The organism is Pseudomonas sp. PDM03 (assembly GCF_014852385.1).
GTDB classification, from domain to species: domain Bacteria; phylum Pseudomonadota; class Gammaproteobacteria; order Pseudomonadales; family Pseudomonadaceae; genus Aquipseudomonas; species Aquipseudomonas migulae.
Genome location: NZ_JACVBM010000034.1, coordinates 1 through 43439, shown reverse-complemented (window position 1 = coordinate 43439; position 43439 = coordinate 1). Strand labels below are relative to the sequence as shown.

The 43439-nt window shown below is 58.5% G+C and carries 44 protein-coding genes and 1 tRNA gene; 30 read left to right on the top strand and 15 right to left on the bottom strand.

The features are described from left to right. Nucleotides 1-743: 743 nt before the first annotated feature. On the top strand, nt 744-1919 hold the full coding sequence (locus IB254_RS28765; RefSeq protein WP_192420805.1) for a hypothetical protein: 1176 nt from the start codon (nt 744-746) through the stop codon (nt 1917-1919). A gap of 66 nt (nt 1920-1985) precedes the next feature. On the opposite strand, the gene IB254_RS28760 is transcribed toward IB254_RS28765, so the two are convergent. The 10 genes from IB254_RS28760 to IB254_RS28715 all read right to left on the bottom strand — a co-directional run bounded on the left by IB254_RS28760 (nt 1986) and on the right by IB254_RS28715 (nt 10114). Next, on the bottom strand, nt 1986-2210 hold the full coding sequence (locus IB254_RS28760) for a hypothetical protein (RefSeq protein WP_192420803.1): 225 nt from the start codon (nt 2208-2210) through the stop codon (nt 1986-1988). A gap of 119 nt (nt 2211-2329) precedes the next feature. Next, nucleotides 2330-2515 (bottom strand): hypothetical protein, encoded by a 186-nt coding sequence (locus IB254_RS28755; protein WP_192420801.1) that lies wholly within the window; start codon nt 2513-2515, stop codon nt 2330-2332. Between the two features lie 64 nt (nt 2516-2579). Next, nucleotides 2580-3422 carry a chromosome segregation protein SMC gene (locus tag IB254_RS28750; protein WP_192420799.1) on the bottom strand — a complete coding sequence of 281 codons (843 nt, stop codon included), beginning with the start codon at nt 3420-3422 and terminating at the stop codon, nt 2580-2582. Between the two features lie 92 nt (nt 3423-3514). Then, on the bottom strand, nt 3515-6397 hold the full coding sequence (locus IB254_RS28745; RefSeq protein WP_192420797.1) for a DUF927 domain-containing protein: 2883 nt from the start codon (nt 6395-6397) through the stop codon (nt 3515-3517). After that, complete coding sequence (locus tag IB254_RS28740; RefSeq protein ID WP_192420795.1) at nt 6387-6674, bottom strand: DUF3077 domain-containing protein; 288 nt, start codon at nt 6672-6674, stop codon at nt 6387-6389. Before IB254_RS28740 ends, IB254_RS28745 begins: the two co-directional genes overlap by 11 nt. Beyond that, a complete protein-coding gene (locus IB254_RS28735) occupies nt 6671-6961 on the bottom strand; it encodes a hypothetical protein (protein WP_192420793.1) in 291 nt (96 codons plus the stop codon). The genes IB254_RS28740 and IB254_RS28735 overlap by 4 nt, the downstream gene beginning before the upstream one ends. A 534-nt stretch (nt 6962-7495) precedes the next feature. Next, the gene (locus IB254_RS28730) at nt 7496-7801 is read right to left on the bottom strand and encodes a hypothetical protein (protein ID WP_192420790.1); all 306 of its coding nucleotides are present in this window, start codon (nt 7799-7801) and stop codon (nt 7496-7498) included. Next, the gene (locus IB254_RS29620) at nt 7798-7995 is read right to left on the bottom strand and encodes a helix-turn-helix transcriptional regulator (protein WP_225602539.1); all 198 of its coding nucleotides are present in this window, start codon (nt 7993-7995) and stop codon (nt 7798-7800) included. The genes IB254_RS28730 and IB254_RS29620 overlap by 4 nt, the downstream gene beginning before the upstream one ends. Nucleotides 7996-8622: 627 nt before the next feature. After that, nucleotides 8623-9864 carry a tyrosine-type recombinase/integrase gene (locus IB254_RS28720; protein ID WP_192420787.1) on the bottom strand — a complete coding sequence of 414 codons (1242 nt, stop codon included), beginning with the start codon at nt 9862-9864 and terminating at the stop codon, nt 8623-8625. A 165-nt stretch (nt 9865-10029) separates the two neighbouring features. Continuing rightward, a tRNA-Leu gene (locus tag IB254_RS28715) sits at nt 10030-10114 on the bottom strand. 107 nt (nt 10115-10221) lie between these two features. Here IB254_RS28715 and queA point away from each other — a divergent pair. From queA to IB254_RS28685, 6 genes are all read left to right on the top strand, one after another. Next, complete coding sequence (gene queA / locus IB254_RS28710; protein WP_192420785.1) at nt 10222-11271, top strand: tRNA preQ1(34) S-adenosylmethionine ribosyltransferase-isomerase QueA; 1050 nt, start codon at nt 10222-10224, stop codon at nt 11269-11271. A 14-nt stretch (nt 11272-11285) separates the two neighbouring features. Next, entirely contained in the window at nt 11286-12401 is a 1116-nt protein-coding gene (gene tgt, locus IB254_RS28705) for a tRNA guanosine(34) transglycosylase Tgt (protein ID WP_162130724.1), read from the top strand. Nucleotides 12402-12444: 43 nt separating this feature from the next. Then, the gene (gene yajC, locus IB254_RS28700) at nt 12445-12783 is read left to right on the top strand and encodes a preprotein translocase subunit YajC (RefSeq protein ID WP_007916913.1); all 339 of its coding nucleotides are present in this window, start codon (nt 12445-12447) and stop codon (nt 12781-12783) included. 63 nt (nt 12784-12846) lie between these two features. Beyond that, a complete protein-coding gene (gene secD / locus IB254_RS28695; RefSeq protein WP_008025484.1) occupies nt 12847-14715 on the top strand; it encodes a protein translocase subunit SecD in 1869 nt (622 codons plus the stop codon). Between the two features lie 9 nt (nt 14716-14724). Further along, nucleotides 14725-15639: a protein translocase subunit SecF gene (gene secF / locus IB254_RS28690; RefSeq protein ID WP_192228436.1), complete on the top strand. Its 915-nt coding sequence runs from the start codon at nt 14725-14727 to the stop codon at nt 15637-15639. Nucleotides 15640-15771: 132 nt separating this feature from the next. After that, nucleotides 15772-16323, top strand: coding sequence for a glycine zipper 2TM domain-containing protein (locus tag IB254_RS28685; RefSeq protein ID WP_008025488.1), 552 nt, complete (start codon nt 15772-15774; stop codon nt 16321-16323). Between the two features lie 246 nt (nt 16324-16569). Here the strand turns inward: IB254_RS28685 and suhB are convergent, their stop codons facing one another. Continuing rightward, nucleotides 16570-17388, bottom strand: a complete 819-nt coding sequence (gene suhB, locus IB254_RS28680) for an inositol-phosphate phosphatase (RefSeq protein ID WP_008014726.1) — start codon at nt 17386-17388, stop codon at nt 16570-16572. A 146-nt stretch (nt 17389-17534) separates the two neighbouring features. Between suhB and trmJ the strand changes: the two genes are divergently transcribed. From trmJ to IB254_RS28575, 21 genes are all read left to right on the top strand, one after another. Then, nucleotides 17535-18305, top strand: coding sequence for a tRNA (cytosine(32)/uridine(32)-2'-O)-methyltransferase TrmJ (gene trmJ, locus IB254_RS28675; protein ID WP_192420783.1), 771 nt, complete (start codon nt 17535-17537; stop codon nt 18303-18305). A 2-nt stretch (nt 18306-18307) separates the two neighbouring features. Beyond that, the gene (gene cysE / locus IB254_RS28670; RefSeq protein WP_192420781.1) at nt 18308-19084 is read left to right on the top strand and encodes a serine O-acetyltransferase; all 777 of its coding nucleotides are present in this window, start codon (nt 18308-18310) and stop codon (nt 19082-19084) included. A gap of 263 nt (nt 19085-19347) precedes the next feature. Then, nucleotides 19348-19839 (top strand): Fe-S cluster assembly transcriptional regulator IscR, encoded by a 492-nt coding sequence (gene iscR / locus IB254_RS28665; protein ID WP_008042436.1) that lies wholly within the window; start codon nt 19348-19350, stop codon nt 19837-19839. 50 nt (nt 19840-19889) lie between these two features. After that, nucleotides 19890-21104, top strand: a complete 1215-nt coding sequence (locus tag IB254_RS28660; RefSeq protein WP_008025496.1) for an IscS subfamily cysteine desulfurase — start codon at nt 19890-19892, stop codon at nt 21102-21104. An 86-nt stretch (nt 21105-21190) separates the two neighbouring features. Continuing rightward, a complete protein-coding gene (gene iscU, locus IB254_RS28655; RefSeq protein WP_003443374.1) occupies nt 21191-21577 on the top strand; it encodes a Fe-S cluster assembly scaffold IscU in 387 nt (128 codons plus the stop codon). A 34-nt stretch (nt 21578-21611) separates the two neighbouring features. Further along, entirely contained in the window at nt 21612-21935 is a 324-nt protein-coding gene (gene iscA / locus IB254_RS28650; RefSeq protein ID WP_003227904.1) for an iron-sulfur cluster assembly protein IscA, read from the top strand. An 8-nt stretch (nt 21936-21943) separates the two neighbouring features. Further along, nucleotides 21944-22465 carry a co-chaperone HscB gene (hscB, locus tag IB254_RS28645; RefSeq protein WP_008025499.1) on the top strand — a complete coding sequence of 174 codons (522 nt, stop codon included), beginning with the start codon at nt 21944-21946 and terminating at the stop codon, nt 22463-22465. A gap of 51 nt (nt 22466-22516) precedes the next feature. Continuing rightward, nucleotides 22517-24382, top strand: a complete 1866-nt coding sequence (hscA, locus tag IB254_RS28640; protein ID WP_008025501.1) for a Fe-S protein assembly chaperone HscA — start codon at nt 22517-22519, stop codon at nt 24380-24382. After that, nucleotides 24382-24723 (top strand): ISC system 2Fe-2S type ferredoxin, encoded by a 342-nt coding sequence (gene fdx, locus IB254_RS28635; RefSeq protein WP_008014719.1) that lies wholly within the window; start codon nt 24382-24384, stop codon nt 24721-24723. The genes hscA and fdx overlap by 1 nt, the downstream gene beginning before the upstream one ends. Before the next feature lie 14 nt (nt 24724-24737). Continuing rightward, a complete protein-coding gene (gene iscX / locus IB254_RS28630) occupies nt 24738-24938 on the top strand; it encodes a Fe-S cluster assembly protein IscX (protein WP_008025505.1) in 201 nt (66 codons plus the stop codon). A gap of 88 nt (nt 24939-25026) precedes the next feature. Then, nucleotides 25027-25452 (top strand): nucleoside-diphosphate kinase, encoded by a 426-nt coding sequence (gene ndk, locus IB254_RS28625; protein ID WP_007916882.1) that lies wholly within the window; start codon nt 25027-25029, stop codon nt 25450-25452. A 28-nt stretch (nt 25453-25480) separates the two neighbouring features. Continuing rightward, on the top strand, nt 25481-26623 hold the full coding sequence (gene rlmN, locus IB254_RS28620; protein ID WP_008025507.1) for a 23S rRNA (adenine(2503)-C(2))-methyltransferase RlmN: 1143 nt from the start codon (nt 25481-25483) through the stop codon (nt 26621-26623). A 17-nt stretch (nt 26624-26640) separates the two neighbouring features. Beyond that, the gene (gene pilW / locus IB254_RS28615) at nt 26641-27399 is read left to right on the top strand and encodes a type IV pilus biogenesis/stability protein PilW (RefSeq protein WP_192420780.1); all 759 of its coding nucleotides are present in this window, start codon (nt 26641-26643) and stop codon (nt 27397-27399) included. Further along, nucleotides 27399-28466, top strand: coding sequence for a helix-turn-helix domain-containing protein (locus IB254_RS28610; protein ID WP_192420778.1), 1068 nt, complete (start codon nt 27399-27401; stop codon nt 28464-28466). Before pilW ends, IB254_RS28610 begins: the two co-directional genes overlap by 1 nt. A gap of 3 nt (nt 28467-28469) precedes the next feature. After that, nucleotides 28470-29579: a flavodoxin-dependent (E)-4-hydroxy-3-methylbut-2-enyl-diphosphate synthase gene (gene ispG, locus IB254_RS28605; protein WP_007903603.1), complete on the top strand. Its 1110-nt coding sequence runs from the start codon at nt 28470-28472 to the stop codon at nt 29577-29579. Between the two features lie 23 nt (nt 29580-29602). Next, a complete protein-coding gene (hisS, locus tag IB254_RS28600) occupies nt 29603-30892 on the top strand; it encodes a histidine--tRNA ligase (protein WP_192420776.1) in 1290 nt (429 codons plus the stop codon). Nucleotides 30893-30934: 42 nt separating this feature from the next. Next, nucleotides 30935-31576 (top strand): tetratricopeptide repeat protein, encoded by a 642-nt coding sequence (locus IB254_RS28595; protein ID WP_008025516.1) that lies wholly within the window; start codon nt 30935-30937, stop codon nt 31574-31576. Beyond that, nucleotides 31569-32720 (top strand): outer membrane protein assembly factor BamB, encoded by a 1152-nt coding sequence (gene bamB / locus IB254_RS28590; RefSeq protein ID WP_032828591.1) that lies wholly within the window; start codon nt 31569-31571, stop codon nt 32718-32720. Before IB254_RS28595 ends, bamB begins: the two co-directional genes overlap by 8 nt. A 139-nt stretch (nt 32721-32859) precedes the next feature. Continuing rightward, complete coding sequence (gene der / locus IB254_RS28585; protein ID WP_008025521.1) at nt 32860-34329, top strand: ribosome biogenesis GTPase Der; 1470 nt, start codon at nt 32860-32862, stop codon at nt 34327-34329. A 210-nt stretch (nt 34330-34539) separates the two neighbouring features. Then, on the top strand, nt 34540-35688 hold the full coding sequence (locus IB254_RS28580; RefSeq protein WP_192420774.1) for a pyridoxal phosphate-dependent aminotransferase: 1149 nt from the start codon (nt 34540-34542) through the stop codon (nt 35686-35688). Further along, a complete protein-coding gene (locus IB254_RS28575) occupies nt 35676-36467 on the top strand; it encodes an amidohydrolase (RefSeq protein WP_192228441.1) in 792 nt (263 codons plus the stop codon). Before IB254_RS28580 ends, IB254_RS28575 begins: the two co-directional genes overlap by 13 nt. A gap of 194 nt (nt 36468-36661) precedes the next feature. Here the strand turns inward: IB254_RS28575 and leuA are convergent, their stop codons facing one another. Then, nucleotides 36662-38341, bottom strand: a complete 1680-nt coding sequence (leuA, locus tag IB254_RS28570) for a 2-isopropylmalate synthase (protein ID WP_008025530.1) — start codon at nt 38339-38341, stop codon at nt 36662-36664. A 388-nt stretch (nt 38342-38729) separates the two neighbouring features. Here leuA and IB254_RS28565 point away from each other — a divergent pair, with 388 nt between their 5' ends. Further along, nucleotides 38730-39086 carry a hypothetical protein gene (locus tag IB254_RS28565; RefSeq protein ID WP_192420772.1) on the top strand — a complete coding sequence of 119 codons (357 nt, stop codon included), beginning with the start codon at nt 38730-38732 and terminating at the stop codon, nt 39084-39086. A gap of 132 nt (nt 39087-39218) precedes the next feature. On the opposite strand, the gene IB254_RS28560 is transcribed toward IB254_RS28565, so the two are convergent. The 3 genes from IB254_RS28560 to IB254_RS28550 all read right to left on the bottom strand — a co-directional run bounded on the left by IB254_RS28560 (nt 39219) and on the right by IB254_RS28550 (nt 42448). Beyond that, complete coding sequence (locus IB254_RS28560; protein WP_192420770.1) at nt 39219-40040, bottom strand: M23 family metallopeptidase; 822 nt, start codon at nt 40038-40040, stop codon at nt 39219-39221. A 3-nt stretch (nt 40041-40043) separates the two neighbouring features. After that, on the bottom strand, nt 40044-41423 hold the full coding sequence (gene xseA, locus IB254_RS28555) for an exodeoxyribonuclease VII large subunit (RefSeq protein WP_032832722.1): 1380 nt from the start codon (nt 41421-41423) through the stop codon (nt 40044-40046). A gap of 77 nt (nt 41424-41500) precedes the next feature. Continuing rightward, nucleotides 41501-42448, bottom strand: coding sequence for a LysR family transcriptional regulator (locus IB254_RS28550; protein WP_192420768.1), 948 nt, complete (start codon nt 42446-42448; stop codon nt 41501-41503). A 100-nt stretch (nt 42449-42548) separates the two neighbouring features. Between IB254_RS28550 and IB254_RS28545 the strand changes: the two genes are divergently transcribed. Further along, nucleotides 42549-43316 carry a sulfite exporter TauE/SafE family protein gene (locus IB254_RS28545; RefSeq protein ID WP_192420766.1) on the top strand — a complete coding sequence of 256 codons (768 nt, stop codon included), beginning with the start codon at nt 42549-42551 and terminating at the stop codon, nt 43314-43316. Nucleotides 43317-43439: the final 123 nt, after the last annotated feature.

Below are 43439 nucleotides of genomic sequence, written 5' to 3'. Positions count from 1 at the left end.
ATAACAGAGCAGCAAAGGTCACCGAAGGGCCGAAAAACCACTCAATGTGGTGAGTAGGTTCTCCAGTGGTGGTCGTGCCTGAGTTCAGGTGATCTGAAAATCCGACTTTTTCAACAGAATCGGCCAATAGCTGACGTTTGCGCCTCCATCGCAGCTGGCCGGGGATCAAACTGCTAAAACCAGCCAATCAACGACGGCAGTTACCCTACATTTCATAATTGCGGCTGCCTCACGATTGCTATGTTTACAGTGCGAGGCGGAGAAATGCCGCTACCTTCACTGGCTTGATGATCCGACATTGGACGCCTTAACCGACGCAGACGTGGACATCGTCGGCTTAATAGAGCGCCAGCTCCCGCTATCGAAAGAGAACTACCAAGGTGGCATCGAAGGCTTGTCCATAGAGTTTGTGCTGTTTGATGCTCTGCAGGGCAACTTCCCATGCGGAAAGTGAATGGGTGGTGTGAGAGCGGATTTTAGCGAATCAGAGATTGCGGGGGTGCAAACGATGGTCTGTGTAGTTTGCGAAGGCGCTGCAGCGGAACTTCAAAAACGATTGCCCCATTTGAGCGTTTGGCTGCTAGCTGCCATTCCTTATCGTCCATATCGTCTCCTGATTAAGAACCAAGGGCGTCGTGCCTCCCAAATTAACATGCTGACCACCTTAGCAGCGATTCGTTGCACGTCTATAGTGTGGCCGTCAGAACGAAAATCATAAGAACATTCAGCGAAGGAACCATGAAATGGGGCGATCAAGGAAATTGGTATTAGCTGGGCTCGTTGGTGTGATGTTTTACACCTCAGCCGTACATGCCTATGTGCGTCTGACCGAAATTGAAGGTGGTTTGACGCTTGTAGAAAACGTCCCGCCAGAAGGCCCAACAGTCATATCAAATCCAAAAACGCCTCTATCCAAGTGCGGAGATGGAGGCTGTGTCACCGAAAGGGCGCCAAAAACACCTCCGCCTGTCGTCAAAACCCCGGCCCAAATTGCTGAGGCTAAGAGAGTTGAAGAAACTAAAGCCTTTGACCAGGCAGTTCGTGACTCGATCTATGAGGACGAGCTTGAGAAGGGGGATGCACCGCTTGAGGACACGAGTGTACTTCTTGATAAATTGAAGGAGCGCCTTAAAGAGAAGGTCAACCTCCTTATTCCAAAGCCTCCAATTATCGAAGTGATTGAGGCTCTTGATCCAGAGTATGTAGGTACTAGTAGATTCGACGAAAAACAGAACAAAGACGAGATGAAGCTTTTGAGAGGAAAGCTTGACCTTGAAAAACAGGCCCTCTGGAAGACTATAGACGAAGAAAACAAAGCGAATGAAAAGGCTTACCAGGAAAACCTGAAAACTTTCAAACTTGACGGGAAAGGGGCCGAGCCTAAAGCACCTTCCATAAGGGCTCCAGCGGGCATTCCATACACCGCAGCAGATCAAAAGGTGTTGGCTTCATTACAAAAGCTTGCGGCTCTCAAAAGTGATGACTTTGGAGCGATCACAGAGCACATAATTACCCGTGGTTACAACGGAGCTGACCTGCCAATATCTGAATCACTTCAGAAACAAATTGGCAAGACACTTGCTCCGGTTACACGTGCCAACGTGTGCTTGGTAAAGGGTGGCTCATGTTTCCTGGCAGGCGCATCAGAAGGAGATAGTTGTTATTGCCCTCAGATGACATCTCCAACGTCATTCAAAAAAATTAACGGCATCGCATTTCGTGCTGACCTAGGGAAGTATTGTCGGAAAGGAGACTCCTCCAGCGAGCTGGACGCTCTGTACCCTATTGGGGTTTTTTGCAACATCCCAGTGGATTTGTCTCCAAGCTATGGATACCAGCACGTGGAGTTCATCAGAGGCAAGGTATCCCAATATTCATGCGAGTCTTGGGCTGAAAAACACTCCGAACACTGCGAGTAAAGCTTAAGATTCAATGTGAAACAGGTACTTCACCACTCCTAGGGAAGTGCCTGTTCACTAGCTTGATCACTCCGGCCGCCAGCTCCAAATTCTCGAGAATCGGAAATTCAGCCTTAGCTTGCCGCTGACCAAGCCACGATTCGTCTTTATCGAACGGCTGATCCTGTCGATGCTTTCGTTAGGGCCTTCGATGATCTCTTTGATCGACTCGCGGGCATCATGGTGTGCCTTGAGGGTCCTCACTTCCTCGCGCATCTCAACGGCCAGTGTTTCCTGGATCATTTGAGCCATGTACTCGGCGTGCTCGGTTAGATCGATGTACCGCCATGCGGAGTGGTCCGCTTATGGCCGGATTCTGCCTCTCGAATTTGAATGCAACGGAAGTTTTTGCGAGCTTCCGCTTATCTTCATCACCGTTTTTTTAGCTTATCCTCGATTAACCCCATCTCTGCCTTGATTGCAGTGATGGTGAGCTTCTGTATCGCTGTGCTGTTTCCGATTTTGGTATCCACGATCATGAGCAGGGCGGTCAGGTGGGCTTTTCGCGCTTTGAGCGTTTCGGATATAGGTGGGCTGTTTTGTGTTACTGCGTTCATGGCTTCGATCCTTGGAGTGATTTAAACAGCCCGCGAGGGCAGGCTGTTTCGGGGAAATCGGCAGTTACATCGAAAGCAGATCGCGCATGCCATGCTGGCGGCCACGGTCGGCCAATTCGCTCCACCTCCAACTACCGAAGTTTTCACCTTGCTCGGGGATGTCCAGCTTCATTAAGGACACCGGGTCACGGCCTATCAGCCGACCTGCGGCGTAAAGTTTACCTCCCACATCTAGCAGCGCTCGTGCCGCTTCATTCCACCTTTCCTCCAAGGCGTCATGGGCAAGACGCAAGGCTTTTTGCTGTATCTTCTGGTGTTCCTCCTGAGCCTCGGTGATGTGTCTGTCAATGGTGACCAGTTCCTGCTCCAGGGCGGTAATGATCAGTTGCTGGCGACGATTTTGTTCCGTAGCGGTAGTGAGGTTTTTCGCCGCTTTCTGAGCGTCGCTGCTGGCAGCTTTTTCGCCTTCTACGTCGCCCCATGCCACTGCCTGCGCGTAAGCGGTGGCTGCCAAGGTCTCCGCCTGTCGCGCACTGGCTATTTCCTCCTGCGCCTGCTGACGCACTTCCTCCAGGCGATTACTGAGGCTTTGCCGTTTTTCATTAAGCTCGATCTCGTCTGCTGCCCAGTTCGCCATGTCGGCAATGAAGCCCGTCATGAGGGCGTCGCAGTTGGCAAGGTTCTCACGGCGTTGGATCTTCGGGTTCAGTCGATAGAGTTCCATATCCAGCGAATCAATCTTTCTTTTTCGCTCGTTGTACTGGTCGCGGACTTCGCGTTCCTGGCCTTGTTCAATCGTTTCGGGGTTTTCCAGCGCCGCTTCATAGGGAATCAGGGCGGCCCGAAGGCTTTCCATCTCGCTGGTCAGTTGGTCGCGGCGGTCCTTCATTTCTTGAATTTCGTTCATTTGACTGGTCTCTGAGTGATTCGATAGTGGATTGGTTGAGCGGCTGGCGAGGCCGGAATGAGCCGGCGCTACCTCGGTCAGTAGGCTGCCCGTCAGGCGGCCCGAGCCTCGCTTTCATCCGTACCCGGCACGGTCTTCACCACATAACAGCGCTGGGTGCCGAGACCCGGTAAACGAATCGAGCTGGACGCTTTGCCATCGGTGCCCGGTTCCAGCACGCCGCGCCGTATCAACTCCTTGTTCACGGCATTGAGGTTCATGCCTTTGAACACTTCGGAGCGCCATGCCTCGGGCAACACGTAGTAGGTGTTAGTCGTGTGCAAGGCGTCTCCCAGACCGTGCTCCAGCGTCTTGCGAAAACCCAGGCGGTCGATGGTGCGCGGACCGTGCTCATCGATCTTCGCGGCGGCCGACTCCCAGCGCGTGAAGCGGCTTTCGCCGAAGCGTTCGATCACCTGGCGCAACCGCGCCAGGATCGCGTCCCCTTCGAGGTTCCCAGCACCGCCGCGCTCGTTCATCCAGGCACTCAGGCAGACCCTAGCGGCGGTGGTGGCGGTGCCGTCTGGCCAGCCGGTAATCCCCATCGCGGTGGCCAGTTCGCCGGCAGCGGCCGCCAGACCGAAACGGGTTGCTGCGCGGTGCGCTTGGCCACTCGCTGACGTGGGCAATGCCTTGGCGATAAATCCCTCCAAGGTGCGGCGCAGGATCGCCGACCAACCATGCCGTTTGCCGGGCTCACAGAGGGCCGATAGGAAGGCCGTGAGCGGCGTGCCGTAGTACTTGGCCACCCGAGCTTTGAGAGCATCGGAGAGGGCCGCCGCGTCATCAAAGCCATTCAGTACATCGAACATACCCAGACCCTTGCTGGCGTCCGCCGGCACGGCGAGCATGCGTACTTCCATGCCAGCTTTCAGCTCCTTGTTCGCTTCGGCCATGTGCTGCGCTAACGTCTTCTCGCCGGTAGAGAGAAACAGCAAGCGCCACTCCTGTACCTGTCGGCCTGCTTGTCCTCGATCATTGGCGCGAGCCTTCCCGGTGCCATTGCCGAGCATGTACACCGTTTCGCCAATGATGCGCGGGTCGCACATGCCGATTTCATCCAGTACTAGGAGCCCGTCCGAGTGCGCGGCGGCGATGGATTCCAAGGCGTTATCGGTCGAGCGCCAGGAGCGCACTAGACGCGGCCCGCCGTAGATTGAGGCGGCCACTTGCAGGTGGGTGGTCTTGCCGCCCGAGCTGTCGCCGTAAAGGTGAAAACCGCCCGATTCATGGCCAAGCAGGTGCAGCAGCGGACCGGCAAACGCTACGCTGGCCACAAACGCCAAGCGATGATTACCAATGCACAAGGCGCCGATCTGTTCTTGCCACTGCTTCAGAGTGCCGGCTTCGCTGATCGGCGGCAGTTGGGCGCCAGCCTCGTAGAAGTGCAGGTGTTCGGCGTGCGAGCCGACCTGCTGTTCGGGCAGCAAGAAGGCGCTGTCATGCCAGCCCAAACGAGTGACCAGTCGTGCGCGTTGCGCGCTGTCGAAGCCACCGAGGTAACTCTGCAGGTCGTTGCGGGCATTGCGGCCGGAGCGACTGCCGGCGAGACGTAAACCCATGTCCACCAGTGGGCCGAGCACGTCCTTGCCGAAGTCGCCGGTCATGGTCCGCGCGGGGATATTCCAGCGTTTTTTCGCCCCGTCTGGATCATCGAACTCAACCAATAAACCCCAGTTATGCCCATGCGCATCTCGTGTGCGCGCCAGGATCTCCAACGGCGAGCACACCGGGCGTGCTTCGCCATCGTCACCGGAATAAAACACGCCTTCAGATGTGAGGCGGAAGCCGCCGGGCAACAGATCATTTTTGGGTTTTTCGATGCGTTTGGATGCTGGCTTGGCGTTGGCTTCGGGTGGTTTGGCCGGCGCTTTCTGCGGCACCACACCGAACAACGCCCCGCTGCGTTCCAGCTCGGCAAAATGCATCGCCGTCCAACCTTTAGCCTGCGCATCAGCCGCGTCGTCGCCGTCGTCCCATTGACCACCTTTGGCAAAAGTGGGTTGGTCATTCTTGAGCGTGGGCTTGTGTTTGAAGACGTCCAAGGCGATCACGCGCACCGACGCGGCGCCGATTTGTTGCAGATGTTCAGCGATGGCGTCCATGCAGGCTTTGCCGCTGGCGTCGTTGTCCGGCCACAACAGCAGGTCGCGACCTTTGAGCGGCGTTAGGTCAGCTTTGTGCCAGGAGTTCGAGCCGTTCGGCCAGCACGTGGCCACGTAGTCGGGCAGCAGATCCGCCGCAGCGTCGGCGGCCTTTTCGCCCTCGCAGAGAATTACCGGAGCCTCTGCTCTTTGCGCCAATTCATCCAGGCGCAGCAGAGGACGCGGCTCAGGCAGACCCTGCCAGCGCCATTGCTTCATTTGACCGTCGGCACGCTGACACCAGGTCAACGGTGCAAACACCTTGCGCGGTTTGCCGTCTTCATCCGGGCCCAAATCGAAACGATAGAGCGCCATGACCGGTTGGCCTTGAGCGTCGCGATACATCCAGACTTTGGACGGTGCGCCGTGTTGCCTGTGTTTGGCCGGGCACTTGTTCATGGCCTCGGTCGGGATCGGCTGAATGGCGATCCATTCCGGTGTTTTGCTTTTGTTGGGGCTTGGTTTCGATTGAGTCGTCCCAGCGATAACGCGCAACAGATCGGCCAGCTTGTTGCAGGCTTCGACGTCGGTGCCACCGTCGAGATAGCGCACCAGATCGATCAGGTCGCCACCTTTGTCGCCGGTGGCAAAATCCGCCCAGGTGCCTTTGCTCAAGTTGACCTTGAGGGAGCCAGCGCGCTTGTCGGTTCGGGTCGGATTGGGAGCGGTGTATTCCTTGCCGCCGTCCACGCGTTTACCGTTGGGCAGCCAATGGGCAAGTACCCGGGAGATCTCGTTCAGAGCGGCCGCTTTCACGTCGGCGAAGCTTGGGCGTTGCGTCTTATTGGACATGGCCAGCCTCCGATTTCAGGAGGGCTGTAGTCACATCGTCAATTACCGCCTTACTCATTTCGCTGAGGTAGTGAGCAGCCATCGCGCAGTCTTCTGCGCCGTCTCCGTGGGTGGCCAGGAGCGACATGCGAGTCGCGCAGCTCAGCAGATTTGAGGCGTGTTCGAGCGCGTCGGTCAAAGGCACATTGGCACTGAGGCGGAACAGCATTTGAGTGGAGTCGCCGCACTGAGCAAAAGCGGTTAAGCCTTGGGTCGTTATATTCGTCTGAGGGCTCATTGCGTACCCCCGGTTTTAGCCCGGGGAATCGAAGTGGCATCGCCGTGCAAGGTCAGGGTTTTGATCAAACCGAGTGTGCCGCGCACGTCCCAAATAACGGCCGCCAATATGTGGTTGGCCAGGCGCGGTCTGTCGCTTTCGCTTTCGAAGTGATCTTCAAGCAATGTCAGTACCGAGTCGGCGCGAGCAATTGCACAGGTGATCGCGTCGATAGGAACGCCGGCTTCGGTATCGTTGCTGACATCGAGCAGATCTTCGGGTAGGGAGCAGCTCAGGGCGTTGTTCATTGGGCACCGCCTGCGGCTTCGAGCGCGCGGGCTTTGGCCATATGGGCGTTGTATCGGGTGAGACGTGTAGCGAGGCTGGAGTTGGCGTGTAGAGCGGCGAGAGCCATTGCACGATGGGCAGCGGCGCGATTTTTGGACGGATTGAGGGCATGATTCATGCGGTGAGGCTCCTAACGTTGAGGAACCGCCACTACTTGCTGCAAAACAAGATTGGGTGGCGGCTGTACGCAGGTTTGCAGACCGGGACGTTAGGCACCCGGCGCGCTCGAAAGCGCCCCACGCACAGCCACCATAAAACGAAGTTGCAGGCATGAAAAAAGCGCCAGCTTTCGGAACGGTGGCGCTCATGCGCCTAACGATGTTCGGGCTGCAAAACCCGGTCGCTGAATTTGCAGCGACGACCGAAGAGTAGCGTCCCGGTTTCAAAAGTGCAACCGTGTGGAGATCTTGCGCATTTTTTCGATGCGGCATAAATTGTTCGTGCATATAGATTGACCTCAACGCCTCCGGATCGCTCCCGGGGGCGTTTTCATTTCAAGCATCGCGCTCGTGACGCAAGGTGAGCACGGGGGAATAGCCATCGCGAATCATCTGGCGGGCATCGTGATAGGCATCTGTTGCCTGGGCTTCATCCAAGACAACAACACCTAACTGATCTGCATGCATGATCAACAGGCACCAAACTCCATCCGTCCAGCTCAATACGCCTAGAGTCCGTCCGCGCCGCTCGTGTTTTCTGCACAATCGCTCGAAACGTTGGATTCGTGTTTTGGAAAATCCAACTTCGTGCAATGCCTGAAATGACCTGAGTTTTGAGAGCGAAGGAGGTGGTCTTTTCATGCTGCCACCTTGTTTCTTGCCGAAATGCGAGCCCGCACCCAACTTTGGACTTCATCAAGAACCCAGGCGACAGGAGCTCCGCGAGCTGTACTACCGCTTAGTTTTACTGGAAGTGGGAATTCGCTATCCGCTTGCTGCATCAGTTTGTAAATCGTTGGGCGTGCAAGTCCAACGATGGCCATTACTTCTGGCATACGAATCAGGATTGCTGAAGGGTCAGCGGCAGGGTGACTGGCTCGCCTAGCGTTTATGTCGGTCGCTTGGGGCGAGTGGGTTTCGAAAGAATTTGCTGATTTGAAGGACTGGTGTGTCATAGAAAACCCCTGGGTATGGATACAGGGGTATCTATCTATACATTTATCTAGACGAAGAAAACTACTTTATCTCTAGACCGGTGAATGTGTAGTCAATACAGGTACAACACAGGGTGAACGCGGCAGTACAGTAATTGCTTCTGCTCAGTTTTTGACTGTGATCGAGATGGTGTTCAGGGAGGTGAATTATTCATCCAGAGAGAGTTTGGACACTCACTCATCGGCGATCCCACGCCCTAGATTTTAGCGCTCAATCAGCGACGTATGTCAGTTAAGCATTCGCAAACGAGGTCTGGCCCGCAGGCGTGAGAGCGCTCATCGAGCAAGGCGGTTGCGATGGTGAGATTCGTACGGCTGTTACACGTAATAGCCGAGTTACACTTCGTGTACGTTGACTCATGATCAGGTGTTACGGTTAAAATATTAAATAATATCAATAGTTTATATTTAATCGTTACACCTGTAACACGCGTTACACTGATTTTTTAGGGGGGGCGATCATGGTTGTCAGACTGCCTTTCCGAACTTCCTTTGCACCACATTTCCAGCGGCTAGCGCATCAAGGTGATCTGCATACCACTGCATCATTTTAATGCGTTGCTCAAGGTATTGAGCTTTGTTGTATATCCCCGAAATACCTTCCTCTTTGTGAGCAAGTTGCGCTTCAACATGTTCTTTCGGCCAGCCATGTTCTCGAAGCAGCGTACTCGCAGTGTGCCGAGTACCGTGTCCAACTAAGCGGCCTTTATAGCCAATAGTGGCGAAGACCTTATTGATCGTATTTTCGCTGATGGTTGGATTTTTGGCTCCGACACCAGGGCAGAGCCAGCGACTCCGCCCGGTTAAGCAATGCAGTTCTTTCAGCGCTGCAACTGCTTGGTGGGGAAGTGGGCAGACAAAATCTCGACGCATCTTCATCTTGGCGGCAGGCGTGGTCCAAATGGCTTTCTCAAGGTCAAACTCCTTCCATTCAGCCAAACGGACCATGCCGGGTCGCGATGCCGTCCATACACAAAGCCAAGCAGCAGTGCGAGCAGTCAATCTGGCCGGTGTGTTTTTGAGTGCCTGGAGAAACTCGCCCAGTTCAGGCTCCAACAAATGTGGATGCTGCTGAGTCTTAGGTGCTTGGGCCGCAATATCCCGAAGGCGGCTGCCCGGATCGTTTTCAGTCAGGCCTAAGCCGATGGCTCGCCCGAAGATCTGATTTATCCAGGTGCGACATTTTTCAGCCACGTTGTGTGCATCCCGGGCCTCGATGGATGCCTGAAGCTCTGCACAATCAGTGCGCGTGACTTCGTCTAGAGGCTTGTCTCCCAGTGCCGGGAGTATGTCCTTGTCGAGGTAGGTGCGGATTTTGTTGAGGGTGGAGGACGCAAGACCCTTTTCCTCTTTCGCCTTTAGCCAGGCATCAGCAGCAGCTCGAAAGGTTCGGGTTTTGGCCGCATCAATAGCAGCTTTCGCGGATCGCTTTTGTTCAAGGGGGTCGGCACCGCTACTCACTACTTTGCGTAGATCGGCAGCTTTGTCCCGTGCCAATGCACCGCTTACTTCCGGGTAGCCCCCGAGCCCCATCCAAGCCCAATTGCCCGCCGGACGTTTGTAGCGGAGCTGCCAGGATTTACCACCATCAGGTTTGACCCTGAAGTAGAGGCCGTTTCCGTCCAGTTCCCGGTATTCCTTTGATTCCGGCTCCAGCCCCGCAAGTGTCGTATCTGCGAGAGGGCGGCGCTTAATGTCTGCGCGCTTCATCCTTGTATCCCAAAGTTCGGTATTTTTCTCAGGATACAAGCAGGGATACAGGGATACAACGGATAAGGGGATACAGAGGTAGATAGCCAGATACAAAAAAACCGGCTCAAATGGCCGGTTTCTCTGGGTCTGAGAGTCTGGTAGAGACTTTCAGATACTGCTATATGGTGCCCCGAGGGAGACTCGAACTCCCACTCCTTTCGAAAACGGATTTTGAATCCGCCGCGTCTACCAATTCCGCCATCAGGGCTCAATGGCGGCGAAGTATAGAGATGAGATTACCGTCGGTCAATCAGGTACATAGAGAATTTTCACTATTTCGGCTAGACTTCCGGGCCCTGCTAGACGAACCCCATCATGCGCGTTGCTGACTTTACTTTCGAACTCCCTGATTCGCTGATTGCTCGCCACCCTTTGGCCGAGCGTCGCAACAGTCGCCTGTTGACCCTCGATGGGGTCAGCGGCGCCCTGGCACATCGTCAATTCACTGATTTGCTTGAGCATTTACGCCCGGGCGATTTGATGGTGTTCAACAATACCCGGGTGATTCCGGCGCGGCTGTTTGGCCAGAAGGCTTCCGGCGGCAAGCTGGAAATCCTGGTGGAGCGGGTGCTCGACAGTCATCGCGTGCTGGCCCATGTGCGCTCCAGCAAGTCGCCGAAGCCGGGTTCGAAGATCCTCATCGACGGCGGTGGCGAGGCTGAAATGCTGGCGCGTCACGATGCGTTGTTCGAACTGGGGTTCGCCGAAGAGGTGTTGCCGCTGCTCGACCGCGTCGGGCACATGCCGTTGCCTCCTTATATAGACCGCCCGGATGAAGGCTCGGACCGCGAGCGTTATCAGACGGTGTACGCCGAGCGCCTGGGCGCGGTGGCGGCGCCGACGGCGGGGCTGCATTTCGATCAACCGCTGATGGACGCGATTGCGGCCAAGGGCGTCGAGACGGCGTTCGTGACCTTGCACGTCGGCGCGGGCACGTTCCAGCCGGTGCGGGTCGAGAAGATCGAAGACCACCACATGCACAGCGAATGGCTGGAAGTCGGCCAGGACGTGGTCGATGCCGTTGCGGCGTGCCGCGCTCGCGGTGGTCGCGTGGTGGCGGTGGGGACCACCAGCGTGCGTTCGCTGGAAAGTGCCGCGCGCGATGGCGTGCTCAAGCCGTTCAGTGGCGACACCGACATCTTTATCTACCCGGGCCGGCCGTTTCATGTGGTCGATGCCCTGGTCACCAACTTTCATTTGCCCGAATCCACGCTGTTGATGCTGGTTTCGGCGTTCGCCGGTTATCCCGAAGCCATGGCCGCTTATAAAGCCGCCGTGGAGCATGAATACCGCTTTTTCAGCTACGGTGATGCGATGTTTATCACCCGTAATCCCGCACCACGTGGCCCTGAGGACAAAGAATGAGTCGCCAAAGTCGTATGTCGTTTGAGTTGCTTGCTACTGACGGCAAGGCTCGTCGCGGTCGCTTGACCTTCCCGCGCGGTACCGTCGAGACCCCGGCCTTCATGCCGGTGGGCACGTACGGCACCGTGAAGGGCATGCTGCCGCGGGATATCACCGCGACCGGCGCGGAAATCATTCTGGGCAACACCTTCCACTTGTGGCTGCGTCCTGGCACCGAAGTGATCAAGAAGCACGGCGACCTGCACGATTTCATGCAGTGGAAAGGCCCGATTCTTACAGACTCCGGCGGTTTTCAGGTGTTCAGTCTGGGCGCTATGCGCAAGATCAAGGAGGAGGGCGTGACCTTCGCTTCTCCGGTCGACGGCGCCAAAGTGTTCATGGGGCCGGAAGAGTCGATGCAGGTCCAGCGCGACCTGGGCTCGGACATCGTGATGATTTTCGACGAATGTACGCCGTACCCGGCTGACGAAGACGTCGCGCGTATTTCCATGGAGCTGTCGTTGCGCTGGGCCAAGCGTTCGAAAGAAGCTCATGGCGACAACACGGCGGCGCTGTTCGGTATCGTTCAGGGCGGCATGCACCAGGATTTGCGCATGCGTTCGCTGGAAGGCCTCGACAAGATCGGTTTTGATGGCCTGGCCATTGGCGGTCTGTCGGTGGGCGAGCCGAAGCACGAGATGATCAAGGTGCTGGATTACCTGCCGGGTCAGATGCCGGCTGACAAACCTCGTTACCTTATGGGCGTTGGCAAACCGGAAGATCTGGTTGAGGGTGTGCGCCGCGGTGTGGACATGTTCGATTGCGTGATGCCAACCCGTAATGCCCGCAATGGGCATCTGTTCATTGATACTGGCGTGCTGAAGATCCGTAACGCGTTCCATCGCCATGATGATTCGCCGCTCGATCCGACCTGCGATTGCTATACCTGCCAGAACTTCTCCCGCGCTTATCTGCATCACCTGGACAAGTGCGGCGAAATGCTGGGAAGCATGCTCAATACCATCCATAACTTGCGTCATTATCAAGTGCTTATGGCTGGTTTGCGCGAGGCTATTCAACAGGGTACATTGGCCGCCTTTGTCGATGCCTTCTACGCCAAACGCGGGTTACCTGTTCCGCCTTTGGACTGAGTTTTCTGACCCCAAGATTCAACATTTGCAACTGGAGTGCTAAATGAGCTTTTTTATCTCGAATGCCATGGCTGACGCCGCTGCACCGGCCGCTGCCGGCCCAATGGGTGGCGGTTTTGAGTGGATTTTCCTGGTCGGTTTCCTGGTCATCTTCTACCTGATGATCTGGCGTCCACAGGCCAAGCGCGCCAAAGAGCAGAAGAACCTGCTGAGCAGCCTGCAAAAAGGCGACGAAGTTGTGACCACCGGCGGCATCGCCGGCAAGATCACTAAAGTGGCTGACGATTTCGTGGTTCTGGAAGTTTCCGACACCGTCGAAATGAAGTTCCAGAAAGGCGCCATTGCCGCCACGCTGCCAAAAGGCACGCTGAAAGCGATCTAAGTTTCAACTTCTACTCAATCGACGGGGCGCGCAAGGCGCCCCGCGTCATAAGCGGGCGGCGTGATGCTGAACAAATACCCTCTGTGGAAATACATTCTGATCCTGGCGGTGCTGGCGATCGGTCTGATTTATTCCGCTCCCAATCTATATCCTGATGACCCGGCCATTCAGGTCAGCGGTGCAAGCACTGCGCTGCAGGTCAATCAGGCTGATCTGGATCGAGTGAGCGCTGCGCTCAAGGAATCCGGGATCAACGTCAAGGCGGCCACGCTGGCGACCAACGGCAAGGGCGGTCTGATTCGTCTGGTCAAGGCTGAAGACCAGTTGCCTGCCAAGGACGTCGTGCGCAAGGCATTGGGTGATGACTACGTCGTTGCTCTGAACCTGGCACAAACCACTCCACAATGGCTGCGCAGCCTGGCCGCGCACCCGATGAAGCTGGGTCTGGACTTGTCCGGTGGTGTGCACTTCCTGCTCGAAGTGGACATGGACAAAGCCCTCGACGCACGCTTGAAAGTGTACGAAGGCGATGTAAAGAGCCTGTTGCGTAAAGAGAAACTGCGCTATCGCAGCCTGCCGCAACTGGGCGGTGCCATTCAGCTGGGCTTTTCTGATGAAGCTTCCCGCGAACAGGCCCGTGCACTGATCCGCAAGAACTTCAACGATTTCGACATTGTTCCGGCCGACCTCAATGGTCAGGCGGTGCTGCGTCTGGCGATGACCCCGGCCAAGCTGGCGGAAATCCGCGAATACTCCATCAAGCAGAACTTGACCACGGTACGTAACCGCGTCAACGAGCTGGGTGTTGCCGAACCGATCGTTCAGCGTCAGGGCGCCAACCGCATCGTGGTTGAGCTGCCGGGCGTACAAGACACCGCAGAAGCCAAGCGTATCCTCGGCAAGACGGCCAACCTTGAGTTCCGTCTGGCTGCTGAGCCTGGCGCTTCGAAAGCCACTTCCGAATCCTTCGAATTCCGTGAAGGCAATCGTCCTCCTGCGCTGATCGAGCGTGGCCTGATCATCACTGGCGACCAGGTAACTGACGCCAAGGCTGGCTTCGGCGAGCACGGCACGCCAGAAGTGAACATCCGTCTGGATGGCCACGGTGGTGAGCTGATGAGCCGCGCAACCCGTTCGAACGTCGGTCGCAGCATGGCGGTGATCTTCATCGAGCAGCGTCCGGTCACCACTTACACCAAGCAAGTGGTTGATGGCGTCGAAAAAGACGTGGCGGTGCAGTCGTTCAAGGAAGAGAAGAAGATCATCAGCCTGGCGACCATTCAGTCGCCGCTGGGTGCTCAATTCCGCATCACCGGCCTGAACGGCCAGGGCGAATCGTCCGAACTGGCGCTGCTGTTGCGTGCCGGTGGTCTGGCGGCGCCGATGTACTTCGCTGAAGAACGCACCATTGGCCCGAGCCTGGGTGCGGACAACATCACCAAAGGTATCGATGCATCGCTGTGGGGCATGCTGTTCGTCTCGCTGTTCATCATCGCCATCTATCGCTTCTTCGGCATCATCGCCACCGTTGCGCTGGGTGTGAACATGGTGCTGCTGCTGGCCCTGATGTCGCTGCTGGGTGCAACGCTGACCCTGCCGGGTATCGCCGGCATCGTATTGACCATGGGTATGGCGGTCGACGCCAACGTACTGATCTTCTCGCGGATTCGTGAAGAGATCGCGGCGGGCATGACCGTACAACGGGCAATCAACGAAGGTTTCGGTCGCGCATTCACCGCGATTCTCGACGCCAACCTGACCACCTTGCTGGTGGGCGGGATCCTGTTTGCCATGGGTACAGGTCCGGTCAAAGGCTTCGCAGTGACCATGTCCCTCGGGGTTTTGACTTCGATGTTCACGGCCATCATGGTCACCCGCGCGATGGTCAACTTGATCTTCGGCGGTCGTGACTTCAAGAAGTTGTGGATTTAAGGGGCTGCCATGTTACGTACAATCAACTTCATGGGCGTTCGCAACTTCGCGTTCGGCGTCACATTGTTCCTTACTGCGCTGGCCATTTTCAGTGTCTTCCACAAGGGCATGAACTGGGGGCTGGACTTCACCGGCGGTACGCTCATCGAGCTGACCTACGAGCGTCCGGCCGACGTCACCAAGGTGCGTGAGCAACTGGTTTCGTCCGGTTATCACGAAGCCATCGTGCAGAACTTCGGTGCGACTACCGATCTGCTGGTGCGCATGCCTGGTGAAGACCCGCAGTTGGGTCACCAGGTGGCAGCGGCGTTGCAGAAGGTCGGCGGCGATAACCCGGCGACGGTCAAGCGCGTCGAGTTCGTCGGCCCGCAGGTGGGTGAAGAGCTGCGCGACCAGGGCGGCCTCGGCATGCTGATGGCGCTGGGCGGCATCCTGATCTACCTGGCATTCCGCTTTCAGTGGAAATTCGCCGTCGGTGCGATCGTATCCTTGATCCACGACGTGATCGTGACCATCGGTATCCTGTCGTTCTTCCAGATCACCTTCGACCTGACGGTGCTGGCGGCGGTACTGGCGATCATCGGTTACTCGCTCAACGACACCATCGTGGTATTCGACCGGGTTCGTGAGAACTTCCGTGTACTGCGCAAGGCCAGCCTGATCGAGAACATCAATATCTCGACCACGCAAACCCTGCTGCGGACTATCGCGACGTCGGTTTCCACCTTGTTGGCGATTGCTGCACTGCTGTTCTTCGGTGGTGACAACCTCTATGGCTTCTCCCTGGCACTGCTGGTGGGTGTTCTGGCCGGTACTTATTCGTCGATCTACATCGCCAACGTGGTGTTGATCTGGCTGAATCTGAACTCCGAAGACCTGATCCCGACGGTGAATACCGAGAAGGAAGTCGACGACCGTCCTTGAGGACTCTCTAGTCCAGAGCAGTTCCCCAGGGATGTAGTCCAAAAAGGCGCGAGTTGAACTCGCGCCTTTTTTTATGCTCCAAGGCTGGGAGAAGCACGGGTTTATCCCGCATGTGATGGTCAGGAGGTTCATGTGAACAAGTCGATGCTGGTTGGTGCTGTACTGGGTGCTGTCGGTGTGACTGCCGGGGGTGCTGTGGCCACCTACAGCCTGGTAAAAAATAACGGCCCCGAGTATGCGCAAGTACTCGCCGTTGAGCCGGTCAAGACGCAAATCAAGACTCCACGTGAAGTGTGCAAGGATGTAGCGGTCACCCGGCAAGCGCCGGTGAAAGATCAACACCAGATTGCCGGTACGGTGGTGGGTGCGCTGGCAGGTGGTCTGCTGGGTAACCAGATCGGCGGCGGCACCGGCAAGAAAATTGCCACGGTTGCGGGCGCGGTCGGTGGTGGTTACGCCGGCAACAAGGTTCAGGAGGGCATGCAGGAGCGTGACACCTACACCACGACGCAAACTCGCTGTAACACGGTGAATGACATCAGCGACAAGGTTGTTGGGTACGACGTTCGTTATTCGCTGGACGGCAAGGAAGGCAAGGTGCGGATGGATCGTGATCCGGGCAACCAGATTCCGGTGGATAAGGAAGGTAAGTTGATCCTGACGCAGAATGAACAGGCGCATTGATGAGCTGATTGTCAGCCGCTGAAAAAGAAGCACCCTTAGGGGTGCTTTTTTTGTGCCCAAAATTCACGCAACCCCTGTAGGAGCCGGCTTGCTGGCGATTGCGGTCGGTCATTCAACATTGATGTCGACTGTTGCACCGCTATCGCCAGCAAGCCGGCTCCTACAGGGGATATGCGGTGTTCTTGTGGGCGAATTTCAGGCATAAAAAAAAGCACCCCGAAGGGTGCTTTTTCTGTCACTGGAAGCTTAGCGCTTCAGCGAGGCCGGCAGGTGCGGCTGGATCGCCGTCAGCACTGCCTTGAAGCACTTGGTGTTGCCGGCAACGATGTGGCCTTTCTCAAGGAAATCGTGACCGCCGGTGAAGTCGCTCACCAAACCACCAGCTTCCTGGATCAGCAGGGCACCTGCAGCCATGTCCCACTCGGACAGGCCCGACTCCCAGAAAGCGTCGAAACGGCCGGCAGCCACGTAGGCCAGGTCCAGGCTCGCCGAGCCAGCGCGGCGGATACCGGCGGTCTGGCCAACCAGGGCGCGGAACATGCCCAGGTAGTTGTCGAGATTGTCCATCTGGTCGTCACGGAACGGGAAGCCGGTACCCAGCAGGGCGCCGTCCAGGCTGGTGCGGCCGCTGACGCGTAGGCGACGACCGTTCAGTTGAGCGCCGCGACCACGGCTGGCGGTGAATTCTTCCTGGCGAACCGGGTCCAGAACAACAGCGTGTTCCAGGCGGCCGCGGTATTTGCAGGCGATGCTGACAGCGAAGTGAGGAATGCCGCGCAGGAAGTTGGTGGTGCCGTCCAGCGGATCGATGATCCACAGGTATTCTTCGCCTTCGATCCCGGTGCCGGCGTGCATGCCGGTTTCTTCACCCATGATCGAGTGGTTCGGGTAAGCCTTGCGCAGCGCGTCGATGATTTTCTGTTCAGCGGCGCGATCCACCTCGGATACGTAATCCTTGGCGTCTTTTTCGTCGACCTTGATGGTATCCAGGCGCTCGATGGAGCGGAAGATCAATTCACTGGCGCTGCGGGCGGCGCGCAGCGCGATATTCAGCATGGGCTGCATGGATGTGTCACCTAAGGTTGTTAAAGAAAGCCGGGCATTCTATCAGAACTTTTCTACAGGTGAAGGTCGGTGTTCGCTTTCATAGCTTAACGGTAGGATGAACTGTAAGATTCGGCTCCCGATTATTGTGTTCGAGAACGCCTCCCGTGCTGCAAAACATTCGTGTCGTCCTGGTCAATACCAGCCACCCCGGCAATATCGGCGGGGCTGCGCGTGCCATGAAGAACATGGGCCTGTCGCGGCTGGTGCTGGTCGAACCACGGTTGTTCCCGCACCACGAGGCTGATGCCCGTGCATCCGGCGCCGGGGACATCCTTGAAAACGCGCAAGTCGTCGCCACTTTGGAAGATGCCTTGGTCGGCTGCAATCTGGTGCTCGGCACCAGCGCCCGTGACCGGCGCATTCCCTGGCCGCTGCTCGATCCCCGCGAATGCGGGACGAAAGTGGTCGAGGAAGCCGGGCAGGGCGCCGAAATTGCCTTGGTGTTTGGTCGTGAAGATTCCGGCCTGACCAATGAAGAGCTGCAGCGATGTCATTATCACGTGCACATCCCATCAGACCCTGAGTTCAGTTCGCTGAACCTTGGGGCGGCGGTGCAGGTGTTGAGCTATGAAGTGCGCATGTCCTGGCTCGCGGCCCAAGGCCAGCCGAGCAAGGTCGAGAAGGAAGAAGTGGCGTCGGTCAAAAGCGCTGAGCTGGCGACCATGGATGAGCTGGAGCGATTCTATGAACACCTGGAGCAAACCCTGGTGGTCATCGAGTTCCTCGATCCTGAAAAGCCACGGCACTTGATGGCGCGCCTGCGTCGGCTGTACGGACGAAGCTCGGTCAGCCGGGCGGAAATGAATATATTGCGTGGCATCCTCACGGAAACCCAGAAAGCGGCCCGTGGTGAGCTTCTAAAGCGGAAGGATTAATGATGTTCGAGCGTTTGCGTGAAGATATCCAGAGTGTTTTCCATCGTGACCCGGCGGCGCGTAACGCTTTTGAAGTCCTGACTTGCTACCCGGGCATGCACGCCATCTGGATCCACCGGTTGTCGGCAGCCTTGTGGCGCGCCGAGCTGAAATGGCTGGCGCGGCTGGTGTCGAACTTCGGTCGCTGGTTGACCGGGATCGAGATCCATCCGGGCGCCAAGGTCGGTCGTCGGTTCTTCATTGATCATGGCATGGGTATTGTCATCGGTGAAACTGCTGAAATTGGCAACGACGTCACCCTTTATCAGGGTGTGACGCTGGGCGGCACCAGCTGGAATAAAGGCAAGCGTCACCCGACACTGGAAGACGGTGTGGTGGTGGGGGCTGGTGCCAAGGTGCTCGGCCCGTTCACTGTGGGTGCTGGCGCCAAGGTCGGTTCCAATGCCGTGGTGACCAAGGCTGTGCCGCCCGGCGCGACAGTGGTCGGCATTCCAGGGCGGATCATCGTCAAATCCGATGAAGAGCAGGACGCCAAGCGCAAGGCCATGGCCGAGAAGATCGGTTTTGATACCTACGGTGTTGGCGAAGACATGCCGGACCCGGTGGCGCGTGCCATTAATCAATTGCTCGATCACCTGCAGGCGGTCGATGGTCGTCTGGAGGGGATGTGCGGCGCGCTGAAGGACCTGGGCAGTAATTACTGTGCGAAAGATCTGCCTGAGCTGCGCGAAGAAGACTTTGCGTGTGTAAAGGACAAGGATCAGAGTCAGGCCAGCTAGACCGAGTCGACCCCTTCGCGGGCAAGTCGGATCGCCGCCCGCTCGCTCCTGCAAGGGTTTCGTTAATCCTGTAGGAGCGGGCGGCGATCCGACTTGCCCGCGAAGAACGATAACGCGCAATTGCTGGCTGTAACCGCCCAGCCTTTGTTATGATGCGGCCGCTCTTTTGCGGGTAAACCTGACTAAAGTACTAGGTCTTATAGTTGACTTAAATACTCGGGAATTGCATACTCGCCCCATTCCGAACTCCGTGGTAATTGTCCATGCGACTGACTACAAAAGGCCGATACGCCGTGACCGCCATGCTTGATCTGGCGTTGCATGCGCAGCACGGGCCCGTGTCCCTGGCCGATATCTCCGAGCGCCAAGGCATCTCCCTGTCCTACCTCGAACAGCTTTTCGCCAAATTGCGCCGCAGCAATCTGGTGTCCAGCGTCCGTGGTCCGGGCGGCGGTTACCAACTGTCCCGCGACATGCAGGGCATCCAGGTCGCCCAGGTGATCGATGCGGTAAACGAATCGGTCGATGCCACCAAGTGCCAGGGGCAGGGCGATTGCCATCAAGGCGACACCTGTCTGACCCACCACCTGTGGTGCGACCTGAGCCTGCAGATCCACGAATTTCTGAGCGGTATCAGCTTGGCTGATCTTGTTACTCGCCGTGAGGTACAAGAAGTAGCCCAGCGTCAGGACCAGCGTCGTTGCAACAGCAAGACGCCACGCCTGGACAAGATTGAAGCGTCCGCCGTCGAATGACAGCCAAAGAGCTAGCGGCACGCCAGCCAGCCTGATTTAGGAGATAGTCCATGAAATTGCCGATTTACCTTGATTACTCTGCGACCACCCCGGTTGATCCGCGTGTTGCGCAAAAGATGAGTGAATGCCTGCTGGTCGACGGAAACTTCGGTAACCCGGCGTCCCGTTCCCACGTGTTCGGCTGGAAAGCTGAAGAGTCCGTCGAAAACGCCCGTCGTCAGGTCGCAGACCTGGTCAACGCCGATCCGCGTGAAATCGTCTGGACCTCCGGTGCCACCGAGTCCGACAACCTGGCAATCAAGGGTGCGGCGCATTTCTATGCGACCAAGGGCAAACACCTGATCACCACCAAGATTGAGCACAAGGCTGTCCTCGACACCATGCGCCAACTGGAGCGTGAAGGCTTCGAAGTGACCTACATCGAGCCTCGCACTGACGGTCTGGTTACGCCGGAAATGATCGAAGCTGAACTGCGTGACGACACCATCCTGGTTTCGGTCATGCACGTGAACAACGAAATCGGCACCATCAACGACATCGCAGCCATCGGCGAACTGACCCGCTCCAAAGGGATCCTGTTCCACGTCGACGCTGCTCAGTCCACCGGCAAGGTCGAGATCGACCTGCAGAAGCTGAAAGTCGACATGATGTCGTTCTCCGCCCACAAAACCTACGGCCCTAAAGGCATCGGCGCGCTGTACGTCAGCCGCAAGCCGCGTGTGCGCATCGAAGCGACCATGCACGGCGGCGGTCACGAGCGCGGCATGCGTTCCGGCACCCTGGCGACCCACCAGATCGTCGGCATGGGTGAAGCTTTCCGTGTAGCCAAGGAAGACATGGCTGCCGAGAACGTGCGCATCAAAGCCTTGAGCGACCGTTTCTTCAAGCAGGTCGAAGACCTGGAAGAGCTGTACGTCAACGGCAGCATGACCGCCCGCGTTCCGCACAACCTGAACCTGAGCTTCAACTACGTTGAAGGCGAGTCGCTGATCATGGCGCTCAAGGATCTGGCTGTTTCGTCCGGTTCGGCTTGCACCTCGGCTTCGCTGGAGCCTTCGTACGTGCTGCGCGCCCTGGGCCGCAACGACGAACTGGCACACAGCTCGATTCGCTTCACCTTCGGCCGTTTCACTACCGAAGAAGAAATCGACTACGCCGCGCAGAAAGTCTGCGAGGCCGTTACCAAGCTGCGCGCTTTGTCGCCGCTGTGGGACATGTACAAAGACGGTGTCGACATTTCGAAAATCGAGTGGGCGGCACACTGATTTCAAGTCGCCGCAAACCAGGCCCTGTAAACTTAAGGTAGGCAGGGCTTCAAGAGCGACTCTCTGATGAGTGAGGATTAAGAATCATGGCTTACAGCGAAAAGGTCATCGACCACTACGAAAACCCGCGTAACGTCGGCAAGATGGACGCGGAAGACCCTGATGTCGGCACCGGCATGGTCGGCGCTCCGGCGTGCGGCGACGTGATGCGCCTGCAAATCAAGGTCAACGAGCAAGGCATCATCGAAGACGCCAAGTTCAAGACCTACGGTTGCGGTTCGGCTATCGCCTCCAGCTCCCTGGCGACCGAGTGGATGAAAGGCAAGACTCTGGATGAAGCAGAGACCATCAAGAACACTCAACTGGCCGAAGAACTGGCTCTGCCGCCGGTGAAAATTCACTGCTCCGTACTCGCTGAAGACGCTATCAAAGCGGCCGTTCGCGACTACAAGCAGAAGAAAGGCTTGATCTGATTTTCAAGATTTTGCGACGAGTAAGGAGTCACCGATGGCTATCAGCATGACAGAAGCGGCTGCTCGACACGTGCGACGCTCCCTCGACGGGCGCGGCAAAGGTGAAGGGATTCGTCTGGGTGTTCGCACCACGGGCTGCTCCGGCCTTGCCTACGTGCTGGAGTTTGTCGACGAGGTGGTTGCCGAGGATCAGGTGTTCGAAAGTCACGGCGAGAAAGTGATCATCGACCCGAAAAGCCTGGCCTACCTGGACGGCACCGAGCTCGATTTCGTCAAGGAAGGGTTGAACGAAGGCTTCAAGTTCAACAACCCCAACGTACGCGGTGAATGTGGCTGCGGCGAAAGCTTCAACATCTGAGGCTTCTTGTGGGTACTCCTTGTCATTTCGCTTTATTTGAGCTGCAACCGAGTTTCAATCTGGACCTCGACCAGCTGGCTACGCGCTACCGTGAGTTGGCGCGCAGTGTTCATCCGGACCGTTTTGCGGACGCTTCCGAGCGCGAGCAACGGCTGGCGCTAGAGCAATCCGCGAGCCTCAACGAGGCCTACCAGACGCTCAAAAGTCCCCCGAAGCGCGCGCGATACCTGCTCGCCCTGAATGGTGGCGAGCTGCCGCTGGAGGTCACGGTGCATGATCCGGAGTTTCTTCTGCAACAGATGGAGTTGCGCGAAGAGCTCGAAGACCTGCAGGACAGCGCCGACCTGAATGGCGTTGCCGTCTTCAAGCGTCGTTTGAAAGTTGCTCAGGAAAAACTGAACGACAGTTTCGCAGCCTGTTGGAATGATGCAGCGCAACGTGAACAGGCCGAACGCCTGATGCGGCGCATGCAGTTCCTCGACAAGCTCACCTACGAAGTGCGCCAGTTAGAAGAGCGCCTCGACGATTAACCCAGTGCCGCTCCGGTCGCACGCCTGATATACAGATAAGTCCTGATCACGATGGCCCTACTGCAGATCGCCGAACCCGGCCAAAGTCCTCAACCGCACCAGCGTCGTCTGGCTGTGGGGATCGACTTGGGCACTACCAATTCGCTGGTCGCTGCATTGCGCAGTGGTCTTTCCGAGCCTCTGGCTGACGCTGACGGGCAGGTCATCCTGCCGTCCGCCGTGCGTTACCACGCCGATCGCGTCGAAGTGGGCGAGTCGGCCAAGCTGGCTGCCGCTACCGATCCGTTGAACACCGTGCTGTCGGTCAAGCGCCTGATGGGTCGTGGTCTGTCCGACGTCAAGCAATTGGGCGAGCAACTGCCGTACCGCTTTGTCGGCGGCGAGTCGCACATGCCGTTCATCGAAACCATTCAGGGGCCGAAAAGCCCGGTCGAAGTCTCCGCCGATATCCTCAAGGTATTGCGTCAGCGCGCTGAAGCGACATTGGGTGGCGAGCTGGTGGGTGCGGTGATCACCGTTCCGGCCTATTTCGACGATGCTCAGCGTCAAGCCACCAAGGATGCGGCCAAACTGGCCGGCCTCAACGTGCTGCGTTTGCTCAATGAGCCGACCGCCGCTGCCGTGGCTTACGGTCTGGATCAACACGCTGAAGGCCTGGTCGCGATTTATGACCTGGGCGGCGGCACCTTCGATATTTCGATTCTGCGCCTGACCGGCGGTGTGTTCGAAGTGCTGGCTACCGGTGGCGACAGCGCCCTGGGCGGCGATGACTTCGACCATGCGATTGCCGGCTGGATCATCGAGAGCGCCGGTTTGTCCGCCGATCTCGATCCGGGTGCGCAACGTAACCTGCTGCAAACTGCCTGCGCGGCCAAGGAAGCGCTGACCAATGTTGCGGCCGTTGAAGTCGCTTATGGCGACTGGAAAGCCGAGCTGACCCGCGAAGCCTTCAATGCGCTGATCGAGCCGATGGTTGCCCGCAGCCTGAAAGCCTGCCGTCGCGCGGTGCGTGATTCCGGCGTCGAGCTGGAAGACGTGCACGCGGTGGTTATGGTTGGCGGTTCGACGCGTGTGCCTCGCGTTCGTGAAGCCGTCGCTGAAGCCTTTGGTCGCCAGCCGCTGACTGAGATCGACCCGGATCAAGTGGTGGCCATCGGTGCCGCGATCCAGGCTGATACGCTGGCCGGCAACAAGCGCGATGGCGGCGAACTGCTGTTGCTCGACGTGATTCCGTTGTCCCTGGGGCTGGAAACCATGGGCGGCCTGATGGAGAAGGTGATTCCGCGCAATACCACCATTCCCGTCGCTCGTGCCCAGGATTTCACCACGTACAAAGATGGCCAGTCGGCCATGGCGATCCACGTGTTGCAGGGTGAGCGTGAGCTGATCAGCGATTGCCGTTCCCTGGCACGCTTCGAATTGCGCGGCATTCCTGCGATGGTCGCCGGTGCGGCGAAGATCCGCGTGACCTTCCAGGTCGACGCCGACGGTCTGCTCAGTGTCTCGGCCCGTGAGTTGGGTTCGGGTGTTGAAGCAAGCATTCAGGTCAAGCCGTCCTACGGCCTGACTGACGGCGAAATCGCCAAGATGCTCAAGGATTCGTTCCAGCACGCCAACGACGACAAGGTCGCCCGTGTGCTGCGTGAGCAGCAGGTCGATGCCCAGCGCCTGATCGAAGCGGTGCAAGCCGCTCTCGAAGCCGACGGCGAGCGTTTGCTCGACGCCGAGGAGCGCATGGTCATCGAATTGCAGATGCAGGAACTGACCGAACTGATGAAAGGTGCCGATGGTTACGCCATTGAGCAGCAGACCAAGCGTCTGTCGCAAGTCACCGACGCCTTTGCTGCCCGCCGTCTGGACTCGACGGTGAAAGCCGCGCTGGCGGGGCGCAATCTGAATGAAATCGAGGATAACTGATGCCGCAGGTCATTTTTCTGCCCCACGAGAAGTTTTGCCCGGAGGGCATGGTTGTCGAGGCTGAGCCTGGCATCTCCATTCTTGAGCTGGCCCATGAACACCACATCGAAATGGAAAGTGCCTGCGGTGGCGTCTGCGCTTGCACCACCTGCCACTGCATCATCCGCGAAGGTTTTGACTCGCTGGAAGAAGCGGATGAGCTGGAAGAAGACTTTCTTGATCGGGCCTGGGGTCTGGAAGCGCAATCGCGTCTAGGCTGTCAGGCGATCGTTGGGACTGAAGACCTGACTGTCGAGATTCCGAAATACTCGCTCAACCACGCCGCCGAAGCGCCGCATTGATTCAAGGAACTGTCATGAGTCTCAAGTGGACTGATGTGCTGGAAATCGCAATCCAGCTGGCTGAAAGCAAGCCCGATGTTGACCCTTTGTCGGTCAACTTCGTCGATCTGCGCAAGTGGGTGATGGAATTGCCCGAGTTCGACGACCTGCCTGAGCATTGTGGCGAAAAGATCCTCGAGGCCATTCAGGCCCACTGGATCGAAGAACGCGACTGAGCCACGCTGCAGGTTAGGCAATACCCAAGAACCCGCGTATAATTCGCGGGTTTAATTTTTCACAAATTACCGTTTCTGGAGTTACACCATGGCTGTTCAACGTACTTTCTCCATCATCAAGCCTGACGCTGTTGCAAAAAACGTCATCGGCGAGATCACCACTCGTTTCGAAAAAGCAGGCCTGCGCGTTGTAGCTTCGAAACTGAAGCAACTGTCCAAAGCCGAAGCTGAAGGCTTCTACGCTGAGCACAGCGCTCGTGGTTTCTTCGGCGACCTGGTTGCTTTCATGATCTCCGGTCCTGTTGTTGTTCAGGTTCTGGAAGGCGAAAACGCTATCGCTCTGAACCGTGAGCTGATGGGCGCTACCAACCCTAAAGAAGCTGCTGCCGGCACCATCCGTGCTGACTTCGCTGATTCCATCGACGCCAACGCTGTACACGGTTCGGACTCCGAAGCCGCTGCTGCTCGCGAAATCTCGTACTTCTTCGCAGCTACTGAAGTAACCACTCGCTAAGCATTGGCTTAAGAGTGAAGGTGAATCCATGACTACATCGACTGTAAAAACCAACCTGCTGGGTCTGACTCAACAGGAAATGGAAAAATTCTTCGACTCAATCGGGGAGAAGCGTTTCCGTGCCGGTCAGGTAATGAAATGGATTCACCACCTTGGCGTCGATGATTTCGACGCCATGACGAACGTCAGCAAGGCCCTGCGCGACAAGCTCAAGGCCATTGCCGAAGTTCGTGGTCCCGAAGTCGTCAGCGAGGACATTTCCACCGACGGCACCCGTAAGTGGGTGGTGCGCGTGGCGTCCGGCAGCTGCGTCGAGACCGTTTACATTCCCCAGGGCAAACGCGGCACTCTGTGCGTTTCGTCCCAGGCAGGCTGTGCCCTGGATTGCAGTTTCTGCTCCACCGGCAAGCAAGGTTTCAACAGCAACCTCACCGCCGCCGAAGTTATCGGCCAGGTGTGGATTGCCAATAAATCGTTCGGCAGCATCCCGGCGACCGCCGACCGTGCCATCACCAACGTGGTGATGATGGGCATGGGCGAGCCGCTGCTGAACTTCGACAACGTCGTTGCGGCCATGCATCTGATGATGGACGACCTGGGTTACGGCATTTCCAAGCGCCGTGTGACCCTGTCGACCTCCGGCGTGGTGCCGATGATCGATGAGCTGTCCAAGCACATCGACGTCTCCCTGGCGTTGTCCCTGCACGCACCGAATGACGCATTGCGTAACCAATTGGTGCCGATCAACAAGAAATATCCGCTTAAGATGCTGCTCGAGTCGTGCCAGCGCTACATGTCGTCCCTGGGCGAAAAACGCGTGCTGACCATCGAGTACACCTTGCTCAAGGACATCAACGACAAGGTTGAACATGCCGTTGAGATGATCGAGCTGCTCAAGAACATCCCGTGCAAGATCAACCTGATTCCGTTCAACCCGTTCCCGCATTCCGGTTACGAGCGTCCGAGCAACAATGCGATTCGTCGTTTCCAGGATCAGCTTCACCATGCAGGTTTCAATGTCACCGTACGCACCACCCGCGGTGAAGACATCGATGCCGCGTGTGGCCAATTGGTAGGGCAGGTGCTGGATCGCACCCGTCGCAGTGAACGTTATATCGCCGTGCGCGAGTTGAGCGCCGACAACGATATGGCTTCGAACGCTGCGAAATAATTCAAGAGAGGATCTCTATGTCCCTGCGCTTTGCGCTGCTTGTGCTGTTGGCCAGTCTTTGTACTGGCTGCGTCCTGTCGGGCGATTTCAATCCGATGAAGACCAGCAAGGGCCGCGATGAAGCGCGAGTTGCCTACGTGCAACTGGGCTTGGGCTATTTGCAGCAGGGCATGACCGAGCGCGCCAAGGTCCCGCTGAAAAAGGCCTTGGAACTGGACGGTTCGGATCCTGACGCCAATGCCGCTTTGGCTCTGGTGTTTCAGGCCGAGATGGAGCCGGAGCTGGCGGATGAGCACTTTCGCAAGGCGCTTTCTTCCCGCCCCAACGATGCCCGTATCCTGAATAATTACGGCAGTTTTCTTTTCGAACAGAAACGTTACAAAGAGGCTTACGAGCGCTTCGAGCAAGCCGCTGCCGATACCCTGTATCCTGAGCGTTCGCGAGTGTTCGAGAACCTGGGCATGACCGCTTCCAGGCTTGGCCAGCGTGATCTGGCCCAGCAGCAGCTGGAAAAAGCTTTGCGTTTGAACCGTCAGCAACCCCGTGCATTGCTGGAAATGGCTGAGTTGTCTTACGAAGACAGGCATTATGTGCCCGCGCGTGACTATTACGACCGTTTTAGCCTGCTCACCGAGCAAAATGCACGTAGTCTATTGCTCGGCGTTCGGCTGGCAAAAGTGTTCGAAGATCGCGACAAGGCAGCCAGTTATGGCCTGCAACTAAAACGACTCTATCCCGGTACGCCGGAATATCAGCAATACCTGTCGGAGCAATGATGAAAGCGGCGCATCCCGAAGTTGTAGCAGCGAATCGCGTTAACCCCGGTGAAACTTTGCGCCAGGCCCGCGAAAGCAATGGCTGGTCGCTGGCCGAAGTGGCCCTCAAGCTCAACCTCACCGTTAATTCCCTGAGTAATCTGGAAGCCGGCGCATTCGACAAGCTGCCGGGGCATACCTTTGCCCGCGGTTATATTCGCGCCTACGCCAAATTGCTCGGCATGGACCAGACTGTTCTGGTTCAGCAATTCGACCAGTCCACCGGTACCGACTCCCAGGGCGCCAACGTCCACAGCCTGGGTCGCATCGAAGAGCCGGTTCGGGTTTCCCACACTATCTTGCGAATCGTCAGCCTGTTGTTGCTGATCGCGGTGATCGGCGGCGGTTTCATCTGGTGGCAGGATCAAACCTCATTGCGCACCAAGGACCTGATCAGCCTGAGCCCGGAGCACGTTGAAGTCGAAGGCGCCGACGGCACCACCCAGATCCATCCGCTGGACGAGCCGGAAGACCAGGCTGTCGCGGAAGGTCAGGCTGAAGGCTCGACTGTTCTCGCATTGCCGCAAGCCGAGACTTCGACTGAAGCGCCGGCTGAAGCTGAGCCCGCTGTGCCTGTGGTCGCACCGGCTGCCCCGGCGCCAGTTGCACCGACACATAACACCGCGCCGGCTGCTCCGGCACCCGTTGCCCCGGCGCACAGCACCGCGCCAGTTGTCGCGCCTGCGGCCCCGACGGCTCCGGTTGTGTCGACCCCGCCTGCAACCGCCTCGGTAACGCCGACCATTCCTGCTCCGGCAGCGGCTGCTCCGGCTGCTCCGGTTGCCGGCCAAGGCCAGGTTCAACTGCAATTCACCGCTGATTGCTGGACACAAGTCACCGACGGCACTGGCAAAGTGCTGCTCAGTGGTCTCAAGCGCAAAGGCGAAACCGTTTCCCTCAGTGGTAAGCCGCCGTTTGCCGTGCGTCTGGGCTTCGCCCGTGGCGCGCAGGTCAGCTACAACGGTCAGGTGGTTGATGTCGCTCCATTCACCAGTGGCGAGACTGCTCGCCTGAAGTTGGGTCAATAAGTCATGCACGGCGAATCTCCAATCAAGCGTCGCGAATCCCGGAAAATCTGGGTCGGTAACGTGCCTGTTGGCGGCGATGCGCCCATCGCTGTGCAGAGCATGACCAACAGCGACACCAATGACGTTGCCGCCACCGTCGCCCAGATCAATCGTCTGGAAGCCGCTGGCGTCGATATCGTGCGGGTTTCCGTGCCGGACATGGACGCCGCCGAAGCCTTCGGCAAGATCAAGCAACTGGTCAAAGTGCCGTTGGTGGCCGACATCCACTTCGACTACAAGATCGCTTTGCGCGTAGCCGAACTGGGCGTTGATTGCCTGCGGATCAACCCGGGCAACATCGGTCGTGAAGACCGCGTGCGTGCGGTGGTCGATGCCGCCCGTGATCGCGGGATTCCGATCCGCATCGGCGTCAACGCCGGTTCCCTGGAAAAAGACCTGCAAAAGAAATACGGCGAGCCGACCCCGGCCGCGCTGGTCGAATCTGCCCTGCGTCACGTCGAGCACCTTGAGCGCCTGAACTTCCAGGACTTCAAGGTCAGCGTGAAAGCCTCCGACGTGTTCATGGCCGTCGCCGCTTACCGCTTGCTGGCCAAGGAAATCGTCCAGCCGCTGCACTTGGGCATCACCGAAGCCGGTGGTTTGCGTTCAGGCACAGTGAAATCCGCCGTGGGCCTCGGTATGCTGCTCGCCGAAGGGATTGGCGATACTATCCGCATCTCGTTGGCGGCCGACCCGGTCGAGGAAGTGAAAGTCGGCTACGACATTCTCAAATCCCTGCACCTGCGTTCCCGTGGCATCAACTTCATCGCCTGCCCGAGCTGCTCGCGGCAGAACTTCGATGTGGTCAAAACCATGAACGAGCTGGAAGGGCGCCTCGAAGATCTGCTGGTTCCGCTGGATGTCGCGGTCATTGGTTGCGTGGTCAACGGGCCGGGCGAAGCCAAGGAAGCCCATATCGGCTTGACCGGCGGCACGCCAAACCTGATTTACATCGACGGCAAGCCGTCGCAGAAACTGACGAATGACAATCTGGTGGATGAGCTTGAACGCTTGATCCGCCAGAAAGCGGCCGAGAAGGTCGAAGCTGACGCAGCTGTAATCGCTCGCGGCTGATCGAACGAATTTAAGGATTTAAAGTGAGCAAGTCTCTGCAAGCCATTCGTGGCATGAACGACATCCTGCCCGAACAGACTCCCCTGTGGCGTCATTTCGAGGGCACCGTTTCGCGTCTGCTGGATAACTACGGTTACAAGCAGATCCGCATGCCGATCGTCGAGTTCACCGAGCTGTTCAAGCGCTCGATCGGTGAAGTGACCGACATCGTCGAAAAAGAGATGTACACCTTCGAAGACCGCAACGGTGATTCGCTGACCCTGCGCCCTGAAGGCACGGCGGCTTGCGTGCGTGCGGTGCTCGAGCACGGCATCACTGGCGGCGGCCAGGTGCAGAAACTCTGGTACATCGGCCCGATGTTCCGCCACGAACGTCCGCAGAAAGGCCGTTATCGCCAGTTCCACCAGATCGGTGTCGAAGTGTTCAACCTCGACGGTCCGGACATCGACGCCGAGCTGATCGTGCTGACCTGGCGCCTGTGGGGCGAGCTGGGCATCCGTGATGTGGTCAAGCTCGAACTCAACAGCCTGGGCACCAGCGAATCCCGTGGTCGTTATCGCGAAGCGCTGGTCGAGTTCCTGTCCGCTCACCTGGACAAGCTCGACGAAGACAGCCAGCGTCGTCTGAAGACCAACCCGTTGCGTGTTCTGGACACCAAGAACGCCGACACTCAAGCGATCCTGGTCGACGCGCCGAAAATGGCCGACTACCTCGACGACGAATCCCGCGTGCACTTCGAGGGCCTCAAGGCTCGCCTGGACGCCGCCGGTATTCCTTACGTGATCAACCCGAAGCTGGTACGCGGGCTGGATTACTACAGCAAGACGGTTTTCGAGTGGGTCACCGACAAGTTGGGCGCTCAAGGCACCGTGTGTGCCGGCGGCCGCTACGACGGTCTGGTGGAACAGATGGGCGGCAAGCCGACCCCGGGCGTTGGTTTCGCCATGGGCATCGAGCGCCTGGTGCTGCTGCTTGAAACCCTGGAGCAGATCCCGGAAGAGATCTCCCGTCAGGTCGACGTCTATCTCTGCGCATTCGGCGAGGCTGCCGAACTGGCGGCCCTGACGTTGAGCGAGAAGGTGCGCGATCAGTTGCCCAACCTGCGTCTGCAGATCAATGCCGGCGCCGGCAGCTTCAAAAGTCAATTCAAGAAGGCCGACAAGAGCGGTGCGCTGTACGCGCTGATCCTCGGTGACGACGAAATGGCCCAGCAAGTGGTAGGTTTCAAACCCCTGCGTGGCCAGGGCGAACAACAAAGCATTGCCTGGGATGCGCTTGCTGCACACCTGGCCACCTGCGTCGTGCAGGGTTGAAGCTGTCATAAACAGCCGATTTAGCGATTAAGGAGTATTGGGGTGTCGAGTACCGAAGACGAACAGCTGGCGGATTTGAAGGACTGGTGGACACGCAACGGCAAGCCCCTGGTCACTGGCGGCCTGTTGGCGCTGGTCATCGTGTTCGGCTGGCAGGCCTTTCAAAAGTATCAGAGCAATCAGTCGCAAGGCGCCTCGATGCTCTATCAGCAATTGCTCGAAACCACGCTGACGCCCAGCGGCAAGCCTGATGCCGCCCGTGTTTCGGACCTGGCCGGCAAGCTCAACAGCGAATTTGGCGGCAGCGCCTACGCGCAATACGGCAGCCTGTTCGTGGCGAAAGTCGCGGTCGACAGCGGCAAGCTGGATGACGCTGCCACCGAGCTGAAAGCCATCGTTGCCAAACCGGCCAACCCGGCACTGGGCGAAATCGCCCGTCAGCGCCTGGCGCAGGTACTGGCCGCGCAGAACAAGGTCGATGAAGCCCTGAAACTGCTCGAAGGCGATGCCGATAAAGCATTCCTCGCCACCCGCGAAGAACTCAAGGGCGACCTGCTGGTGCAGTTGGGTCGTACCGACGAAGCGCACGCTGCGTATCAAAAAGCCAAGGCGGCACTGTCGGATGAAGCGGCAGTCGGTGGCCTACAAATCAAGTTGGACGATCTGGCCAAAGGGGATGCGTGACGTGATCCGTTGGAAACATGCAGCATTGCTGGCTCTGGCCGTTTTGGCCGCGGGTTGCAGCAGCAACAGCAAAAAAGAATTGCCGCCTGCCGAGCTGGTCGACTTCAAAGAAGAAGTGGTCCTGCAAAAGCAGTGGAGTCGTTCGATCGGTGACGGTCAGGGCGAAACCTACAACATGCTGGTTCCGGCGATCGATGGCGATACCATCTATGCCGCCGACGTCACTGGCGTGGTGATGGCGATGGATCGCAGCAATGGCGACGTCAAATGGAAGAAAGACCTCGAACTGCCTGTTTCCGGCGCCGTTGGCGTAGGTTATGGCCTGCTCGTGATCGGTACGACCAAGGGCGAAATCGTTGCGATGGACGCCACCAACGGTGAAGAGAAATGGCGCGCTCGCGTGTCCAGCGAAGTTCTCGCGCCGCCGGCCAACAACGGTGACGTGGTGGTCGTTCAGACTCAGGATGACCGTCTGATCGGTCTGGATGCCTCCACCGGCAACCAGCGCTGGTTGTATGACAGCACGCCTGCGGTCCTGACCCTGCGTGGCACCAGTGCGCCGATCGTGACCAACCGCCTCGCGGTGGCTGGGCTGTCGACCGGTAAAGTGGTTGCGCTCGATATCTCCAACGGCGTGCCGGTGTGGGAACAGCGGGTTGCGATCCCACAAGGTCGTTCGGAACTGGAGCGCGTTGTCGATATCGACGGTGGTCTGCTGCTGTCCGGCGGTACCTTGTACGTCGCCAGCTATCAGGGTCGCGTTGCGGCACTGGACCTGGAAAGCGGTCGTCAGCTCTGGCAGCGTGATGCTTCCAGCTATGCCGGCGTTGCGCAGGGCTTCGGCACTGTGTACGTGAGCCTGGCTTCGGGCACCGTTGAAGGCGTTGACGAGCGTTCCACCACAGCCTTGTGGAGCAACGACTCGCTGGCTCGCCGTCAACTGTCGGCTCCAGAAGTGTTCTCCAGCTATGTTGCAGTCGGTGACATGGAAGGCTATGTGCACCTGTTGAGCCAGGTGGACGGTCGTTTTGTCGGCCGCGAACGCATCGACAGCGACGGCCTGCGTGCCCGTCCGCTGGTGGTGGGTGACACGATTTATCTGTATGGCAACAGCGGCAAACTGGAAGCCCTGACCATCAAGTAATGTTTTGACTATGCTTGGGGTTAACCCCCAAGCGGCCCCGTTCTGCGGGGCTCGCAGCGTTCTCAAACGCTGCCCCGAGCACCAGCCGCTGCCTCGCAGCGGCTTTTGTATTTTCTGAAATAACGAAGTGGAGAGCCGCATGGTTCCCGTAATCGCCCTGGTGGGCCGACCGAACGTCGGCAAGTCCACCTTGTTCAACCGCCTGACCAGGACTCGCGACGCCATCGTCGGCGACTTGTCCGGTCTGACCCGTGATCGCCAATACGGTGAGGCCAAGTGGCAAGGGCGTTCCTACATTCTGGTCGACACCGGCGGTATCTCCGGTGACGAGCACGGTATGGACGAAAAAATGGCCGAGCAGTCGCTGCTGGCCATTGAAGAAGCCGATGTCGTTCTGTTCCTGGTAGATGCCAAGGCCGGTTTCACCGCCGCCGACCAGATGATCGCCGAGCATTTGCGCAAACGTAACAAGCGTTCGTACGTGGTTGCCAACAAGGTCGACAATATCGACCCTGAAATGGCCCGCGCCGAATTCGCCCCGTTGGGCATGGGCCACGCGATCCCGATCGCCGGTGCTCATGGTCGTGGCATCACCCAGATGCTGGAAATCGCCCTGAGCGACTTCCCGAAAGACGAAGAAGAGCTGGAAGAAGGCGAGGAAGAGGACGTTGCCGAAGGCGAGGAAGCCAAGCGCATTCCTGGCCCAAGCGAAAAAGACGGGATCAAGATCGCCATCATCGGCCGCCCGAACGTCGGCAAGTCGACCCTGGTCAACCGCATGCTCGGTGAAGACCGGGTCATCGTGTATGACCAACCCGGCACTACCCGCGACAGTATCTACATCCCGTTCGAGCGTAACGACGAGAAGTACACGCTGATCGACACCGCCGGTGTGCGCAAGCGCGGCAAGATCCACGAAGAAGTCGAAAAATTCTCCGTGGTCAAAACCCTGCAAGCGATCAAAGACGCCAACGTGGTGATCTTCGTGATGGACGCCCGCGAAGGCGTGGTGGACCACGACCTCAACCTGCTGGGCTTCGCCATTGAGTCGGGTCGTGCGCTGGTTATCGCGATCAACAAGTGGGACGGCATGACGCCGAGCGAGCGGGACTTCGTGAAGGTCGAGCTGCAACGTCGACTGTTCTTCGTTGACTACGCAGACATCCACTTCATCTCGGCGCTGCACGGCACGGGCGTGGGCAACCTCTACGCTTCCGTACAGAACTCGTTCAAGTCCGCGGTCACCCGCTGGCCGACCAACCGCCTGACCCAGATCCTGGAAGATGCGGTTGGCGAGCACGCGCCACCGATGGTCAACAACCGCCGGATCAAGCTGCGTTATGCGCACTTGGGTGGTGCCAACCCGCCGATCATCGTGATTCACGGTAACCAGATCGAGAAGGTGCCGAAGTCTTACGTGCGTTACCTGGAAAACACTTATCGTCGCGTCTTGAAGCTGGTCGGTACGCCGATCCGCATCGAGTTCAAGGGCGGCGAGAACCCGTACGAAGGCAACAAGAACTCGCTCACTGACCGTCAGGTCAACAAGAAGCGTCGCTTGATGTCGCACCACAAGAAGGCCGACAAGAAGCGCCGCGACAAGCGCTGACGCCGCTGTAGGAGCCGGCTTGCTGGCGATGGCATCAACGCGGTTTATCTGAAACACCGTGGTGATACTATCGCCAGCAAGCCGGCTCCTACAGGGTTCGGCAGTAAAAAGGGTACTCACCAGAGTGCCCTTTTTTTATGGGCGCCGTTTGGCTATCCTCGGGCTCTCCCGCGCCGCCGTTAGAGCCGGGTGTAGAGCAGGGAATCACCGATGATCACCAGTAAGCTGCCGAATGTCGGCATCACTATCTTCACGCAGATGTCTCAGCTCGCGGCGCAAACCGGGGCGATCAACCTGTCACAGGGTTTTCCCGATTTCGATGCCCCGCAAGCCTTGTGCGATGCGGTCGGTCGGCACATTGCCAATGGCCACAACCAGTATTCGCCAATGACCGGCCTGCCGGCCCTGCGTCAGCAAGTGGCGGCGAAGATCGCTCGCAGTTACGGCGTCAATGTCGATGCCGACAACGAAGTGACCATCACGCCCGGTGCCACCCAGGCGATCTTCTGTGCCATTCAGGCGGTTATCCACAGCGGCGACGAAGTGATCGTGTTTGATCCGTGCTACGACAGTTACGAGCCGTCGGTGGAGTTGGCCGGTGGTCGTTGCGTGCATGTGCAACTCGGGCTGAATGATTTCTCCATCGATTTCCAGAAACTGGCTGATGCCATCACCCCGCGCACGCGGATGATTGTGCTGAACAGCCCGCACAACCCAAGCGGCGCGTTAATCAGCCGTGCCGAGCTCGATCAGTTGGCGGATCTGATCCGTGATCGCGACATCTACCTCGTCAGCGACGAAGTCTACGAACACCTGGTATTTGACGGTGTGCCTCACGTCAGCGTGCTGAATCACCAAGAGCTGTATCAGCGCGCCTTCGTGGTCAGCTCGTTCGGCAAGACCTATCACGTCACCGGCTGGAAAACCGGCTACGTGGTCGCACCGCCGGCCCTCACGGCGGAGCTGCGCAAGGTGCACCAGTACGTCAGTTTCTGTGGTGTGACGCCGTTGCAATACGCCTTGGCCGACTTCATGGCCGAACACCCGGAACACATTGAAGAACTGCCGGGCTTCTACCAGGCCAAGCGCGATCTGTTCTGCGATTTGCTGACACCATCGCGTTTCAGTTTCACCCGCGTCACCGGCACCTATTTCCAGTTGGTCGATTACTCGCAGATCCGTCCCGACCTCAACGACGTCGAGATGGCGCTGTGGATGACCCGCGAACACGGCGTGGCGAGCATCCCGATCTCGGTGTTCTACCAGACGCCACCCGAAGGCCAGCGCCTGGTGCGCCTGTGCTTCGCCAAACGCGAGGAGACCCTGCGTGAAGCAGCGGCAAAACTATGCGTGATCTGAGTGCATTGCCGAATCTGACCATCGCGCTGATCCAGACAACCCTGGCCTGGCACGACCGCCAGGCAAATCTGGAGCATTTCGAGCAACTGCTGGAGCAGGCTCGCGGCGCGGACCTGATCATCCTGCCGGAGATGTTCACCACCGGTTTTTCCATGGAGTCCGAGACGCTTGCCGAGGCGGAAAACGGTCCCACCAGCAAATGGTTGCGCGTCCAGGCGGCAAAACTCGATGCGGTGATCACCGGCAGCATCATCGTTCAGGCCGCTGACGGCAGCCATCGCAATCGCCTGTTGTGGGCGCGACCGGACGGCGAAGTCTGGCATTACGACAAGCGCCACTTGTTCCGTATGGCCGGCGAGCACAATCACTACACGCCGGGCGAGCGTCAGGTGCAGTTCGAGCTCAAAGGCTGGCGCGTCCGACCGCTGATTTGCTACGACCTGCGTTTCCCGGTGTGGAGCCGCGATGCCCAGGACACAGACCTGTTGCTGTACACCGCCAACTGGCCGGGTGCGCGGCGCCAACACTGGAACCGTTTGCTGCCGGCGCGGGCAATCGAAAACCTGTGCTACGTGGCGGCGGTGAATCGCATCGGCACTGACGGGAAAGGCTTTGCGTACACCGGCGACAGTCAGGTCCTGGATTTTCAGGGCGAGACATTGCTCAGCGCCGGTGAGGCGGACGGGGTGTTTCAGGTTGTTCTGGATGCAGCGGAACTGGCGGCTTATCGCACGCGGTTTCCGGCGAATCTGGATGCGGATACGTTCGAGTTCACCTGAAATTTTCGCTGCCTGACAGGACCCCATCGCCAGCAAGCCGGCTCCTACAGAGGACCGCGTCGGTCAGAACAACTCGGTCAACTGTAGGAGCCGGCTTGCTGGCGATGGGGCCGGGACAGACAACATAAATATTGCAGGCAAACAAAAAGGCCCCGAGGTTCACACCCCGGGGCCTTTTGCATTGTAGCGAAGGCTTACGCCGCTTTCGCTTCCGGCTGGCTCAACGAGCGGTTCAGCGCGCTGAACAGGGCCTTGAAGCTGGCGGTGGTGATGTTTTCATCGATGCCCACACCGTGCACCGCACGTTGGCCTTCCACACGCAGTTCAATGTAGGCCGCGGCCTTGGCGTTGGTGCCCGCACCGATTGCGTGTTCGTTGTAATCCATGATCTCCACCGGAATCGGCAGACCGGCCACCAGCGCTTCCAGCGCGCCGTTGCCTTTGCCGCGCCAGTGCAGGTTGGTTTCGCCCTGGCCCTTGCCGGAGACTTCCACTTCCACGGCGCTGTGACCGTTTTCTTCCTGCAGGCGATGGCTGACCAGCGCGTACGGGGTGTTGGCCTGCAAATACTCGCTGTGCAGCAACGCGTGGATCTGCTGGGCGGTCATTTCGAGGCCCAGGCGATCGGTTTCACGCTGTACGACCTGGCTGAACTCGATCTGCATGCGACGCGGCAAGCTGATGCCGTATTCCTGTTCCAGCAGGTAAGCGATACCGCCCTTGCCCGACTGGCTGTTGACGCGGATCACCGCCTCGTAGCTGCGGCCGATGTCGGCCGGGTCGATCGGCAAGTACGGCACTTCCCACAGGGCGTCCGGTTTTTGCTGGGCGAAGCCCTTGCGGATGGCATCCTGGTGGGAGCCGGAGAACGCGGTGTGAACCAGGTCGCCGACGTACGGGTGACGCGGGTGCACCTGGATCTGGTTGCATTCTTCGACGACTTTGCGCACGCCGTCGATGTCCGAGAAATCGAGCTCAGGGTGGATGCCCTGGGTGTAGAGGTTCAGTGCCACGGTGACCAGGTCGACGTTACCGGTACGCTCGCCGTTGCCGAACAGGCAGCCTTCGACACGGTCCGCACCCGCCATCAGGCCCAGTTCGGTGGCGGCCACGCCGGTGCCACGGTCGTTGTGGGTGTGCAGGCTGATGATCACGCTGTCACGACGGTTGATGTGGCGGCCGAACCATTCGATCTGGTCGGCATAGATGTTCGGGGTCGCGCATTCGACGGTGGCCGGCAGGTTGAGGATCACCTTGTGCTCAGGCGTCGGGTTCCAGACTTCGATGACCGCGTCGCAGACTTCCTTGGCGAATTCCAGCTCGGTGGCGCTGAAGGTTTCCGGCGAGTATTCGAAGGTCCACTGCGTGTCTGGCTGCTGGGCAGCGTATTTGACGAACAGCTTGGCGGCGTTCACGGCGATGGCCTTGATCCCGTCCTTGTCCTGGTTGAAGACAATGCGGCGGAAGGAAGGGGAGGTCGCGTTGTACAGGTGAACGATGGCTTTCTTCGCCCCGCGCAGGGATTCGAAGGTGCGCTCGATCAGGTCTTCACGGCCCTGGGTCAGCACCTGAATGGTGGTGTCGTCCGGGATGTGGTTGCCTTCGATCAGGGTACGCACGAAGTCGAAGTCGGTTTGCGACGCAGCCGGGAAGGACGCTTCGATTTCTTTCACGCCAACCTGTACGAGGGTTTTCCAGAAACGCAGCTTCTTGACCGCGTCCATCGGCTCGATCAGCGACTGGTTGCCGTCGCGCAGGTCGGAGCTGCACCAGATCGGCGCGGCGGTGATGGTCTTCGACGGCCAGGTGCGGTCCGGAATGTCGATGGTCGGGAACGCGCGGTATTTCGAAGACGGGTCTTTGAGCATGCTCATCGGGAAATCCTTATTGTGTGGGCCGAAAAAAGGCGGCCTGCCGGTGGATCAAAAGTTCTTGGGGAAAAGCGTAAAACGAGGCGTCGCGATTCAGCCCGGCAGTCGTGCGCTGACGAGGCACAGGCTGCGGTGCTGGCGAAGCTGAATGAGGGTGTGAGAGGTTTTCATGTCTTCAACCCTAACCGCGAGGGTGAAGGATGGCAAGCAGTCGAAAAAAATTGAGAGGAATACTCGCTAGCGCGTATTTATCGAGATTTTATTGCTGTGAGTCCCCGTGATTGTTTGGTTTTTTGCGCGAGCTTCAAGCGATGCGCAATTGATGGTTTGAGCACCGGGCGCTGACAGTCGGGCTATTCTTAAAGCCTCGACTGGCATTCAGGAGTCGGCGATGAACGAGTCTGACTGGAAGCAGTATTGCGTGTTACGGCCGGTGGCACATGAGCGGATGTGCGAGCGGATTTTGTCGGATGTCGAAAAAACGTTGCTGGATAAGAGCAACGCGCCCTACGAACGAATAGATGCCAGCGAGGAGCTGCTGAAAGCCGGGCAAAAGGAGCTGTACTGGGCGTTTGGTGTTTTCAGGTTTTCGCGTCATGAAGCCCGATCGCACCTGCTTGGGTTGTGCGCGCGGGAATTGATCACGGCAGAGGAGTTGAGCTGGTTTTCAGCGGAGACGCAGGAGTGGGTCAAACACTGCCTGGCGGATCGAGAGGTCCATGGGATAGAGGACCTGGACGCGGAATAATCGGCGTCAGTGATACCTCCTTCGCGAGCAAGTCGAATCGTCGCACCGCTCGCTCCCACATTTGTTCGGTGTGAACACGGTAAATGTGGGAGCGAGCCTGCTCGCGATGAGGCCATCAACCTCACCGAAAATCTAAGGTTGAAACGCACCAATGAAAATCGCCGGATCCACCCGCGCATCATTCAGGCTGACATTCCAGTGCATGTGCGGCCCGGTCGCCCGTCCGGTCGAACCGACCTTGCCAACCACGCCACCACGAGCCAGTTGCTGCCCCACCTTCACATCGATCTTCGACATGTGACAGAACATGCTGATAAAGCCCTGCCCATGGTCGACAAACACCGTGTTGCCGTTAAAGAAGTAGTTACCGATCAAAATCACCTTGCCCGCTGCCGGGGTCTTGATCGGCGTGCCAGCGCCCACGGCGAAATCCAGGCCAGAGTGGGGATTGCGCTCTTCACCGTTGAAGAAACGGCGCACGCCGAACTTGCTCGACAGCGGGCCGTTGACCGGTTTGTCCAGCAGCAGATTGCTCGGCGTATTCGGGCTGAACGTGCGGTACGCGGCAATCTGCTCGGCCAGTTCGCGCTCGATGCGCTTGAGATTGTCCGGGTCCGGGTTGACCTGTTGAGTGTTTTTCAACGTGATGCGCTGTTCCGGATACTTCTTGTTGCCAACGGTGAAACTCAGGTTGCGGCCACCGCTGCTGATGGACTGGGCACCCGGTTTGACGGTCAACGGCACACCGACAATCGCCAGCCAATTGTCCTGTTCCTTGACCACCAGCACCGGTTTGCCCTGATAGCTGGCTTTTGGCGCCTGGGCCGCCGCGCCCAGATCCACCACCGCCACGCCCCCCGGCACCGGTTTGTTCAACAGGCGGGTGATGTAGCTGTCGGCGTGGGCGTTGAAGGTCAGGCACAGCATCAGCAGTGGAGCTAAAAAACGCGACATGGATCAATCCAGTAAAGAAAGGGTGACAGGCGTCAGGTGATTGTCTTCGACCCGCACTTGCAGCTCGCCTTCACCCAGTTTGGCTTTCAGGCGCTGGCCGTTGTGGGTTTGCGCGGCGTTGCGGATCGCGTTGCCGCGCTCGTCGAGCAAAATGCTGTAGCCACGGCCGAGGGTCGCCAAAGGGCTGACCACGTGCAGGGTCTGCACCTGGCTTTGCAGTTGCAGACGACGGGACTTGAGCCCTTCGCGCATGGCCCGGGGCAGGCGTTCGGCGAGGCTGTCGAGGCGCTGACGCAACATCGCCAGTTGCCGCCCCGGATGTTGTCCGGCGAGGCGGGTTTCCAGGCGGATCAGCCGTTCGCGACGGGTATTGAGGCTGCGCTCGAAGGCGCGGCGCATGCGCATGTCCAGATCATCCAGACGTTGCGCCTGTTGGCGCAGACGTTCACCGGGATGGCGCAGGCGACGAGAGATGCCTTCCAGGCGCAGGCGATCACGCATCAGGCGGTCACGCATGCGCATCACCAGGCGGCGGTGCAGGCTTTCGACCCGACGCACCAGGTCGCTGGAATCCGGCGCCAGGAGTTCAGCGGCGGCGGACGGCGTCGGGGCGCGAACGTCGGCCACGAAATCACTGATCGATACATCGGTTTCATGGCCGACGGCGCTGACAATCGGCGTCACGCATGCATCCACGGCACGGGCCACGGCTTCTTCGTTGAAACACCAGAGGTCTTCCAGCGAGCCGCCGCCACGGGCCAGGATCAATGCGTCGAAACCACGGGCGTCCGCCAGTTTCAGTGCGCGGACAATTTGCGCCGTCGCTTCGCGGCCCTGCACGGCGGTGGGGATCAGCGTCAGTTGGATCTGCGGTGCGCGACGGCGGAACACGCTGATGATGTCGCGGATCACTGCGCCGGTCGGCGAACTGATGATGCCGATGCGCTGCGGATGCGCCGGCAGCGGCACTTTGCGCTCGGCGCTGAACAGGCCTTCGGCGCTGAGTTTTTCCTTCAAGGCATCGAAGGCCAGGCGCAGCGCACCGTCACCGGCCGGCTCGACGGTGTCGAGAATCAGCTGATAGTCGCCACGGCCTTCGAACAGCGAAACCTTGCCGCGCACCTTGACCGCCAGACCATCCTTCAGCGCCTGACGAACCCGCGCCGCGTTCTGCCGAAACAGCGCGCAACGTACTTGGGCGCCGCTGTCCTTGAGGGTGAAATACACGTGGCCGGACGCCGGGCGGGCGAGGTTGGAGATTTCGCCTTCGACCCAGATATTGCTGAACACGTCTTCGAGCAACACCCGCGCGCGGCCGTTGAGCTGGCTGACAGTCAGGACTTCACGGTCCAGGCCGAGTCTTGCAAAGGGATCTTTAATCATGGGGCGCATGATAAAGGCATTCTCCAACCGAATGCACGATCCCCTGTAGGAGCGAGCCTGCTCGCGATGGCAGTGTGTCAGTCGACAGTGCTATTGAATGCTAAACCGCTATCGCGAGCAGGCTCGCTCCCACAATGGTCTGTGCAGACATTTATGAAGTGTTGAATCAGCGCCGTGGGATTCTGCCGGCAGGCGAGGGCGACGGTGCTGTGGCAATCCGGGTCGGCCAGGGGCAGGAAATGAATGTCGGGTGGCGCGATGTCCTGCATCGACTCCGGCAGCAGCGCGATGCCGAATCCGGCTTGGATCAATTGCAGTTGCGTGGTTTTGCGCGAGACCACCCGCGCCGCCTTCGGGAAAAATCCCTGGCGCATACACAACTCGGCGGACAGATAACTCAAACCGCCGCGCTGCGGGTGAGGGATGGAGATAAAGGCTTCATCCTTCAACTGCGCCAGATCGATGCCCTGAGCGGACTTATCCACAACCAGCCGATGATTGGGTGGAACGGCCAGCAGCAATCGTTCGCTATACAAAGGAACAATCTGCACGCCTTCACGTTGGCGCAACACCGGCAGGCGCAGCAGCCCGACATCAAGTCGATTGTCGACCAACGCTTCAAGTTGCGCTTCGGAAGACAGCTTGACGATCTCCATGGACACGCCGGCCTGCTGGTCCAGATAAGTACTGATACCCCGTAGCAGGCGACCACTCATGGGCACGGTGCTGGAGTGACTCAGGCGCAAGGTTCCCAGTTGCCCGTTGCCCACTTGGGTGGCCATTTCACTGGCCTTGGTCAGCTCGTTCAGCAGGTTTCTGGCGCGCGGCAAGAACGCCTCGCCAGCGGCGGTCAGTCGCGGCTGGCGCGCCGTGCGTTCGAACAGCGGGGTTTGCAGGCGGGTTTCCATGTCCTTGATCTGCCGGCTCAAGGCTGACTGCGCAACAAACAAACGCTCAGCGGCTGCACTGAAGCTGCCGCACTCGGCGATTTCCACGAAGTAACGCAATTGACGGGTTGAAAGCACGAGTCATGCCTTTTTGAGATGAGAGGTCGGCTTTGAAGATATTAGTCGCAAGGCTCGGCGCTGGCTAAAGTCATCACAGGTATTTGATAAAGGCGTGCAGATGAACGTGCTGGAGTTGTTACACCAATGGCCATTCGGCGCGACGGATTGGCTGGTGATCGGCCTGGCCATCGCCCTGGCTTACATCGTGTTTGGCATCGCCGGGTTCGGCACTGCGTTGGTGGCGGGGCCGATTCTGATTGTGTTCATGCCGCTGTCGAAGATCGTGCCGTTGCTGGTGCTGCTGGATTTCGTCGCGGCGTTCGGCAATCTGCTGCCCTCGCGGCGGGATGTGGCCAGGCCTGAGTTGCTGCGGCTGTTGCCGTGCATGGCGGTGGGTTGCACGCTGGGGGTCATCTTTCTGCTGAACCTGAAATCCGACGTGTTGCTGCTGTTGATGGGGCTGTTTATCAGCGTCTATGCGGTTTACAGCCTGTGGGTCAAAACCCGGCCGACGCAGTTGTCTGCCGTCTGGGCAGTGCCGATGGGCACGGTGGGCGGGATGTTCGGGGCGTTGTTTGGCAGTGGCGGCTTTTTATATGCGATCTATTTGAACAGTCGGTTGCCGAAAGACGCGGGGCGGGCGACCCAGAGTGCGCTGATCAGTTGCAGCACCGTGGTGCGCCTGAGCCTGTTTGCTGTCGCGGGTGTGTATGCCGAGCTACCCTTGTTGGTACTGGCGCTGTGTTTGTTGCCGGCCATGGCGCTGGGGTTGTGGGTCGGCCGGCGGTTGACCATGCGATTGTCCCGCGAGGCGTTTGTGCGGCTGGTGACCTGGTTGGTGCTGGCCAGCGGGATTGCGTTGATCGGGCGGTATTTGAGTACTTGACCTCAGAGTGTCAGGGATTAAGCTGCCGCCCGCTCGGACGCCTTCGCGGGCAAGTCGGGTCGCCGCACCGCTCGCTCCTACAAAGGCAGGCGCAGAACCTGTAGGAGCGAGCGGTGCGGCGAC

What these genes read in the sequence shown, in the direction of transcription:
- IB254_RS28580 (WP_192420774.1), top strand. Translation starts at nt 34,540, where the DNA reads ATGATCACCAGTAAGCTGCCGAATGTCGGCATCACTATCTTCACGCAG.
- rlmN (WP_008025507.1), top strand. Translation starts at nt 25,481, where the DNA reads ATGACTACATCGACTGTAAAAACCAACCTGCTGGGTCTGACTCAACAG.
- iscR (WP_008042436.1), top strand. Translation starts at nt 19,348, where the DNA reads ATGCGACTGACTACAAAAGGCCGATACGCCGTGACCGCCATGCTTGAT.
- IB254_RS28760 (WP_192420803.1), bottom strand. Translation starts at nt 2,210, where the DNA reads ATGGCTCAAATGATCCAGGAAACACTGGCCGTTGAGATGCGCGAGGAA.
- queA (WP_192420785.1), top strand. Translation starts at nt 10,222, where the DNA reads ATGCGCGTTGCTGACTTTACTTTCGAACTCCCTGATTCGCTGATTGCT.
- hscA (WP_008025501.1), top strand. Translation starts at nt 22,517, where the DNA reads ATGGCCCTACTGCAGATCGCCGAACCCGGCCAAAGTCCTCAACCGCAC.
- pilW (WP_192420780.1), top strand. Translation starts at nt 26,641, where the DNA reads ATGTCCCTGCGCTTTGCGCTGCTTGTGCTGTTGGCCAGTCTTTGTACT.
- IB254_RS28565 (WP_192420772.1), top strand. Translation starts at nt 38,730, where the DNA reads ATGAACGAGTCTGACTGGAAGCAGTATTGCGTGTTACGGCCGGTGGCA.
- ispG (WP_007903603.1), top strand. Translation starts at nt 28,470, where the DNA reads ATGCACGGCGAATCTCCAATCAAGCGTCGCGAATCCCGGAAAATCTGG.
- IB254_RS28750 (WP_192420799.1), bottom strand. Translation starts at nt 3,422, where the DNA reads ATGAACGAAATTCAAGAAATGAAGGACCGCCGCGACCAACTGACCAGC.
- ndk (WP_007916882.1), top strand. Translation starts at nt 25,027, where the DNA reads ATGGCTGTTCAACGTACTTTCTCCATCATCAAGCCTGACGCTGTTGCA.
- bamB (WP_032828591.1), top strand. Translation starts at nt 31,569, where the DNA reads ATGCGTGACGTGATCCGTTGGAAACATGCAGCATTGCTGGCTCTGGCC.
- IB254_RS28575 (WP_192228441.1), top strand. Translation starts at nt 35,676, where the DNA reads ATGCGTGATCTGAGTGCATTGCCGAATCTGACCATCGCGCTGATCCAG.
- der (WP_008025521.1), top strand. Translation starts at nt 32,860, where the DNA reads ATGGTTCCCGTAATCGCCCTGGTGGGCCGACCGAACGTCGGCAAGTCC.
- fdx (WP_008014719.1), top strand. Translation starts at nt 24,382, where the DNA reads ATGCCGCAGGTCATTTTTCTGCCCCACGAGAAGTTTTGCCCGGAGGGC.
- IB254_RS29620 (WP_225602539.1), bottom strand. Translation starts at nt 7,995, where the DNA reads ATGCCAGAAGTAATGGCCATCGTTGGACTTGCACGCCCAACGATTTAC.
- secF (WP_192228436.1), top strand. Translation starts at nt 14,725, where the DNA reads ATGTTACGTACAATCAACTTCATGGGCGTTCGCAACTTCGCGTTCGGC.
- IB254_RS28755 (WP_192420801.1), bottom strand. Translation starts at nt 2,515, where the DNA reads ATGAACGCAGTAACACAAAACAGCCCACCTATATCCGAAACGCTCAAA.
- leuA (WP_008025530.1), bottom strand. Translation starts at nt 38,341, where the DNA reads ATGAGCATGCTCAAAGACCCGTCTTCGAAATACCGCGCGTTCCCGACC.
- xseA (WP_032832722.1), bottom strand. Translation starts at nt 41,423, where the DNA reads ATGATTAAAGATCCCTTTGCAAGACTCGGCCTGGACCGTGAAGTCCTG.
- IB254_RS28765 (WP_192420805.1), top strand. Translation starts at nt 744, where the DNA reads ATGGGGCGATCAAGGAAATTGGTATTAGCTGGGCTCGTTGGTGTGATG.
- iscU (WP_003443374.1), top strand. Translation starts at nt 21,191, where the DNA reads ATGGCTTACAGCGAAAAGGTCATCGACCACTACGAAAACCCGCGTAAC.
- IB254_RS28660 (WP_008025496.1), top strand. Translation starts at nt 19,890, where the DNA reads ATGAAATTGCCGATTTACCTTGATTACTCTGCGACCACCCCGGTTGAT.
- tgt (WP_162130724.1), top strand. Translation starts at nt 11,286, where the DNA reads ATGTCGTTTGAGTTGCTTGCTACTGACGGCAAGGCTCGTCGCGGTCGC.
- IB254_RS28730 (WP_192420790.1), bottom strand. Translation starts at nt 7,801, where the DNA reads ATGAAAAGACCACCTCCTTCGCTCTCAAAACTCAGGTCATTTCAGGCA.
- IB254_RS28720 (WP_192420787.1), bottom strand. Translation starts at nt 9,864, where the DNA reads ATGAAGCGCGCAGACATTAAGCGCCGCCCTCTCGCAGATACGACACTT.
- IB254_RS28745 (WP_192420797.1), bottom strand. Translation starts at nt 6,397, where the DNA reads ATGTCCAATAAGACGCAACGCCCAAGCTTCGCCGACGTGAAAGCGGCC.
- iscX (WP_008025505.1), top strand. Translation starts at nt 24,738, where the DNA reads ATGAGTCTCAAGTGGACTGATGTGCTGGAAATCGCAATCCAGCTGGCT.
- yajC (WP_007916913.1), top strand. Translation starts at nt 12,445, where the DNA reads ATGAGCTTTTTTATCTCGAATGCCATGGCTGACGCCGCTGCACCGGCC.
- IB254_RS28740 (WP_192420795.1), bottom strand. Translation starts at nt 6,674, where the DNA reads ATGAGCCCTCAGACGAATATAACGACCCAAGGCTTAACCGCTTTTGCT.
- iscA (WP_003227904.1), top strand. Translation starts at nt 21,612, where the DNA reads ATGGCTATCAGCATGACAGAAGCGGCTGCTCGACACGTGCGACGCTCC.
- IB254_RS28735 (WP_192420793.1), bottom strand. Translation starts at nt 6,961, where the DNA reads ATGAACAACGCCCTGAGCTGCTCCCTACCCGAAGATCTGCTCGATGTC.
- secD (WP_008025484.1), top strand. Translation starts at nt 12,847, where the DNA reads ATGCTGAACAAATACCCTCTGTGGAAATACATTCTGATCCTGGCGGTG.
- IB254_RS28560 (WP_192420770.1), bottom strand. Translation starts at nt 40,040, where the DNA reads ATGTCGCGTTTTTTAGCTCCACTGCTGATGCTGTGCCTGACCTTCAAC.
- cysE (WP_192420781.1), top strand. Translation starts at nt 18,308, where the DNA reads ATGTTCGAGCGTTTGCGTGAAGATATCCAGAGTGTTTTCCATCGTGAC.
- IB254_RS28610 (WP_192420778.1), top strand. Translation starts at nt 27,399, where the DNA reads ATGAAAGCGGCGCATCCCGAAGTTGTAGCAGCGAATCGCGTTAACCCC.
- suhB (WP_008014726.1), bottom strand. Translation starts at nt 17,388, where the DNA reads ATGCAGCCCATGCTGAATATCGCGCTGCGCGCCGCCCGCAGCGCCAGT.
- IB254_RS28545 (WP_192420766.1), top strand. Translation starts at nt 42,549, where the DNA reads ATGAACGTGCTGGAGTTGTTACACCAATGGCCATTCGGCGCGACGGAT.